The sequence below is a fragment of the Arcticibacter svalbardensis MN12-7 genome, from assembly GCF_000403135.1.
Lineage (GTDB): Bacteria > Bacteroidota > Bacteroidia > Sphingobacteriales > Sphingobacteriaceae > Arcticibacter > Arcticibacter svalbardensis.
In genome coordinates this window covers 1-57,671 of record NZ_AQPN01000105.1, presented here as the reverse complement: position 1 = coordinate 57,671, position 57,671 = coordinate 1, and the positions used below count along the sequence as shown (strand labels likewise).

Below are 57,671 nucleotides of genomic sequence, written 5' to 3'. Positions count from 1 at the left end.
GAAGAGGTGATTTTTAGCCGGTTGCGGATAATGCCTTCATTGTGCATCAGCTTTTCAATGTCTGAAGAATCAAAGTTGGCCACCTTTTCCACATCAAACTGTGCAAACGCATTCCTGTAATTTTCACGGCGTTTGAGAATAGTGATCCAGCTTAAGCCTGCTTGTGCAGATTCAAGAATTAAGAATTCGAAAAGTATACGGTCATCTGATACCGCTTTCCCCCATTCTTTATCATGATAATCGATATATAAGGGGTCTTTTCCACACCAGCTGCATCGAATTAGGTCCTCAGGTGTTTCCATCATGCATTCAGTTCATCCCAATATTCTACTGCACGGCGGTAATGTGGTATTACAATTGAACCTCCAACCAGATTTGCAATCATGAAAACTTCATTCAATTCGGCCGTACTAAGGCCAGCTTCGTAACATTTGCCAAGATGGTATTTGATACAATCATCACAGCGCAGAACCATAGATGCCACAAGGCCTAACATCTCTTTCGTTTTTACATCTAAAGCACCTTCTGCATACGATGTGGTATCAAGAGCAAAAAAGCGTTTAATATTTGTATTTGCAGTTTCCATTACCCGGTCATTCATCCGGCTGCGGTAATCATTAAATTCGGTTACTAATTTTCCCATTCTTTATTGATTTAGGGGGTTCCAGAATAATTCATTAAAGTTAACTACCTGATCATCTTTCACTTCGACACCTTCACTTTTTAGCATTTCTTCCATAAGGCTATTGGTAGCGAATGATTTCTTGCCTGTTAAAAGTCCTTGTCTGTTTACTACACGATGGGCAGGTACTGGAGGATTGGCTGTTCCGGAGGCATTCATTGCGTAGCCAACCATACGGGAGGAGCCTTTTGTTCCAAGACTTTCAGCTATTGCGCCATAAGTGGATACTCTTCCATAAGGAATTTGCCTGACTACTTCATATACCTTGTCGAAAAAGCTGATCTGGTCCATTACTTAAAGCTAAAGCTTAAATAATTGATATTTTTATCATTAGCCAGATATTTTTTTTCATAATAGGTCTTAATGGAGAGAACTTCTGTTACCAGGTCAGAGTTATATAGATCTTCCGTGCGCTTCAGTAAATTCATGTCGTGTTCCCCGATCATCTTGAGTGTAAACTCATGGAAAGCATCGCTATCGGTCTTCAAGTGTAGAATCCCTTCAGGATTAAAAATGATTTTATATTTATTAAGAAAACGAGTGGAGGTAAGTCTTTTTTTCTCCCTGCTAAGCTGTGGTTGTGGGTCTGGAAAGGTGATCCATATTTGAGATATTTCACCTTCATCAAAATAATCCAGGATATTTTCTATCTGAATACGCAGGAAAGCTACGTTGCTGATGTTTTCTTCTATTGCGGTTTTAGCGCCTCTCCAAATGCGATTGCCTTTGTAGTCTATCCCAATAAAGTTATGGTCGGGGAATAGCTTTGCAAGGCTCACAGTATATTCACCTTTACCACATGCAAGTTCTAAAATAAGTGGTTTATCATTTTTGAAATGATCTTTGCTCCAGTTTCCCTTAAACGGTTTTCCTTCATCTAATTGCATTACGTTCGCGAAAGTTTCTATCTCAGCGAATCGTCTTAATTTATCTTTGCCCATTGATTTAAATTCGGTGCAAAAATAGAGTTTTATTTATTGGGAAGGAATTGCCCAATTGGGGAAACAAATAGTAAAAAATCCCCATATAAATTAAACTTTATTAAATTCTGCCTGCCTGAGTGCTCCAATCAAAGCGATTATAAGAAATATTCCCTTATGGAATAAAATTTGCTTAATAGTTTACGATGAAGACATAATTAAAAAAGTCTTTCTCTCTAAAAATAATTTATATTTCTATTGAATGTAAATTATTTCAGATTGATTAACCTTATATTAATTCCTCAACGACAACTGACTTATGAAAATTATAATTATTTTATTCTTAAGCTCTGCACTTTTTGTATTCATCTGTTCATTTGGTCATTTACCTCAGAATAGAGATAATGAAATTTATTTTGATGTTATTGCTCTAATGGGTTTCGTTGGAGTTGGTGTTTATGTATCAAAACACATCAAAAAGATGTTTAGTCTCTAATATTCGAAAATCAAACTCAATACATAATAAAAAAGCATCTGCTAATCGTAGATGCTTTTTTTTATAACCTAATAACTTTCACTGTCGGGAGGTATTCCATAATCACGGGGAGCTGCTTTTTTCTTAGTAATAGGGATAAACTTTTTAAGTATTCCCTGAAATTTATCCACAATACCCGTTACTGTATTCGAAGTAACCTGCTTAGCAGCCTTTTGCGACAAAAATGTAATTAACATCTTAGCTACAAATCCTGATTTTTTAAAAAGGAATCCATTCATTACTAAAGGAATCCCTACACGCGCTAAATTGGTAAACAAGTCCTGGTTTAACAGCGTTTTTGTAAGTGATTGATTGTTACTGCTCCCGCTTTTAAATAAGCTGGTTATGGTGTGAAATATAGCAGAAGGACTATGTAACCTTTCTTTAATAACCTCTTCTTGTTGAAAGTTTTTAACCTTAAGGAGTTGAATCTCTGTCTGTAACTCTGCCAGACTAGTAAAGCTCTTTTCCATTATTTCCCCTTTTTATTAAATATTTTTCTGACCATAAAATCCTGAAGGAATTTAGTGATATATTTTTCTTTAGTAGAGTTGGCAATTAAAGCTATTGCAAGATAAAGAAGTGCAATGATTCCAAAACCAGCTGCATACGAATTTAATAGCTCACCTATAAAAAGAGCAAGTGTTAGAGACGCAAAAAGAAAGGTCAATAACATAGCAATTACTATGAAGGCATCAGTTATTAAACTCGCTATTAAAACAGTAAGTTTGTCAATAGCGGTTAGCCTGGTAAGTTCTACTTTAGTAGCGATGTATTCTTTTATTAAAGAAACAAAGTCTTCACTTTGTTTCTGATCATGAGATTCGGGCATAAGCGTATAATAAATGAACAAATTCTAATAAGCAAACTCCTAAGCGGGCTCTGATTGCGGATCCTTTACTTCATCAATATCATCCTCTAACGTTCCCAGTGTACTTTTTATGTTATCAACTATTTTATCTTTAAGAGAGGCAAGATTATCGATTTCTTCAGCAGCACGATCTTTTATCGTATCACCAAGATTTTTTAAAGCATCATTTAACTTGTCCCGTGTTTCTGTTCCTTTTTCTGGAGCAAAAAGAATTCCTAGTGCTGCGCCTGCTGCTATTCCTGCTAATAATGCTACTAATACTTTTGAATTATCGTTCATGGCTTCAAAGTTTAAGTTTTGATGGTAATTTAATTAACTTTTATAAATACAATGAAAGCTAATAACTGTTTTGATTTAATTTTCTTTAGGGAGGTATTATAATACCATTATGCCTGTTGGACAAGGTATCAATTAATAGCGAAGAAAGAAGAGGATTTACGTTTTTTTTAGGGATTAACGGTCAGCGAGTTTTCAGCATTTGATAAAATCTCGTTTAAAAATACGTAATGAAGCACGATTTCGCCATGTTGAGGAATCTCTGAAAATGCGCTTACTCTGCATTTTTTTATCTCTCCCAGAAGTGTGACAAAATTAATGATCATATTATTTGCCGCGCCTTGTTCTTCTATTGCTTCCATTAACTTCATGTAGGAATACTGATCCTGGAAAAAGGTATCAAAATTAATAGTATACAGATTGTTTTCCGCTATACCCAACAGGGTTATTGCTGAATAGTTGGCCCCATACACACGCCCATTATTATCCGTTATCAGTATGGATTCTTTAGAGCGTTCAAATAGTTTTCGAAATGTATGTTCACTTTGCTTTAACTTCCCTAAGTTTTGCGATTGTTGCGTTGCATAAGAAATTGCCCGTTCCAGGGCTACAGTCGTTAGTTGTTGTTTGATCAGGTAGTTCGCAGCACCATTTTTTAAAGCCTGTTCGTCGATTTTTTTATTTTCCTGAGAGGTTAGCATAATGACAGGTTCATTGCAATTTGATTTTAATGCTTCCTTTAAAAGTTCAAGGCCAGTGTTGTTATCCAGATTGTAATCAATCAGATAAAGGTCATAGAAAGACTTTAACATGGCATTAATAGCCTCTTTGTAATTATTGCACCAGGTCAGCTCATAAAAATTTTGGCTAATTCCGAAAGTTAAATAATCACGAACAAGATTATAATCATCTTCATTGTTATCGACAAACAATATTTTAATGGTTTGCATCTTGTATTATTTAACGAAAGAAAGTGATTTTGAAATGATAAGTTCCCATTTAGATTTTAAGCCATTTAAACTAATTCCTGCTAATAGCTCTTTTGAATATAAATTATGAAACATACTTTCATAATTGTAGTCAAATTTAATGCCATTAAGCATTGATTAACCAAGCTGTTAAAGAATCCGATAAGTAGGGATCTGCATAAAAATAGATAACTTGTATAACAGGAAAGAGAAAGTTTCGGAAAGTTCAGTTAAGAAATAGAAATAGGCAAATAAACAGGGATGCATAATAAGCTGAATTTATTCCAGATTAATGGCTTTCATCTTATTGTATAGCGTCTTCCTGTCTATATTTAGTAGCTGTGCAGCCTTAGTTTTATTAAAATTTACTTCTTTAAGGACCCGTAATATAGTCTCATATTCAGCTTCAAGTGCAGCATCCTTCAGTCCGCGTTTATGGTCACGTAAATGAATACTGTCTACAGCTGTTTCAATTGCTGTTACTTTTGCAAAAGTTGATATCTCCAGAGGGATAGACTTCAGTTGAATTTTACTGGACTCAGATAATAGTGTAGCTCTTCGAATCACATTCTTTAGTTCACGCACGTTTCCTGGCCAGTTGTAGGTCATCAGGCATTCTATAACTTCATCTGAGAACCCTTCTACGTTTTTATTCAGCTCTATATTGGTAAACTTTAAAAAGTTTTGAGAAAAAATCATAATGTCGCCTTCTCTATTTCTAAGCGGGGGAAGAAGGATATTAAATTCATTAAAACGATGGTAAAGATCTTCTCTAAAACGGCCTTTTTGAATGGCCTCCTGAAGATTTTCATTGGTCGCAACGATAAGACGTACGTCAAGATCAATCTCTTTATTGCCACCAATTCGTTTAACTTTTCTTTCCTGCACGGTACGCAAAAGGGCCGCTTGAATCTCGTAAGATAGATTTCCTACTTCATCCAGAAAAAGAGTTCCTCCGTTGGCCAGTTCGAAATGACCAATCTTAGTGTACAGCGCTCCTGTAAATGAACCCTTCTCATGTCCAAAGAACTCACTTCCAGCCAATTCTTTAGTAAGTGAACCGCAATCCATAGCGATAAAGGGCTTATCTCTTCGATTGCTTTTTAAATGGATCGCATGAGCAATAGATTCCTTTCCTGTTCCGCTTTCTCCTGTTAAAATAACGCTGTAGTTTGTTGGAGAGATTAATTCAATTTGCTTGAGTAATTCTTTAGAAGCAGTGCTCTCGCCTATAACATATTGTTCGGGATAATCTCCTGTCTTGTTGCTTCTTTCACTCTGATTAAAATCGGGATTTATATTTGTTCTCGGAGTTGATAAAGCGACTTGTGTTTCAAAAGCTTTATTGATTGTATTTAAAATTTCATCGGGATACAATGGTTTCGTGATGTAATCATAAGCTCCCATTTTTATTAATTCAACGGCGAGTTTAATATCTGAATAGCCCGTTATAATAATTACTCCTGTACCTGGATAAAGCGTTTTTATTTTCTTTAAAATTTCCCTTCCATCTGTATCCTCAAGGCGGAAATCGCATAATACCAAATGATAGGTTTCTTTGGAAAGTAATTCCATAGCTGAAGCCCCACTTAACGCTGTATTTACCTCAAATCCGTTCCTTGTAAGGAACTTCGATAATAAAAGGCCAATATTTACTTCATCATCAACTATTAAAATCCTTTTCATAATAAATTCCACAAACGGAAATAAAGATAAATTATATATTTAATATGGGAAATTATTTCTACAACTAATGTAAAGATTAACCAATTTTGCCACAGTTTCGATGGTAGACACCGTTTTATAATTAATATTAACCATAATCACACTCCGTTATATAATTATTTTTAATCTTTGTTACAGCATATTGAACTCAACCAGGTACTGAGTGCATTAGTACAAGGCTGTTTTTCCATGTTATGCTCCTTCTTTCTTCGCTGGTTCTTCGACTAAACACAGAACAACAGCGAAGCTGCAACGAACAAGCAAGCGCTATATATCGAACCACCAAGCCAGCTGCCTTCGAGACGGTTTCTAGCTTAAGCGAACGTGATTGTATCGTAACTTATACGCCTGAAATTTTGATGCTAAACCTAATTCTCTATTAATAGAAGAATTCTAATCGCTAAAGCTTAAATGTTTAGTACTTTTGTAGCCTTTTTAAGGCATATATGAGCGAAGAACGGTCACTGAATTTTATAGAAGAAATAATAGAAGAAGATATAAGGAATGGGAAAAACGATGGACGTGTGCAAACTCGTTTCCCTCCTGAACCGAATGGCTACCTGCATATCGGTCATGCTAAATCAATCTGTCTGAATTTTGGACTTGCCCGTAAATATAACGGCAAAACCAATCTTCGATTTGATGATACTAATCCGGAGAAGGAAGATACGGAATATGTAGAAAGTATCAAGGAAGATGTCAGATGGCTAGGATTTGAATGGGATCAGGAGTTATATGCTTCTGATTATTTTGATCAGATCTATTCTTTCGCGGTAAAGCTTATTGAAAAAGGACTTGCTTACGTAGACGATAGTACCCCCGATGAAATAGCTTTGCAAAAAGGTACGCCTACAGAAGCTGGTGTTGCCAATGAATACAGAAGTCGCAGCATTTCAGAAAATCTTCTTTTATTTTCTGAAATGAAGGAAGGTAAATATAAAGATGGTGAGCGTGTATTACGTGCGAAAATAGATCTTGCATCACCAAATATGCATCTGCGTGATCCTATCATGTATAGGATCCGTCATGTAAATCATCATCGTACAGGAGATGCCTGGTGCATTTACCCGATGTATGATTTCGCACATGGTCAGTCAGATTCCATTGAAAAGATCACCCATTCTATTTGTACACTCGAATTTATACCCCATCGTCCTTTATATGACTGGTTTATAGATGAACTGGAAATATTTCCTACCAAACAATATGAGTTTGCGCGGTTAAATATGACCTATACCGTGATGAGCAAGCGCCGTTTACTACAATTAGTAAATGAAGGATTTGTAAATGGCTGGGATGATCCACGGATGCCTACCATTAGTGGTATGCGCCGCAGAGGTTATACACGTGACTCTATTCTGGAGTTTTGCGACCGCATTGGTGTAGCCAAAAGAGAGAATGTAATTGATGTTAGTCTGCTAGAATTCTGTGTCAGGGAAGATTTAAATAAATCTGCCTGGAGACGGATGGCAGTGCTTGATCCTCTTAAGCTGGTGATTACTAATTATCCGGAAGGACAGGAAGAGATCTTTGAAGGCGAAAACAATCCGGAAGTAGAAGGTGGAGATGGCTCAAGGGAAATTCCTTTCAGTCGCGAGTTGTGGATTGAGCGGGATGACTTTATGGAAATCCCCTCTAAAAAGTATTTTAGACTAGGCCCAGGTTTAATGGTCAGGTTAAAAAGTGCTTATATCATAAAATGCGACGATTTTGTAAAGGACGAACAAGGCAATGTAACCGAGGTTCATTGTTCTTATATCCCTGAATCTAAATCAGGTCATGATACATCAGCTATTAAGGTAAAGGGAACCATCCACTGGGTGAGTGTTCCTCATGCTTCAAAAGCTGAGGTTAGGTTATATGACCGGCTTTTTAATGATGAGGATCCGATGTCCAATGGAAAGGATTTTTTAGAAATTATCAATCAGGCAAGTTTACAGGTGATGCCTGCAGTATATATGGAGCCTGATATGGCACATGCAGAAATGGGTCGTGGATATCAGTTTATACGTAAAGGATATTATACCTTAGATAAAGATTCCGTAGAAGGAAATCTTGTTTTCAATCGTACCGTAACATTAAAAGATACCTGGGCAAAGGAAGTTAAGAAGGGATAAATGGCTACAATACCTCCATTAGCAGAGCGTATGCGTCCGGCAACGCTGGATGATTACTCCGGACAGCAGCATTTGGTTGGACCGAATGCGGTGCTGCGCAAGGCTATTGAGAGTGGAAACCTTCCCTCTATGATCTTATGGGGGCCTCCCGGTGTGGGTAAAACTACGCTGGCTTACATTATATCACAACGATTGAGCAGGCCTTTTTTTAGTCTGAGCGCCATCAATTCTGGAGTGAAAGATGTCCGTGAAGTCATAGAAAAGGCGGCTAAGCTCAAAGAAACGGAAGATAACCTTCCGGTGTTGTTTATTGATGAAATTCACAGGTTCTCTAAGTCGCAGCAAGATTCTTTGCTTGGGGCGGTAGAAAGGGGACTGGTTACTTTAATAGGTGCGACCACAGAAAATCCATCCTTTGAGGTGATATCTGCCCTTTTATCAAGGAGCCAGGTTTATATTCTTAAGAACCTGACGGAAGAAGACCTGCTTGAACTGATCAATAGGGCGATTACGCAGGATCAGTATCTTTCCAAAAAGAAGATTCTTGTTAAGGAGCACGAAGCCCTGATGCGCCTTTCAGGGGGAGATGCAAGGCGTTTGCTGAATGTGCTGGAGCTGGTAGTCAATGCTAGTGGAAAAGACGAAGTAGAGATTACGAATGAGATTGTATTGGCTCATGTGCAGCAGAACATGGCGATGTATGATAAAGCAGGGGAGAATCATTATGATATTATATCCGCTTTTATCAAGTCCATACGAGGCAGCGATCCCAATGCAGCCGTTTACTGGTTAGCACGTATGATTGCCGGGGGAGAAGATCCTTCCTTTATTGCACGTCGTTTACTGATCCTTGCTTCCGAAGATATTGGCAATGCGAATCCGAATGCCTTGCTGTTGGCCAATACCTGTTTCCAGGCCGTGAATGTAATAGGATGGCCTGAATCGCGAATTATTCTATCGCAAACGGTTACCTACCTGGCTTCCTCTGCAAAGAGCAATGCCAGTTATATGGCCATTGGAATGGCACAAGAGCTGGTGAGCAGCACTGGCGATCTGCCTGTTCCCCTTCATATCCGGAATGCTCCTACCAAGCTGATGAAAAACATTGGTTATGGAAAAGATTATAAATATGCCCATTCGTACGAGAACAACTTTAAAGAGCAGGAGTATTTTCCGGCACCTTTAAGTGGTACCAAACTGTACGATCCGGGTGATAATGCAAGTGAGCAAAAACTGCGTGAAAAACTCCGATCCTTGTGGAAAAATAAGTATAAATATTAAAAAGATATTTTTACCTTGGATGCATGATCTTATCCTTTTTGCAGCACCAGTGGAAAGCATTCTGGCGGTCTAAAAATACAGGTAAAAGTATAGCAGTACGAGTTGTGATGGCTTTTCTACTGCTGTATCTATTTGCTAATGTATTAGTTGTCGCGTATTTTCTAGATGAAATTTTAGATGAGCTCTTCCCCTTAGAGCGCATAGTCGATGCCTTTAATGGCGTTATATTGTATTACTTTCTCTTTGATCTGCTGATGCGTTTCCAATTGCAGGAACTGCCTACCTTAAGTGTCAGGCCTTACCTTACCTTGCGGGTAACCCGTAATCAGATTGTGAACTATTTAAGTATTAGCTCACTTTGGACAGGATTCAATCTGGCTCCCGTTATGCTTACCCTTCCATTCCTATTTAAACAGGTTTTGCCTTATCATGGTGTAGGGATCTTTTGGGGCTATCTTCTGGCAATTATAGGCTTAACGTTATTTAATCATTTCTTTAGTCTTTGGTTTAAAAGGAAGGTGAACCTGAACAGCTGGTTTTTGTTAGCCTTTGTTGGAGTGGTGGCAGGTTTGGGATTGCTTGATTTTCACTGGCATGTGATCTCCATTTCCTATGTATCCAAATTGCTTTTTAATCATTTATATCAGCAGCCGGTATTGGCTATCATTCCTTTATTTATGGCGATAGTCATATTTTTTATTAACTATAAATTTCTGAAGAATAACCTGTATCTGGATGAACTGCGCTCAGATCATTCAGGAGAAAAAACAAGTACGGATATTTCGTTCTTCAATAGATTTGGCATTGCTGGAGAACTGGCCGCAACAGAACTTAAATTAATACTTCGAAATAAAAGACCTTCATCTTCCCTTAAAATCTGCGGCATCATGATGTTTTATGGTTTGTTGTTTTACACGAACCCGGTATATGCTGCCAGTTTTGGATGGAAGATCTTCGCCGCCATGTTCATGACCGGGATCTTTATCATCAATTATGGGCAGTTTATGTTTAGCTGGCAGGCCAGTCATTTTGATGGTATTATGGCGCATAAAATAAAGGCTTTGGATTTCTTCAAGTCTAAACTGATCCTGTTTTATACATTTTCTTCCATTACCTATATCCTCACTATACCCTATGTATACTTTGGCTGGAAGGTATTATTAGTGCAGTCCGTCATGGTTTTATGGAATCTAGGTGTAAATACTACGATTGTATTATACTTTGCTACCCGCAATTATAGGCGGATTGACTTAACAAAAGGCGCATCATTTAACTGGGAAGGGGTAGGTGCTTCGCAGTGGATCTTAAGTATTCCTTTATTTACACTTCCATTTGTTGTATACGCTCCATTTGGCCTTTTGGGGCAACCTATGGCCGGTATATTATGTATTGGATTTATTGGTTTGGCCGGTATGATAACCAGGAACTTCTGGCTCAACTTGCTGGTTAAAGAGTTTAGTGAAAAGCGTTACCTGATTGCAGAAGGTTTTAGAAACGAATAATCATGATGATCGAGATAAAAGATTTAAAAAAGACATATAACGGGATAACTGTAGTTGATATTCCTTCCCTGCAGATTAATAAGGGTGAATCGATTGGCCTTGTAGGAAATAATGGTGCTGGTAAAACTACTTTGTTCAGGATTATCCTTGACCTGATCCGTAAGGATAGCGGTGAAGTACTTTCCAAGGGGTTTAATGTTTCTGATACAGATACCTGGAAGGACTATACAGGCTCTTACCTGGATGAAGGGTTCCTGATTGAATACCTGACTCCGGAAGAGTATTTTTATTATATAGGCTCTTTGTATCAGGTCTCGCGTACTGATATAGATGTTAAACTGGAAACGTATACCGATTTCTTTAATGGGGAGATCCTCGGGAAGAAAAAGTATATCCGGGATCTTTCGAAAGGAAACCAGTGTAAGGTTGGTGTAGTTGCCTGCCTGATGCAGAATCCTGAAATCATTATGCTGGATGAGCCTTTTGCTAATATTGATCCAAGTACACAATTTCGACTAAAAAATATGCTGAAGCAGGTTGCATTTGAAGGCCAAATTACTTCAATTGTCTCCAGTCATGATTTAAACCATGTAACCGATGTGTGCAAGCGGATATTACTGATGGAAAAAGGACTGATCATAAAGGATATTCAGACGGATGTGAATACGCTGGAAGAATTGGAATCTTATTTTTCGGTCATGAAATAAGGAAATGAATTTCAAGTGGATCAATGAATAGTACATCTATTGTCACAAATTTTCTCTATAACTTATAATTTTCTCTATAAACGCATTCTTAAGAAAGATTATGCAAATGCGAAAGCACAAGCTTCTGAAGTACTGTCAGGTAAGATTAATCCAAGTGGAAAGCTACCGTATACCTACCCAAGGCATACAAACAGCTGACTAACTACTACCATAAATTTACCGAATCCATGGAATTTGATCCTGCTGCAGGGTATAACCGCCAATGGGAGTTCGGTTACGGTTTGAGTTATACCACATTTGCCTATTCTGATTTGAAGTCCAGTGCTACTACACTTGATGCAAATGGTGCCTTAACGGTAACGGTAAAATTAACCAATACAGGGAAATTGGCCGGTAAGGAAACGGCTCTTTTATACGCTAGTGATATGGTGGCCTCTATGACTTTAATGAAAGAAGAAGATAAAGCAGGGCTATGGAAATGCCCTTATCATAATAGCAGTTCCGTTTATTTGCTATTCATCTAATTTTAAAGCGCCATTTTAATGATTTGCAATGAGTGCCCATATATTATGAAATAGTACAGCAGGCAATAAACTGCCGGAACGTTCTTTAAGAACCGCGGCAATCAATCCAAGAAAGAAGCCTATTAGTATTCGGATGAGATTGATCTGAAGATGGAAGCCTTCGCGAAGCAGGAAACCCTGACTCAAACCATATAGAATAGAGCTGATTAAAATCCCATAACTCAGTGTAAAGCCAAAGACATTCTCTTTTGCAGTAAATACCCGGTTTAACAAAGCCAGGAGAATTCCCCGAAATAGTAATTCATCACATAAGCCGGCCAATGTTCCCTGGAAAATAAGCGTTTCCAGATCAAAGGTCTTTACCTGATGTTCAAATGTGATATAAAAAATGGAGCGTGCAAGAAGAATTAAAATGAGAGTAAATAGCACCGGCTTAACGGAACCTGGATTGAAATTTAACTTCCAGCCTATTTCGTTGTGTGTAATAAGCTTATTTCTGTAAACAAAAAAGACACCCAACAACAATCCACTTACTTTTCCAACCCAATTCCAGCTCTGTCCATTACCAACAACTACTCCTCCTAATCCGTTTGTAATGACTGACCATAATACAAACATGACTACAAAAATTCCGAGCAAACGGTATTCATCTTTATTAAACCTGCCTTTTCCAAAAAATAACAAGGGTAAAATAAGCGTGATTTGAAGTAAAGCATTTAATAGTTGGGAAGAAACAAACATACTTATCAGGTTAAATGAAAGCAAAGGTAAGACAAATGCATATGATGTGTTAGCACATTTAGCGTCATGAACTCTTCTGAAACGTTTATTTTGGCTTAAGAGTTGACCTAAAAACAAGTCAGTTTGCTTTTTATTTCAAAATAAATCAAAAACTTCTAATTTTGAAAACTATTTAAACCACTTAAACGATGCTTTACACAAGTGTGAAAAATTTTATCTCAAAAAAGCAATTTGGCATTATAATTGAATTTGTTATTTAAACACATATAAAATGAAAATGATGAACATTAAGTTAGCTACTTATACAGTAATGATTGCTTCAGCTTCTTTTTTAATATCCGGATGTAGTCAGTTGACGCAAACGCAAAAGGGAACTGCTATAGGTGCAGGAGCTGGTGGTACATTAGGTGCTATCATAGGTAAAAAAGCTGGAAATACAGCAGTAGGTGCAATTATAGGTGGTGCTATTGGTGGTACAGCAGGTGCATTTATCGGTAGAAAGATGGATCGTCAGGCAGCTGAGATCGAACAAAAAGTTCCTGGTGCAGAAGTTATAAAAACAGGTGAAGGTCTGATTGTAAAATTCAATGATGGAATTTTATTCGACTTTAATAAATCTGACTTAAAAAGTGCAGGTGTAACAAATGTGGCCAGTCTGGCTTCTACTATGCAAAACAATCCGGAGACAAATATTATGGTAATTGGTCATACCGATAACGTTGGATCAGATTCGTATAATAACAGCCTTTCGGAAAGACGTGCACAGTCTGTAAAATCTCTTGCCATTTCTAATGGAATCAGTGCTTCCCGGATTACTATTTCAGGAAAAGGTAAAGCAGAACCTATTGCTGATAATACTACAGAAACCGGACGTGCTCAAAACAGAAGAGTTGAAATCGTGATTGTTGCAAATGATCAATTGAAAAATGAAGCTCGTCAGAGTGCTCAATAATAATTTTTTTTGATATCAGATATTAATTACCTGATTTTAGTACAATTACTCCCTTTGCCATCTTGGTTGATGATAAAGGGAGTTTTTTTTTGCTGTGTATTATACTGTTTTTATATTATATTTTGAGAGTAACCCGGCTAGTCCGCTTGTAGAAAAACTGGCTCTTTTAATTGTATTCAGTTCCGGGTCAATTGAAAAATTAAAAGCAGTGACCAGGTTAGCAGATGTAAGATTAGTTTCATCGAATACTGCGCCCGACAAATCGGTCTGATCAAATAGGGCATTTGACAAGTTTGTCCGGTTAAAATTTACGTCCTTCAGGGTCGTTCTTATGAACTGTGTTTTAGACATCTTTTTTCCATAAAAGGAACTATAATCAGCCATGCAGGAATCAAAGGAGACGCCAAATAGAAAGTCCTGACATTCATTAAAATTAACTCCCAGAACTTTACAGCCTCTGAAGATTGCATTATTTAAAGTAGTGCCATGGAACTTCATCATCGATAGATTGCATCCATCGAAAGTGCAATCCAGAAACTTACTATGTGAAAATTCACTATTGGAAAAGTCGCAATTTTTAAATGTGCAGTTTTGGAATTCCCTTCCACTGATAACTTTGCCGGCATAGGTGATGCTTTCGAAAGTCTTGTCGTCATGTATGATCAGGTCCATCTAAAAAATTGATTTTTACAAAAATAGGATTATAAAGGACAGCTTCAAATAAACCTGAGCTACTTTAGTAATGTACAATCTTGTTATGGATATTTGTCATTAAGTTTACCAGTATTAAACTAAATCAATAGGGGTCTTATAGACCAAGAGCCATTTTCACATGGTCACTGTGGATCTGATAAAATTATTGGTCATATATTACGTTAATAAATAAATTTTTTTTCATGTATAAATCTTTCATATTGACTAAACCAGGTGCTCTTTTGATTTCATTGTTTCTGCTTTTTACATCTGGCTACGCTCAAACGTATAAATCAGGTGTGGTTGTAATGACTGCTTCGCCAGCAGGACTAGCTGCTGCTATACAATCTGCTCATTCCGGTGTAAAGACTATTTTGCTTGATGACGGTCCCATAAACACGGTGAACATTCCACAGGAAGAGCGAGATCATGCTTCAGGGGTCCTTCAGGATTTCTTGAATACGGTTGAAAAGTTACAAAAATATCCTCTGAAAGGGACACAGCCTATATCAGCAGGTTATGCAGGATCAATTTTTAAGAGCTGGACAGATACTATAAAAAACTTAACGATTTTAAGAAATTCGCCAGTTATAAGTTTGAAAAAATCAGGTAAAGGTTGGGAAATCATCCTTGCTAAAAGCGTGATTAAAACCGATCTGCTGGTGGATGCAAGTAGCGACAGACGGGTTGTACGTCTGGCAGCATTAAAGGATACACCTTCAAAATTGGCTGATTCTGTATCCTATGCTAATCAGGTGTACCGTACAGGAATAGTTGCATTAAGTCAGCGCCAAGTTTTTCCATCTACGCTTCCATTAAAATCGTTCTTGTCCTCTTCTAAAAATGTGGTTTTCGCTGGTCCGGATCCAGGTAAGTTAACTTTTGCTAGTGGACAAGCGGCAGGTTCAATTGCTTCTTATGCTGCTTTCTTTGATACAAATACAGAACATTTGAATATTCGTCTGATCCAGAATGAATTGTTGACTTATCGTTTACGACTAATTTCTTTTGATGATGTTGCTGCATCGGATTCAAGTAGTCTGGCTTTTCAGCAATTAGCACTTACCGGAATAATTAAAGGAAAAGTTAAAAATGGAAAATTTTTACTGGTGCCTGATTCAACGGTATCATCCGAAGAGATTCGTCTGCCTGTTAAACAATACTATTCGAGGAGTCAGATCTGGTTTCTGGATAATAAGGCAGATAAACTTTCCCTTGACCAGGTGTTGAGCTTGATAAAATTTTCGGCTCAACGTGGAGCTGAGTTAAACAAAGAAGTAGAGAAGGGCTGGAAGGCGTCTTTAAAACTTCCCGGAAAGTTTGATTTAGAACGGCCTGTTACACGGAGGGAGTTTTGCGTGCTATTTAATGCTTATTTGAAACCGTTTGATGTAACAGTAAATCCAGAAGGGATAATTAAACGTTAAGAGGTCAACATTTAGAGATGTGCGTTGTTTAAACATTATCTAGAAAATGGTTATGAAAATGATACTTGTTATTCTATTGTCGGTTATTCAAATTTCATCTGAAAAGCGCGTATTGGAGATCTATGCCAAAGACAAGACGGATAAATACTACAAGGAGCAAATCAGGCTGCTGGCTGCAGACCCGAAAGGAATGAAGGAAAGAGATCTGATCGTAAAGGAACACTTTGGGGGCGAATACTTCAAAATAACGCTTACAGGAAAAGATGGAGGGGAAAAGTATGCTTCAAAATCAATATTGACCCTGGAAAAGCTCTATAACTTGATAGATGCAATGCCTATGCGGAGATATGAAAAGTCGAAAGAGTAGTTATTTCTTGTCGTGTTAAAGCCCTTTCCAATCTTTGTACCCCTCCCTAAAAGTGAATTCAGTACTATTGTCTAATACTACAGAGGGGAATAAATGCTGAAGAGATTCACCATATTGTAATTCTGTTTTTTTAGGAGCCCAAGGTTTTGTAATGCCTGCAGGTGTCATAAACCATCATCGGAATATCCTTTTCACAGGGCTATTTATAAAAACAGACCTGATCTTAAGGCCATCATTCATGCGCATCCACCAGCACTTGTTGCCTTTAGTATCGCACGTACAATGCCTAATGCGAATGTCATTTCGCAGGCTAAACATGTTTGCGGACCAGTTGGTTATGCAGAATATGAGTTGCCAGGAAGTGAAGCATTAGGTGCAAAAATTGCAAGTGAGTTTAATCTTGGATATAATGCAGTGATCATGGAGAACCATGGTACTGTAGTGGGTGGATCAGACCTGGTTGATACTTTTAACCGATTTGAAACATTTGAATTCTCTGCAAGAATCATCCTTTATGGAAATGCAATTGGTACCGTTGATTACTTAAGTGATGACGAAATTGATGCATTTGAAAGTCAGATTCCTGTGCAATTGCCGGAAATGAAAAAAACTATTCATTCTTCTGAAGAACGTGAAAAACGTACTGAGATTTGCAATATCGTTCATCGTGCCTGTACTCAAGGCTTAATGATCAGTTCTTATGGAACTATATCTGCCCGTTACGATGGAGATAATTTCTTAATTACTCCTACTAATGTTCCACGTTGGGACCTTAAGCCTGAAGATGTTGTTCAAATTAAGAATGGTGAACGTGAAGCTGGAAAAACTCCAAGTCGCTCTACTTACCTTCATCAGGCAATTTATAAACAACATCCTGAAATTAATTCGATCATCCTTACACAGTCTCCGTACCTGATGGCTTTTGCTGTTACTGGTGCATCTTTCAATGTGAGAACTATTCCTGAGAGCTGGATTTTTCTTCAAGACGTTCATACGCTTGATTTTGGTGTTCAATTTAACGGTAGAACTGAGATTGCAGATATTATTTCGAAGAGTAATCCTGCGGTGATGATCAAGAATGATTGTGTGATTATTACAGGAAATCAATTGTTGCAAACTTTCGATTATTTGGAAGTGGCTGAGTTTAGTGCCAAATCTTTAGTGATGTGTGCTACTCTTGGAGCAATGGTTCCAATTAATAATGATCAGGTTGAAGAACTCCGTAAAAAATTCATCGGATAAGATAATACGTTGTTTTATTTTCAAATAGTAGATCCCGCTTTTAAGAAAAGGCGGGATTTCTTTTTTTAAATTCATATTTTGGTCTTATGATTAATCCTAACACTATTTTCTCCTACGAGTTTGATCCTCAATATAGTAAGCCTGTATCTTACTTCTCTATGGAATTTGCTGTTGATCAGGCGTTAAAAATTTATAGCGGCGGTCTTGGATTCCTTGCTGGTTCGCACTTAAGAAGTGCTTATGAGCTGAAGCAAAATCTGATTGGAATAGGAATACTTTGGAAATACGGGTATTACGATCAGGAACGTGATGGTAATGCCAGGATGAAACCTTCTTTTATTGAAAAGTCATATTCTTTTCTGAAAGATACTGGTATTATTTTTACAGTAATGGTGCATAATTCGCCGGTACATGTAAAAGCATGGTTGCTGGAACCTGAGACTTTTGGTTCGGCTCCACTTTTCCTGCTCAGTACCGATCTTCCTGAAAATGATGATATGTCCAAGAGTATTACGAATCGTTTATATGATGCAAATGAAGCTACCCGAATTGCTCAATCTATTTTATTGGGAACCGGTGGTGCATTGTTACTTGAAATAATTGGTCGCGAGAATACGATGTATCACATGAATGAGGGTCATTCGCTTTCATTGAATTTTCATTTATACTCCAAGCTTAAGAATTTGGATGAGGTGAAGAAACGAGTTGTGTTTACTACGCATACTCCTGAAACTGCAGGAAATGAGTCGCATAGTTATGCTATACTGAATGACATGTCTTTCTTTTGTGGTCTTCAGATCCATGAGGTGTATTCCTTGCTAGGTTTAAGTGGTGATCAGTTAAATTATACGTTAGCGGCTTTGAAGTTCGCAGGTAAGGCGAATGCAGTTTCGAAATTACATGGAGAAGTTTCGCGTGATATGTGGAAAGGTTATGAAGGGATCTGTCATATTACATCAATCACGAATGCGCAAAATAAGAAATATTGGAAAGATGATGTTTTGGAAGATGCGTTTGTAGCACATGATGATGACCTGATCATCAATCGTAAAAAAGAGTTAAAAAGGGAGCTTTTTAAATTGGTTGCTGACCGGACAGGGAAACTGTTTGATGAAAATATACTGACTATCGTTTGGGCTCGTCGTTTTGCGGGTTATAAACGTGCTGATATGTTGATGTATGATTGGGATAGGTTTATTCGATTAGTGAGCAATACAGAGACTCCTGTGCAGGTTATTTGGGCAGGAAAGCCTTATCCTGAAGATTATGGAGCGATTTCTCTTTTTAACAGCATTATTGACCGTGTAAAAGCCCTTCCTAATTGTACGGTATTAACCGGGTACGAACTTCAACTTTCTGCTTTACTAAAAAAAGGTTCTGACATCTGGTTAAATAATCCAAGGATGTACAGGGAGGCTTCGGGTACAAGTGGTATGACTGCTGCCATGAATGGAAGTATCAATTTATCCATTCCAGATGGATGGATTCCTGAATTTGCAGTAGATAAAGTGAATAGTTTTATAGTTGAACCTGCTGCTGATCAATTGTCTACTGAAGAAAAAGACAGAATAGAAGCAAACCGCTTACTCGAATATTTAGAGCAACACATTATTGCAATGTATTATAAGGATCCGATAAATTGGGTTAAGATAATCAGGAACGGAGCTCTTGATGTGAGTCCGGCTTTTGAGTCAGGAAGAATGGTGGCTGAATATTATGATATTATGTACAACAGGTTGTAATATTAACTGCGTTTCCTTAAGCGCATTCCCTTTGATGATTCCTTACGGGTGATCAGCAGGGGAATGCCTACTCCGCCAGCTATACTCATCAGAATAAATACTACTTTCAGGCCGTTGTTGACGGTCTCTGACATGATCTGGGTGTACGTGTCGTGATCTATATTTCCTGAAAGATTGACCAGGCCAATCATCATCTTATAGGCAAACTTGCCAGGTATCATGGGGATACAAGCTGGAATAGCTAGTACAGGAGGTGGGCAATGTGTTTTATGCGCAAAATAGATGCTTAAAAAGCCAATTAATGTAGCCCCGCAAAGAGTTGAAATAATTACATTAGTTTCATCAAAATGCATCAAAATTGCTTTAAGGAACCCACCCATTGCCCCCATAAATGCGATATAGATAAGGGTTTTAGGCGGCACATTAAACAATACTGCAAATCCTGCAGCTCCCAGTCCGAACCAAATACACTTTTCTGTAAGTAAGAGAAATTCCATACTATTAAAATCTATAAATTAACATGGAAGTTAAGAGACCCATGCCAATAGCAAATGAAATTATAAAACCATTTAGACCCCTGACAATAGCATTGTTTAAATTTCCATCTATCATATCTGAAAAAGAATTTATGAGGGGTACTCCGGGAATGAGGAATAATACTGAAGTAGCTAAAGCCTGTTCATGAATGAAGCCCATTCCATATTTAAGCCCTCCACCGGCAATAAGTGATGCTGTAAATGCCCCGCAAAAAATACAGATATAGGGATTGAATTTCATTTTATGAACTTCCTGACGTATAAATAGACCACATACCGTGGCTGTAAATACGGTGACCATGTCTAGAGCATCACCATCAGACAAGCGGCAAAAAGATACACCTGCCAGCCCAACAAAAAGTAAGGTGAACCATCTTGGGTAATGTTTTAATGCAGCTAAACGGCTTAATTGAACGTTGATTTGATTTACGGATAACCCTTCTTCAACTACTTGCCAACTTAGCCTACTGATTCCTGAGAGCAGTTTGAAGTTTACGCCATGTGGGGCTGAACGTTTTAAATTATTAAAGAAATAATCGTTTTTTTTGTCACTTATGGTGAGCATAATAGTGCGGTGACTGATTAGTAAATCAGAACTGTAACCAAAAGAGTCCGATATGCGGCTTATGGTGTTTCTGGTTCGACCAGTACTAGCTCCGGAACTTAATAACATGGCTCCAACGTTTAGAAGGACATTTCCAAGGTCTTTGATTTCCTTGTTTTTGGGAGAAGGTGCTATCATTTGACAGTTTTATGACTAATTTGCAAAATTAGGACTCTTTTTTGATTGATTGTTGATGCAGGTCATATTTTTATGAGAAAAAAATATAAAGTTTTGTATTTTAAGTATTATGCAACAAAATAAGATAGAACTGATGGCGCCTGCAGGCTCCTATGAGTCCCTGATGGCTGCTATTCAGGCTGGAGCAGATTCTGTATATTTTGGGATTGAGCAACTCAATATGCGTGCAAGGTCAAGTAATAACTTCACGCTGGAAGACCTTGCCAAAATAGCCTCTATTTGCAATGAGAATCATATAAAGAGTTATTTAACGCTGAATACCATACTTTATGACCACGACATCAACCTGATGAAAAGGATTGTTGATGCAGCTAAAGATAATGGGATTTCTGCTGTTATCGCAGCGGATCATGCCGTTTTAAATTATGCAAAGAAGATTGGGTTTCCGGTGCATATTTCTACTCAAGCCAATGTTTCCAATATAGATACTATTGAGTTTTATTCCGCCTATGCGGATGTAGTGGTTTTAGCACGTGAACTGAGCTTAATGCAGGTGGCTGACATTACACGTGATATCAAGCGCCAGCAAATTAAAGGTCCATCAGGTAATCTGGTTCGGATAGAGCTTTTTGCTCATGGTGCCTTGTGTATGGCGGTGTCCGGTAAATGTTATCTGAGTCTTCATTCTGATTATGCTTCCGCTAACCGTGGAGCATGTATTCAAAATTGCCGAAAAAGTTATATTGTAACGGAGAAGGAGAATGGGACTGAATTTGAGGTTGATAATGAATATATTATGTCTGCTAAGGATTTGTGTACCATTGAGTTTATGGACAAGATCCTGGATGCAGAGGTAACGATTCTTAAGATTGAAGGAAGGGGACGGAGTGCTGATTATGTGCATACGGTCGTTTCCTGTTACCGTGAGGCAATCGATTCTTATGCTAATGGAACCTATGGCCCTGAACTATTTGAAGATTGGAAGACCAGGCTATCCACTGTTTTTAACCGGGGCTTTTGGGATGGCTATTATTTAGGCCGTAAGATGGGTGAGTGGAGCAATGAGTATGGATCGAAGGCAACACGAAAAAAGGTATATATCGGCAGGGGGATAAAATACTTTGATAAAATAGGAGCAGCGGAGTTTATGATGGATTCTCACTCGCTTACCAAAGGAACGGAGATCATGATTACAGGACCTACAACGGGGATTATCCGGACAACTGTAGTTGAGATGCGGGTTGATGATAAGATGCAGGAGACAGTCAGAAAAGGCGATGCATTCTCTATCCTGCTTGCAGAGAAGATACGTCCATCCGATAAATTGTATAAGCTGGAAGATAGCTAATGGTAAGGATCTCTCAGCAACGAGTGAAGTGTATTGGCTGTAATGCGTGTGTGGAGGCTGCCCCTTATCGTTGGCGCATGTCCAGAAAAGATGGGAAATGCACTTTGATCCAGGCCGTTGAAAAAAGAGGGATGTTTAATATCCTGGTAACTGATGACGAATATGAAGCGAATGTCGATGCAGCAATGCATTGTCCAGTAAACTGTATAAAAATAGAACAAATATGATAAAACCTGAACCTCCTTTAGTAATGACAAAGCCGGATAAGCTGATTGTAGATTTTATTACGAATCAAACTGTTGTAACTATTGCAACAAGTGTAGATGATGACCCTTATTGTGCAACATGTTTTTTTGCTTATAATGAAGAACATACCACTTTAGTTTTTAAATCATCGGAAGATACGGAGCATATTAAACAAGGATTAATAAATAGCAGTGTAGCAGGTTCTGTTTTGCCGGACAAGTTATTGACAGGAAAGGTAAAAGGGCTGCAATTTAAGGGCATCTTGGGATCGGCCTCAACATCAGTTTTAATTGATTTAAAGAAAACGTATTATAAAAAATATCCGTTTGCATTAGCTATGGGTGGAGAAGTGTGGATCATTGATCTGACATGGATCAAGTATACCGACAATACGCTTGGTTTCGGAAAGAAAATTGAGTGGGAGAAGGCTTAAATTGATAGCATAAATAACAAAAAGCGACCAGATTTGATCCTGATCGCTTTTTTTTATTGTGGTTAGCGGAACTCGTTGTTTCGCTATTGCTACTACATGCTTTGCTAAGCTATATTAAACTAATAACCTAACAGGCTCTTCAATTAACAATTTTAGCGTTTGTAAGAATGCAGCGCCCTGAGCACCATCAACAACACGATGGTCACAGCTTAAGGTTACTTTCATTACGTTTCCTGGAACAACAGCACCGTTTTTAACAACAGGAATCTGTTGAATACCACCAATTGCAAGGATACAAGCATCAGGCGTATTAATGATGGCCGTAAACTCATCTACACCAAACATTCCCAGGTTAGAGATCGTGAAGGTAGAACCTTCCCAATCAGATGGCTGAAGTTTTTTAGCCTTCGCTTTCTGAGCAAAATCTTTTACCTCAGCAGAGATGTGAGATAATGATTTTCCATCAGCAAAACGAATTACAGGAACTAACAGACCTTCGTCAACAGCAACGGCAACACCAATATTAATATGTTCATTGTAGCGAATCTTGTCACCTCTCCATGAAGAGTTCAGGTTAGGATGTTGTTTTAAAGCTGCAGCAACTGCTTTAAGTACGATATCATTGAAAGAAATCTTTACAGGAGAGAATTCATTCATTTTACCGCGGGCAGTAATTGCGCTGTCCATATCGATAGACATGGTCACATAAAAATGCGGAGCAGTGAAGAGACTATCAGACAATCTCTTGCCAATAGTTTTTCTCATCTGAGTAACTGGTTTCTCTGTAAATTTTTCTTCACCAACAAATACGGGGATTACTGGAGCAGGAGCAGCAGGTTTACCTTCTTTGGCAGGAGCAGGGGCAGCTGGCGCCGGAGCATCAGGAGCTTTTGCAGCAGGAGTATAACTTTCAATATCTTTCTTTACGATACGACCACCTTCAGCACTTCCTTTCACCTGGCTCAGGTCAATTCCCTTATCCTTAGCGATTTTCTTTGCTAAAGGAGAGGCTTTCACTCTGGCGTTGGCATCAGATGAACCTGCAGGAGCAGTTTCTTCTTTAGGAGCTTCAGTTTTTTCAGCTTCGGTAGTTCCTGCAGCAGGAGCAGCCTTAGGTTTGCCACCTCTTAATAAAGCCTGTACATCAGTACCTTCTTTACCAACGATAGCGATGATATCATTCACCTTAGCAGCCTGACCTTTTTCAACGCCAATGTATAACAAAATACCTTCTGCATAAGCGGTAACTTCCATTGTCGCTTTGTCTGTTTCGACATCAGCTAAATTGTCGTCACTTTTAACAACATCACCAACTTTTTTATTCCATTGAGCGATTACTCCCTCTGTCATCGTATCGCTCAATAAAGGCATACGAATAATGGTAGCACCTACAGATTCAGGATCAACAGCTTCGCCTTCAGTTTGATCTGCATCATTGTCTGGAGTCACTGTTTCAGGTTTATCATTCGTTTCAGCAGTTGAGTCAGCTTGTTTTACGTCTTCTTTAGCAGCTTCAGGTTTGCTTTCACCAGCACCTGCGGCTTCTAAAGCAGCTTTATAATCTTCACCTTCTGCACCTAATACTGCAATAACAGCATCAATAGGAACGGTTGAACCTTCTTCAGCACCAATATATAATAAGGTGCCTTCCTGATAAGATTCAAAATCCATTGTTGCTTTGTCAGTTTCTACTTCAGCAATCAGGTCACCTGTGCTTACTTTATCACCAACTTTTTTATGCCATTTAGCGATCACTCCATCAGTCATGGTGTCGCTCATTTTGGGCATTTTAACTACTTCAGCCATTTTTAGTATACGGTTTTATTGTCTGACAATTACTAGCTTTTTATAAATGGATAATTCTCCTGAATATATACGTCAGTATAGGCTTCAGAAGGATCAGGCCATGGAGAGTCTTCAGCAAATTTCACTGATTCATCTACAATTGCTTTAACCTTTTTATCGATTTCTTCAAACCAGGCATCATCAGCATAACTATTTTCGACGATAGCTAGTTTAACAACACCAATAGGGTCTTTAGATTTATAACGCTCAAGCTCTTCTTTCGTTCTGTATTTCGCGGGGTCAGACATAGAGTGACCTTTGAAACGGTATGTACGTGCTTCAAGGAAAGTTGGGCCTTCACCGTTACGGGCACGTTGAACTGCTTCATCCATGGCATTGTGCATAGCTACAGGGTCCATACCGTCAACAGGAGCGCAAGGCATATCAAAGCCAAGACCTATTTTATAGATATCTTCCATGTTTGTTGTACGTGCTACTGAAGTACCCATTGCATAACCATTGTTTTCGCAAACAAAGATTACAGGAAGGTTCCAGATCATAGCCATGTTGAAAGTTTCGTTTAATGATCCTTGTCTGACAGCACCATCTCCCATGTAACAAACACAAACGCTGTCGGTACCATTATACATTTCGGCAAAAGCAATACCTGCTCCAAGTGGGATTTGACCACCAACAATTCCGTGTCCGCCAAAGAACTTATGCTCTTTGCTGAATATATGCATTGATCCACCTTTACCTCTGGAGGTTCCGGTAGCCTTTCCATACATTTCGGCCATTACTGCATTTGGAGATACGCCCTTTGCGATTGCATGTGCGTGATCACGGTAAGCCGTAATCATGGAATCTTCAGGTTTTAAAACCGACATGGTACCGGCTACTACAGCTTCCTGTCCGATATATAAATGACAAAAACCTCTGATTTTTTGCTGTCCGTACAGTTGTCCGGTTTTCTCTTCAAACTTGCGCATCAGCAACATCGATTCGTACCAATACAGATAGGTGTCTTTAGTAATTTCTACTGAACTCATTTGTTATAATGTGTTTTTTTTTGGAAAGCAAATCTAATTATAGTTTCCTGAAAAAAGAAAATGTAAGGGCGAAATACGTGTTTGACCTTAAATTTTATGGTAATAATTCCGTGATAGGGGAAAGTACCGCATATAATGATTTTAAAAAGACAATTCTAAGCATCGGCAGGCTCGTATTCGGTACTGCTTTTTAAGACAATGCGAATTGTTGTTGCAATTCCTGGCTCAGAGTCTTTCACATAGATCTGACCTCTGTGATAGTTTTCTACTATTCTTTTAGTCAAAGAAAGTCCTAATCCCCATCCTCTTTTTCGGGTAGTATAACCGGGTTGAAAGATCGTTTCAAACTTTAATCTTGGAATTCCTTTACCACTGTCAATGATATCAATAAAAACCTGTTCTTTGACCAGGTTTTCGATCACCTGGATCTCGATGGTTCCATCACCTTCAATTGCGTTTACCGAATTTTTCATCAGGTTTTCTATGACCCATTCAAACAGGGGGATATTCATGAGTGCTTCTACTTCCTGATCGCCGCTCACCTTAAACTTGATTTTTTTGCTTGTGCGCACTTTGAAATAATCTACATAAGTGCTGATGACGGTGAATACAGGGTGGCTATGCAGATTGGGAGTGGACCCAATTTTAGAAAACCGGTCGGCAACCATTTCTAAACGCTGGACATCATTCTCCATTTCCAGGATCAATGGATCTTCATCTGCATTAAATTTAGATTTGAGCAGTTCTATCCATGCCATCAGGGAAGATATCGGTGTGCCGAGCTGATGGGCGGTTTCCTTAGCAAGACCAACCCATACCAGGTTCTGTTCTGATCTTCGCGAAGAGCTGAATACCGTATAAGCGACCATCAGAAAGATAGCAATAACCATGAGCTGAATGTAAGGGAAGACCCTAAGCTGCGAGAGTAGTTGTGAATCTTTGTAGTAGACAAACCACTTTTGACCGTCTTCTTTAATAATTACAATGGGGATATGTTGCGATTTCATCTCTGCAAGCTGCGTTTTGAAATAGCGGGGATCATGAATTTTTCTGGTAAAAATAGCCGATTCATTTCCACTTTCCTCCACCTGGAAATTTGTCTTTGTACTATCCAGACTTCGCCAGTAAATAATGCTGTCTTGTTCGTTGGTGACAATTGTAGGCATGGATAGACTATCGCGAATGGAGAATATAACGGTTAGGTATTCATCGTTAATATCTTCGATCTCGATGATCTTTTTGAAACTCATGGCCCATACTTCTGCACGGGTACGTTCAGATACAGCAATATTTTTCACCAGGTAATTGGTATACCAGAGGGAGGCTGATGCGATGACAAATGCAAATGCAAGCAGCAGGAATTTCCAGCGTCTTTTCTGTTCGTACGGATTCATGAATATTATTTTACGGCAATTCCCATATTATAGAACATAAAAGCCCATTTATCGGCTTGTTCTGCTATAATCTGAGCGGTTGACTTTCCGGCACCATGTCCGGCTTTTGTTTCAATACGAATAAGTACCGGGTTATTTCCTTTGTGGAATTCCTGTAACCGGGCAGCAAATTTAAAAGAATGGGCTGGAACCACACGATCGTCATGATCAGCAGTTGTAATCAAAGTAGCAGGGTAGGCTGTGCCTTGTTTTAAGGCATGGTATGGAGAATAGTGGATCAGATAATCAAACATCTCTTTAGAGTCTTCTGCTGTTCCGTAATCATATCCCCATCCGGCTCCTGCGGTGAACTTGTTATAGCGCAACATATCGAGCACGCCAACAGCAGGGAAAGCAACCTTGAATAATTCGGGCCTTTGTGTCATGGCAGCACCTACCAGCAATCCTCCATTGGATCCACCAGAGATAGCAAGTTTTGCTGTTGATGTGTATTTGTTGTCAATCAGGTATTGAGCGGCAGCAATAAAATCGTCGAAAACATTTTGCTTCTGCAGTTTTGTTCCTGCAATATGCCATTTTTCGCCATATTCACCTCCTCCACGCAGGTTGGCTACTGCATAAATTCCACCTTGTTCCAGCAGAATAATATTTGAGGTGCTAAATGCTGGGGTTAAACTAATGTTGAAGCCACCATAGCCGTATAACATAGTTGGATTGGTGCCATCCAGTTTAATTCCTTTTTTGTAGGTGATGATCATGGGTACCTTAGTTCCATCCTTTGAAGTATAGAATACCTGTTTGGATTCATACAGGGAAGGATCAAACTGAACGCCGGGTTTCTTGTATAAATCTAATTTTCCGGAGTTCATGGTGTATTTAAATATGGTAGGAGGATACACATAGGAAGTAAAGGTGAAATATAATTCCTTTTCCTCTTTTTTGCTTCCGAAACCAGAGGCGGTACCTACTCCGGGAAGGTCAATGCTCCGCTCTAATTTGCCGTTCATGTCATATTGCATGACCAGTGAGGTTGCGTCTTTGAGGTAGTGCGCAAATAGTTTACCGCCTCCTGTACCCACACTTAATACTTGTTGTGTTTCGGGAATTACATCCTTCCAGTTTTCGACAGCAGGACTACTGAAATCTACTTTAACAACACGATTATTAGGTGCATTCAGGTTGGTTTCGATAAAAAGGGTGTTGCCTTCGTTGTCGAGTACCTGATGTTCATTAGTCATATTAGCCACAATATTGATGATTTTGCCTGCCGGATCCTTAAGATCCTGGAGGTATAATTCATTTCCAGAAGTGGAATTTGCAGCTGTAATGATCAGGAATCGTTGGTCTTCAGTAAGACCAGCACCGATATAACGCCTAGGGGTTGCTGTGCCACCAAAAATAAGTTTATCTTCAGCTTGTGGCGTACCCAGTGTATGGTAATATAATTTATGGTATTGGGTCATTGCGGAAAGCTCACTTGTGCCCTTTGCCTTTTCGTAACTGCTGTAGTAGAATCCTTCATTCCCTTTCCAAGCTATTCCTGAGAATTTGATGTCGATCAAGGTATCACCAACAACACTTTTATCAGCAGTTTTTAAAACGATGACTTTGCGCCAGTCTGATCCACCTTCGGAGATCTGATAGGCGGTCAGACTGCCATCTTTAGTGAAATCCATGCCAGCAAGTGAGGTTGTGCCATCTGTGGAGAATTTATTGGGATCTAGAAATATCTCCGGCTCTTGTCCTTCTTTTTGACGGTAAATAACAGACTGGTTTTGAAGTCCGTCGTTTTTAGAGTAATAAATATAATCCCCTTCCTTAGTTGGTGCGCTTATGCGTTCATAATTCCAAAGCTTTTCAAGACGAGTTTTAATCAGATTGCGGAAGCTTATTTTAGAAAGATAGTCCTGAGTGACTTTATTTTCTTCTTTAACCCATTCTTTAGTTGCTTCTGACCGGTCATTTTCAAGCCAGCGATAAGGATCACTTACAGGGGTGTTGAAATAGGTGTCGGTCGTATTGTCTTTTTCGGTATTTGGATAACTGAGCATTTTTTTACTGTTCGTTTGTGCATATCCAGAATATGAAATTCCAGAAGCAAGGATTAAAATAAAAAGCTTATTCATTAAATCTATTCTATTATGCTTTAATTAAACTCTTAATTGATATGGTATAACGTCAAACTTAGATAAAATGATTTATAAGCCTTATACAGAAATGGCATATAAGTGATTTTTATCGATCTTTATCGCATGTCTTTACGCACAAAAATATACTTCGCATCAGATTTTCATCTTGGTACTGCAGATTATGGAGAAAGCCGGAAAAGAGAGGACCGGATTGTAAGATGGCTTGACTCTATAAAAAATGATGCAAAGGAACTTTACCTGGTAGGAGATGTGTTTGATTTTTGGTTTGAGTATAAATATGTTGTGCCGAAGGGGCATGTTCGTTTTTTAGGTAAGCTGGCGGAGCTTTCAGATCTTGGTGTGCAAATCACGATGTTTAAAGGGAATCATGATATGTGGATGTTTGGCTATCTGACTCAGGAAATGAATGTGAAGATTGTATCGGATGAGCTGGTTATTGAGCGAGATGAAAAGAAGTTTTATATTCATCATGGTGATGGGCTTGGTCCGGGCGACAATAAATACAAGTTTCTTAAAAAGTTTTTCAGGAGTGGTCTCTGTCAGTGGCTGTTTGGCTGGCTTCATCCTAATTTAGGAATTGGAATTGCGGGTGCCTGGTCAGGACATAGTCGCATTGCCGGCGCTAAACTGGAAACGTTTCAAACCGAACAACATGAATGGCTGGTTATTTACAGTAAGGAAAAATTAAAGGAGGAGCACTTCGATTATTTTATTTTTGGACATCGTCATCTTCCGTTGGATATTGAGTTGAGTCATTCCAGTAGGTATATCAACCTCGGGGAATGGATGAATTATAATAGTTATGCGGTGTTTGATGAGGAGGGATTGGCACTTAGATACTTTGAAAAGTAAAGGTATTCATCAGGCAGGTTATTTATTTAGCTAAAAAGCATTATTTTTGGATTCTTAAACTAGGGATAATATTTATTTACCTGATGTTTATTGAATATTACTGTGTTTGGTGCTGTGAATTATCAAACGCAAGTTTTTAAATCAGAACATGTTAGACAAATTAGAAGCCATAAAACTTCGTTGGGAAGAAGTAGAAAGAGAATTGAGCGACCCTGCTACCATGAACGACATGAAGCGATACGCTCAGTTGAACAAGGAATATAAGGATCTTGGGAAGATTGTTGACGAGTATAAAATCTATAAAAATGTAGTATCAAATATTGATGCGAACAAGGAGATCTTGTCTACTGAGAAGGATGATGAGATGCGTGAAATGGCGAAGATGGAAATGGATGAGCTTTTGGAAAAGAAAGATGAGATGGAAAGCCAGATTCGTTTGATGCTTATTCCGAAAGATCCTGAGGATGCTAAGAATGCGGTAATTGAAATACGAGGAGGAACAGGAGGGGATGAGGCAGCTCTGTTCGCTGGCGACTTATATAGAATGTATACCCGGTTCTTTGAAAAGAAAGGCTGGAAGGTGGAAACCATGGATGTTACTGAAGGTACAGCAGGTGGATATAAGGAAGTAATTTTAAAGGTTACGGGGGAAGAGGTATACGGTCAGCTTAAATATGAATCAGGCGTACATCGTGTTCAGCGTGTTCCTGATACTGAAACTCAGGGACGTGTGCATACTTCAGCTGCGTCTGTAGCGGTGCTTGCGGAAGTAGAAGAGGTAGATTTCTATTTGAATCCTGCGGATGTAGATATGCAGACGTCACGTTCAGGTGGTGCTGGTGGGCAGAATGTGAATAAGGTAGAAACGAAGGTTCAGTTGACACATAGGCCATCAGGAATGGTAGTGGTATGTCAGGTTGAACGTTCACAGTTTGGTAACAGGGCGCTGGCGATGGAAATGCTAAGAAGTCGCTTATATGACATTGAAGTGCAAAAGCAGACTGGAGATATTGCTGCAAAGCGTAAGACGATGGTTTCTACTGGAGATCGTTCCGCTAAGATCAGAACGTATAATTATCCTCAGGGTAGGGTTACAGAACACCGGATAGGGTTAACCATGTACAATCTTCCGGCTATAATGGATGGGGATATTCAGGAAATTATTGATGCGTTACAGTTTGCTGAGAACGCGGAGAAGATGAAGGAAGGGTCGGTTGCTTCTTAAATTAGAGGCAATTTGAAATTTATATGCCTGTGTTTCAATAGCCTCTCAAGTATTTCTAAATATATGTTGGTAATACGAATAATGAAGCTATATTTGCAAACCCAAAAGGGAATAACGGTTCGGTAGTTCAGCTGGTTAGAATACATGCCTGTCACGCATGGGGTCGCGGGTTCGAGTCCCGTCCGGACCGCTCGAAAGAGTTAAATCAGATTAAAGGAGGTTTTTATACCTCCTTTTTTTATGCCCTAAGGCGTTTTTTCATAAAACGAGATATAGGGAAATTTTATAAAATAAGCGAAAAAGAACCCCATATCAAGCATACACCAGCCATTATTTTTGAATGTTAAAATTATATCGTTGAATTAGTCTTTTGAGCTTTTCAGCAAACCCTATTTAGATTCTACCTATTTCCAGAATCCTGATAGTTTGGAACGTACTGTTCATATGGAGGAAATGAAAGCAATGAATATAGAAATGGCTAGACGTTCCGCAGAAGAAAAGCGAGGAAACATCTGAAAAGTTTACAACAGTAAACGATCGATTTTTTAACATTTATTATTCAAGGCTCAGCAGCATAAGTGGGATACAACTTTTGTTAAATGATTACGAAAGTTAATAAATATGTCACATTTTTACATAAATTTGTGACATGAAATCTGTGCAACAGGAAATATCAGGTCAAATAAGTGCCTTTCAGCCAGGTACTATCGTGTTTCCAACGGAGTTTCGGGGTGTTGGTACAGACGATGCAGTGAGGCAAGCTTTATCGAGATTAGCTAAAGAAGATAAGATCGAAAGGTTAGCCCATGGCATTTATTTCCTTCCTAAAATACATCCTACCTTTGGCAAGCTGTACCCTTCTATGGAAGAAGTAGCTGAAGCAGTAGCGGCACATGAACATATGCGTATTCGCCCGGCAGGTGCTTATGCTTTGAATAAATTAGGATTATCAACCCAAGTACCCGCCAGGTTGGTATATATCACCGATGGGCAGGCCAGGCAGATCAAGATCGGGAAAGGCGGTATTAAGTTTAAACCCGTAACGCCAAAGAAATTCGGAATGAAAGGACCGATCAGCAGTTTATTAATCCAAGGACTAGAAGAAATGAATACCAGTCAGGTCACACTTGCTATGGAAGACCGTATTAAAGATCTACTGAGCCAGGAAACCCCTGATAATTTGAATTATGACCTCAAACTTGCTCCGGCTCGCATCAGTGATTATATTATTAAACTATTAAAATATCCCTTAAATGGTCGAGTGGCTTAAATTGTCAGATGAAGATCGCCTGATATCCATCCAACAGGCAGCCAGCAGGAGCGGGATGTCCACTAAAGTAATTGAAAAAGATTGGTGGGTAACGCTCGTAATGAAAGCCGTATTCCAAAGCGAATTTGCACCATATCTATCTTTCAAAGGCGGAACCTCACTAAGTAAAGGATGGAACCTCATCGACCGGTTTTCAGAAGACATAGATTTGGCTATAGAAAGAAGTTTTCTAGGATTCGAGGAAGGTCTCAGTAAAAGCGCCGTTAAGAAATTAAAGCGAGTAGCATCTAAATTTACCTCTACTGTATTAAAGGTGGCGCTTGAAAAAGAATTGGCAAATTTGGGTGTACCTGACGGGACAATAACTGTTTCATCTGACCCTTTAAATCCAAAACTACCGGATACGGATCCGCAGATTCTGAGGATAGCCTATCATTCTCTGCTTGATCCAGTGTCCTATATAGCTGATAGCGTAAAGCTGGAAGTAAGTGCCCGTTCATTAAATGAACCTGCGGTAGAACGTCCCATACAGTCGCTTCTAGGTGAATATATGCCAGGTTTTCCATGGTCTGGTGAAAGCTTTCCTGTAGCTACTGTTGAGCCCAAACGGACATTTTTAGAAAAAATATTTTTGCTTCACGAAGAATTTTTGCGGCCAACCGACCGTATTGTTTACGAACGCATGTCCAGGCACCTCTATGACCTGGAACGAATGATAGATACGGAACATGCGGCAAGCGCTTTAGCGGACTATGAATATTACACCTCCATCGTGGAGCATCGGCGTCATTTAATATTTAAAACCGGAGTGGATTATGATACGCACCATCCTTCGACGATTAATTTTATTCCACCCATCGGTATTATAGAAGCTTTCAACAGGGACTACACATTAATGCAGGAGCAAATGATCTATGATGTAAATAGTATGGATTTTGCTACCATTATTGCCCGTTTAAACGCTTTACTTGAAAGAATCAGGCATATTATATAGACCTCATTGTTAATTTTGAAAATATGGCGAAGCTTTTTTACAGTATAAAGTATAATAAGAGCTCGTTAAATCTATTATCTCAGTTTGCCACCACAAAAAGAACCCCGAATATATAAAAAGTGCGTTTGATATCATTTTAAAGCTATTTTTCGAGTCCCGTCCGGACCGCTCGAAAGAGTTAAATCAGATTAAAGGAGGTATAAAAACCTCCTTTTTTTATGCCTTTTTTTAGCTTCTTTACTAGGTTTGTGGTAATGTGAAGTAAAAGGTAGTGCCAAATCCAAATTTACTTTCGAGCCATAACTTACCTCCATTGAGTTCGACAAATTCTTTACAAAGGACGAGCCCTAGACCTGTACCTTTTTCATCTGCTGTTCCTGGAGTAGAGAAGTTACTATCCACTTTAAGTATTCGTTCCTGGTTTACATCTTCAATTCCTATTCCTGAGTCCTGAATCGAAAATAGGACGTGAGCGGAATAATTCTCTGCTTTTAAGATGATGTAGCTATCGGGGTAACTGAATTTTATGGCGTTTGATATTATATTCCTAAATATGGTTCCTGCCATCTGACGGTCCGCAAACACAGTACTGGTTGCCAATTGTGATACCCTGATGTTAATTCCTTTCGATATAGCCATGGATCCACCTATGCTTTTTGCCTGATCTAATAGGTCTGCTATATTAATGAACTCCGGCTGAGGCTTAAGGATTCCTGTTTGTACTCGTGACCAATTTAACAGGTTTTCCAGAAGAGAGTAAGCATTCTTTGCTGTCTCGTTCATGCGGAAGGCCATATGTTGAATTTTTTCAGCATTTAATTTCTCTGCATTTTTATAAATAAGTTCACTAAAAGATAATAGGGATGTAAATGGGTTTTTAAGGTCATGTGCTATAATGGAGAAGAATTTGTCCTTGGTCGCATTTAAATCCTGAAGTTGTTGCTCTGTATTCTTTTGCTTGGTGATGTCGTGACATATTACGAGATATGTTTTGTCCTCCGTGTGGGTGTGATATTCGGGTATTGCTTGTACCGAGTAGATATAAATTAGGCCATCTTTTTCCAGATTGATGTTGATCTCCTGGATGTGGCCTGTTGAGGTTGATTGTAACAGCGTTTCTTTAAGTGCATCTTTAAGTGTTTTAGGTATGTCCAGATGATTTAAATCGACATTGGTAATAACAGTAGGTTTGTTCTCTGCGAACTTAGTTACAGCTAAATTGGCATAGATGCAGTTGAAATGTTGATCAAACCTTAAGATTAAACCTGGTAAATTTTCAGCCAATGTTCTGTATTTCTCCTCATTATCTTTTAGGTTTTTAAAAATCAAGGTTGTTGGTCTGATAAATCCGGTTTGGATATTAGCTTTATAGATCATAAAGAAGGCTACAAGTTTGGCATAATGTCCTAGCTCATTGATCAGGCTGTAATTGTAAATATATAGTGTGAAGCAAAACTCACTCAAAATGGTGAAGATTAGGGAGATGGTCAGTAGTTTGAAAACGGATTCACTAAAGTGTGCCCGCTTTTTGTATAAAAGATAGCTAGCTAAAAAAAGAATGACAATGATGATGTATTCAGCATAAATCTTAAACTCGGTTTGTCCAGATCCTTCAATAAAACACAAAGGGAAAATATGCCAATATAATATGGATAGAATTATTAAAATGCTGATTATTAGGTAGCTTAGAAATATAAGGTCCGCATTTAATCTTTTTCTGCTATTTAAGAACCAGAAGCCTGCTACAAATGTCATTGCCTCCAATAGTCGGGTAGCTACCCAAAACTGATTTGCATAAAAGACGGGACTAACAATAATGTTCATCCCTGTGAATGTAAGCGTGTGGAGAAGGTCTAATGCGCCAATAAAAAGGTAAGATATCCCTACGAAAAATAAATAGTTATTATCCAGCATTTTGCGGGAGTTCCATGTTATGATGAAGACGGCAAATGCGATTACTATAGAGAAGAGTTCGACGATGGTATGGAAAAGCAAATAGCTTTGTTGGAGGCTGAAGTAAAATACTAGGGACAGAATAATTGCAGCAAAGATATTTCTATGATTGTTATTTAAGCTTGGGGAGTATGGTGTTTTCAACAGATGAACAAGTAAGATTTAAAGATAATAAAAAATTACCATGACCTAATTTAGAGTAGGATAAATGAGGAGTATATTTTTGAGAAGTGAAATTTAAGGAAATGGTGTTTAATATTGTATTAATTCCCTATTTTGCACAATGGGGAATTAATTCCTCAAGGATATGTAAACAATTTATACACGGGCTTAGTTATTTAATTTATGAAAAAGATTATCCTCTGCTTAGTTTTATTGTTAGGAGGGCTGTTTTTCAGCAGAGCCAAAGCTCAGGATGCAAACCTGACTGTAAGTTTAGCGGCACTTCAAAGTATTAAGCTTAATACGGCTACTATAAATATCAACTTTTTAACAGAGGCTGACTATGCAAACGGAAAAAGTTCAGGAGTAATAGCAGATCAGATAGAGGTTTTTAGTACAGGTTTATTTACTGTTTCGGTAACGGCAAGTGGTCCATTATCAGCTGGGGATTCGAAAAATGATATTCCTTTATCAGCTCTTACTTTAACACCTACTTTAGGTAGTTCGTTCAGTACAATGACCCAGCAGCTTTATAACACTATTGCTGGTACCCTTTATAAAGATGTTCCTAAGGCTTTGATAAAGACATCAAGTGGTACTTTCAATGCGAAGTTTTCTGTTAACTATGGGATATTACCAGGTGTTGGCAGTGTTAATTTGTTAAATAGGCCTGTGGGAGATTACACAACAACTTTAACGTATACTATTTCGCCGGATTGATAAACATTAGTTGGTTTTGGGTAATTGGTTCAAGAGGGCATGGGAAATAACGAGAAATATCAGTGTGCAATAATGGGAATTTAATTCTCATTATTGCACACTTGGGGAATAGGTTGCCCATGTGTGAAAAGTTTATTCCCCTTTAATCCCACATTTGTCATGATTTTGTAAATGGACCGTAGTTTGATTATATGATCAGTAATAAACAGTATCATATAAAGATTCATGAAAAAAAACTTATTATTCGTCGCTATATTACTTGCAGGAGTATCTTTTAATAAAGCTAACGCTCAAAATGCAACCTTAACTTTAAACCTAGCAGCACTTCAAAGTATTAAGATCAATACTGTAGCTGTAAATATCGATTTTGCAACTGCAGCTGACTATACAAACGGAAAAAGCTCTGGTGCAATAGCGGATCAGATAGAGATTGTAAGCACAGGTATATTTACCGTTTCAGTGGCGGCAAGTGGTCCCTTATCAACTGGAACGGCTATAAATGATATCCCATTATCTGCGCTTACTCTTACTCCTACTTTAGCTAGTTCATCTACTACAATAGTTCCTACTTTAAATGTTGTTACAACATTAGCTCCTGCAGTTCCTAAAGCTTTTATAAAATCAGCAGTTGGTACTTCAAATGCGAAGTTTTCTGTTAATTATGGAATATCTCCAGGTGTTGGTAGTGTCAACTTATTGAACAGACCAGCAGGAGCTTATAAAACGACAGTTACTTATACTATTGCACCTAATTAATAGGCTAATCTTATTAATTTCAGGTTTCATTATAACTTGAAAATTGCAAAAACTCTTGGCTTTAATCGGGCAAGAGTTTTTGCGGTTCTTAAGGTCTTTGCATTTATTCAAAATTCTCTATATCATGAAGTTTTCATGCTTCTTTAAATCTATCATCCCCTTAATTTTAATAGGTCTGCAAGGCTTTGCTCAAGCAGGCATTACCGCAAGTCCTTCGAAAATATACTATCGTTTACCTGTAGGTGGTACAAGTACCCAAAAAGTTTCTGTGATCAACCCGATAGGCAAAAACCTGGAGGTAGGAGTATCATTAGGCGATTGGGATTATGATACTTTAGGAACTAACAATTTACATGACCCCGCAACACTAAAAACTTCATGTGCAAATTGGGTAAAAGTGCTACCAGGATCTTATTTTACGCTATTGCCCGAAGAACAAAAAGAGTTAACAATTGAACTTACGGTACCCATTACAGCAGATAAAAATATTCCTGTTCATACAGCTATGTTATACTTTACACAACTAAATCCGGTTGATAGTAAGAGTGAAAATGGGGCATCTATAAAAGTAAGTGTCAGGATGGGAATAAAGATCTACCATAGTTTTACACAAGCGGATGAACGAAATGTTGAGGTAATCAATTTTACGGATAAGAAAAAGGTAAAGTTAGGCTCGAATGGATTGCTGGAATTGAAGATTGAAAATACGGGAAAAATTTGGCTTGATGGTAAGGTGATGTGGGAATTGTTGAACATCCAAAACGGTGAGAAGATTAAAATGGAAAATGTTCCTTTCCTATCGTTACCAGGGGATAAGACAACTTTAGTAATGGAGTTGCCTGCTAATTTAAAGAAAGGACATTATTCTGCAACAGCGATAGTTAACTATGGCAACAAAGATGAATTAAAGGTTGTGGAATTAGAGTTTGAAACTTAATCTTATGAAAATTCCCTTAATTTTTATAGTTGTTGTTTTTATAAGTATAACAAAGGTAAGTGGTCAGACTATGAGTGCTAGTGAAGCATATAGTGCTCCACTGGCTACTTATGAAGCAGTAATGGCCGGGATCACACTCGACAATCATCTTACTGTTGTTACTAATTTTGAAGGGGGGATGAATATTCCCGCAGGTTGGACACTAAAGGTTCGTGCTAATGGAAACTTTACAAACGGAATTAACACTATACCTTTACAATATGTATCGTTAAAATTTAGAGGTGTGGAAGGGATTCAAGGGGTTTCAGGTTCTCAGGTTCCGCTTACAAATGACGATGTCAACCTAATTTCCACTACAGGAGCTATAACATCTCCTCCGGCATATTATGTGCCTTTTAAGTTCGATATGATTGTTCAAGGGGGAGCGCACCTTATGGTTCCCACGCCTGGAACTTATAGAACCACATTAACTATTTCGTTATGTAATAGTGCTGGTGCTCCGATTACTTCATTATATTCAGTTCCCCTTTCATTTACTATCAATTATGATAACACCTGTTCGGGTACAACCATTGGCAACATTTATTCAACCTCCTATAATTTTGATGCTTACAGCAAACTTCAGACGGGAGCAACGGTAACTGAAGGTATTACAATCCCTTACTCCTCTAACGGAACAAATTGCCGGGGTTGGAGTTTAAAGGTAAAAGCAAATGGAAATTTTGTAAATGGTAGTAGTTCAGTACCAGTTCAAAATGTGTCATTGAGATTTAATCGGGTTCCCGATGGTTCGTCAACCAATGCACAAATAGGTGCCTCTAGCAATCCTATAGCTTTAAGTATGTCTGATGTTATTCTTATCAACCAATCCAATGCACCATTTGGCTATAGTGTAGCTCATACATTTGATATGATCATAGCAGGGGGCGGTGCTTTATCGGCGGCGACAACTCAGGGTACATATTCTTGCCCTCTTATATTTACCCTTTATAACCAGAATGGACAGCTAATATCAACCAAAAATGTGTCTGTCAGTTTTCAGATTACTTATGCAAATAGCACCAGCTATACACTTACATTATTTGATCCAAGTGTTTCATTTGGATATAGTAGCATTTCTAATTATCTAAATGGAATGTCGGTAGCTAAAAAAAACGGACTAAAAATAGTTGGTTATACTGCCTATCAGGTAATTGTGAAAACAGTGGGGCCAAACCTTATTAACGGGGCAAATACGCTCCCAGTTTCAATAATTAAACTGCAGAATGCCTCCTCTACCAATAAACCTGGAATTACTTCCACAAACGTAAGTCTATCTGCGAATGATCAGGTTATTATTGTCAATAATTTAACCGATCACACGTATCAAACCGTTGAGTATAATTTAGAATATTTGATAGAAGCCAACAGTGCCATAACTACTGCACCAAGTGGAACGTACACAACACAGGTGGTTTTTGTCATACTTCCTAAGTGATAATTTCTAAAGATATATTTTCTGTTTATCGTATATATAAAACTTGTATTGTCGTATTTCTTGTGGTTTTCTCCTTCCATGCTAAGGCACAGCAATCCGAAAAAAAGATTGATTTCATTCTTTCACAGAAGGAGATTGAGGTTACAGGTAATGATTTAACAAACATTGTTTTAAAAGTAATAAATAGAGGAAACGTTGCTTTAGATGCTCGTGTAAGGATTGTGGCAGATAAATCCATGCAACTTCTTTCAAAAGAGAATAGGAAGGTTAATTTACAGCCAGGAGATAGTCTCTTTATTCCTGTTAAATTTTTAATGACAGATAAACATATTGCTGGGTTGGATTACAAAGTTAATTTTTACTTAGAAGATGGCAAAGGGCTCTTAAAGCAGGATACGTGCATAATAAGGATAGGGGTAAAAAAGAATGTGACGATGACTGCCCTGATATCTACCATCATTTTAAATGGTCTAAATGATTCAATTAATATTCCTCTTCGGATAGCCAATGAGGGTAATACCATTCAGAAAATATCAATTGTCCCAACTTTTCCTTCAACTTCACAGGGTAGTGGCTTCCATAGCACTATACAACTTATACTACCCGCATTTAAGGATACCCTGATTTATATCCATAAGCCTATCACCAGAGAAATACTCCAGTCTGAGTCCTATACTATTAATATCTTAGGAATTTACTTTAACGGGGATCTTTTCGGACAAAGCAACGTAGATGTACAGGTTTTAAAAAGTGTTCGTAAGCGGAATTTCGATCCGGAAATCACTCCATACAGAGGGAATTACAATAATAGTATTTCCTTAACAGCACAAAATTTTTTAAATGAATATGCTGCTTATGAACTTGCGGGTGGAGGAGTGGTTGATTTTCCAGGAGCAAGAATGGGGTATAATATCGATGCAACGGTATTTCAAAATGATCCTAACCATCCTAATCTCCGAAATACCTTCCTTAGTTTTGAAGGTCACAATACAGGTCTAACGGTTGGAAATATTTCGCGTAATTTTGATCTTAACTTGACTGGTCGCGGAGCAACGGCCTTTCTTGCAGATACTGCAAGGAAGAGTAATTATGAGGTTGGATATATAGATAATTTATCAAATTTAATTTCAAATTCAGGTAATCTCATTTATGATTCTGGTCGTTCGGCTTGGGGTAAATTCGAACACACAGGCAAATCATTAGTCTTCCAAACTACTGCCATATATAATAGGGATCCTTATATGTTGGTTGACAATGTTTTAATTATTAATGATTTTTCCTGGATAACAAGTAAGAAAAATCGTTTGTCTGCCACATTCAATGCTGGTAGTACTGATGGATTTACTGATTCTACTAAGAAGAAATCGGGCTTTCTTGCAGGACTTAATGCGGATTGGAAAATAAAGGGCCTGCTTTTGAATAGTTCAAATTTAGTGAGCAGTGGTTATTATCCTGGCAGTAGAAAAGGGTCTTCTATTTTTACAGAGCGACTGTCCTATTATTCAAAGCGTGTTAACCTGTGGGCTGGTTTCAACTACTTCAATTATCATCCAGGCTCTTTACCAGGCAATATATATTCAACTAAATATGGCTCTTCAAAATCTGAAATAGGTGTCTCAAAAATATTTGGTAATCTTTCTTTTTTATTATCGCCGTTATATCAAACAGAAATGGGACAGTATTCTCTTGTTCTAAATAGTTACAGCCAGGAAAAAATAGAATCGTTACGTTTAGTGACTCAAATGAACTATTCAAATCGGGTTACTAAGCAATCGCTTTTCCTTAATTTGGAAAGTGGGGTGGCACATAATTCCTTCAACGATAAAGATCAATTTCAATTAAAAGTCAGTGGGAATTATAGATATGGGCCATTTAATCTAAATGCCAATCTGCAGTATGGGAATTTCTATCTTGGTGAAGCATTTAACAGTTACACCAAACAAATCGGTAATTTCAGCAACATTAATATAGTTCCAGGAATACAAAAAAAACTATTTAAGAATAAAATGATAGTGGATGCCGGGATATCCTATAGTAAGAGTAGCACCACTGGGAAGAGCTGGTTGCTTACAGGCAGAACGGAATATCAATTGTCCTCGGGGACACAATGTTTTGCCTCATTAGCAGGAAGTCAATATGCTTTTAATGAGTATAAATATACTAGTAATAATTTACAGCTTGGAATTACACAAAAGATTGCTAACGCACGATTGGGAAAAAACCTCAACACATTGGACGTTTTTGTATATAGGGATCAAAATCAAAATGGTCAATATGATAAAGGAGATATAAATGCATTCCAGCAATTAATATATATAAATGGAATTGCATTTATTACGAATAAAGAAGGTGTGGTCACGTACAAAAATTTGAAAGAAAGTATTTATTCAATATCTATACCTACATCGGGTAACTGGTATTCTTCGGACCAGCAGATTCTATTAAATCAGAAACATATCAGGCTAGAGATTCCCTTAAGTAAAACAGCAACTCTCAAAGGCAAGATAAAGTATGTTTTTAATGAGTTCAGCTACGAAATAAAAAAAGCACAGCTAGGTATCACCATAGAAGCCAGCGATGAGAGAGGTAGAATTACCAGAACTAAAACTGATGATATAGGGCAATTTGTTTTTTACTTACCGGTAGGGAATTACACGATATCAGTTGCATCTAATGAATTACAAGAAGAGGTGACATGTAGCAATAATAATCAGGATGTTTTGGTCGTTCAGAAAAAAATTGAAAATTTAAATTTTGAATTAAGTATAAAAGGAAGAAAGGTAGAAACAAAAAAGTTTGTTTCACCATCAATATTAAAATCTAACATCAAAAATTAAAAAACCTTTAAAATATGTACTATCATTTTAAACCGCACAACGGGTTAAAACCTATCATTTTATTTAGTTAACCTCCTTTACTATTAGTTAATAGGAAATGACTATATAATACATGTAGTAACATTAGATGTTGTCATACGATACTAATAACACTAATTGGGGAATTTTGTTCGCTTTATGTGTATTATTTTACATATTTACGCAATTATTTTTCTCAAAGTGATCTGCGTCACATTTTATAATTAGCTAAATTATTAAAATTGTTACATTATGGATCTTATCGACGAATACCCTAAACTTCACAATGAAAAAACCTCCTATCTTTTAGAAGAAGAGGATTGTGTTCCACTAACTAAGAAGGAGAAAGTTTTAATCTGGACATGTATTTTATGTGCACAGGTAGCCTTAGGTTTGATAATATATTTCGTTTTTTTAGCTGGATAATATAGTAAAAGATTCAATCATAGGCTTGTTCCTAAATCTTATTCATTAAGGAATAGTACCGGATCTGGTTGCTTAGTTATCATGCATAAAAAATTATTTATAATATCACTTTACCTCGTTTTTCTTTGTAATCTCAGTTTAAGCTTGGCTCAAACAATTACAATAGGAGTGGTTCCAACAGGACCATACGGGGTAGGAAGTGATATTACTGTACCCATTACTTTAGAGGGCAGCTTTAAGAAAGATTGCAAGTTTGAATTGTATTTGTCAGATGTCAGTGGAAGTTTTGTCAATCCAACTCTTATAGGTGTTTTTGATAGTCATTTTACAACATTTGTCAATGGCGTTATTCCTGCGGGTACACCAGCAGGGACTGGATATTTATTGCAAATTAGGGTAATAGAATCAGACTCTCAAGTCTTTGTTACATGCGATCATACAATCACTATTAATGACGCAATAGGTCCTAACATTAAGGTTTCGCCTTCGGATAATCAAATTTTAGTACCAAATCAAATTTGGGGTTACAATCCTTCTAAAATCAAAGATGATAATCACATAAATCTTGTAAATGAAACCGTTGGAGACGCTGTAGTTACAGGAACGTTAATCAATGACTATGAGCCTTCTAAAGAACCTTCAAATATTGTTTTTAATGCTTACAACAATTATATTATTCATTTAGAGATCGGGTATTATACAGTTGTTTTTAATGCCATAGATAAGGGTATTATTTCTTCTAAAAGTTATGTAATTCTTAACTCCACATTGAATTTGAGTCCCCAAATGGTTGGAGAGCCACTTGTTTGTATTCGTCAATCAAATAATTCAAACACAACCAGTCCTGATAATGGGATAATAACATTTTACGTTGATGTTAACCCTCCAAATGGTGAAAATACAGATAAAAGTATTTTTACAAATTATCCGGGGCTTATATATCGCTTTGAATGGGGGGATGGGGAAACTGATTATTTAAGTCAGCACGACTTAATCGATTCTAAAGGCTACGTAAAACATCAGTATAAGAAAAGCTCATGCGGACAGCCGGTAATTAATTTACCATCACCAAATCCTCCCATATACGATGCTTATTCAATAAACATAGTTAAAGAATCATCAATTTATTCAGAGGTGGTATTCCCTAAAACAGAATATGCCAAAGTCTTCTTAGCACCTGAAGCAGATTTTATAGTGTCAGGAGAAAGAGGGTGTGTGGGTAGATCGATCGTGTTTGATAATACCACTATACCTGGTAAATCGCAGGATGTATCAGGAGATGGGACTAGCTGTACAGAGTTTACTAGCTATAACTGGTACATAAAAAAGAGTACTGATTCAGAGTGGAACCGAATTCCCTCGCAACAACCAAGCTTAGATTATAAGTTTCTTTCAGCAGGGACTTATAATATAAAATTAGAGGCATGGAACCACAGTTGTTTAACGACTGAGAAAATTAAGGATATATGTATTGAACCTGACCCTGTACTTGATTTTATAATTAATCAGACAGGAGATTGTACTCCTACTACAACCTTAGAGGTTACTAATAAGACATCAGAAGTTGGGTTTTGTAAAATAACCTATTTATGGGAAGTGCTTGATTCATTAAGTGGTAAAGTTGTTAAAGATAATATCATATTTCAGACACCCGATACTAGTGCTTCACCTAAGATTAATATTATTAAACCGGGATCTTATATATTGAGACTTTCCGTCTCAAGTGCTTGTGGTGAAATTACCTTAGAGAAACCCTTTTTGGTAGCTGGGCCTTTAACAGTTGACTTCCCATTGAATGGAAAAGAGAAAAAGGAACAGTATTGCATTGAACTTCCTCATTCAATTAATTTTTCAAGTGATGAAAATCATATACCTACTTATGAAGGATTTGGAAAGGATAAAAGGTATCAATGGCAAGTATCGGGGGGAGTTCAAGGAGTAGATTACGATTTTGAAAATAATTCCGAAAGTAAAAAATATGCTGTTATAAAATTTTTAACACCGGGAGAGTACAAAGTAAATATTACTTATAGGAATGAGTGTAATGTGCCTGTAACTGATATTCAGAATATTACTTTTTATGGCCCTATCATTGTCCAAGCTGGAGAAGATGCTGTTGTATGTGATAATGTAAGTGCAAATAATATTAACACCTCTTATATTCTTAACGCGAATGTTCCTGAATCGTATCAAGGTGGGAAATGGACAGTTGAAGGTGGTCCTGAAGGTTCATTTTTTGATGGCGAGACAAAGCCAAAAGCAATTATATCGAATCTTAAACCGGGAGTCTATGAGTTGATGTGGTCTATCAGTAATCTCACATGTACAGCCTCTGATGTGATGAAATTGACGGTTTATGCTAAACCAGAAGGAGGAACAGTCTCTGGACCATCAAGTGTTTGTATTGGTGATTCTGGAACTTTAACTTCGGTAGGGGCTGTTGGAAAGATTGTTGGTTGGGAATCTTCTCTAGATAATGTTAACTGGAATCCTATCCCTAATACGGCTAATAATACTTATTCCTTTGCTAACTTACAACTAAAAACATATTTCAGGGTTGTAGTTGGAAGCGAAGGTTCTACTTGTTTGAAAGTAGTGAATTCATTGATATTAGAGGTGAGTCCTGATCCTATATCTGTAGGAGGTACAACTTCTGGTGAGAACACATTTTGTATAAATACGAATACTGCAACTCCGATTCTACTTACCGAGGGTACATATACAGGAAAGATTATTGGATGGCAAGAAATTACTGATGATGGCGCAATTCTGAAAGTATTTAAATCAACTGCTAATCCGTTTACCACCAACTCTAATCTTACAAAAACAACCCAATTCCGAGCAGTAGTTAAAAGTGGAGAATGTTCTATTTCTTATTCAACTGCTACTATTATTAGCATCATACCTGCACCAACAAAAGCAGATGCAGGTGATGATATTGCTTGCCTAGTTAGTCCCAACTATATATTACAGGGTAACGAGCCATTAGTGGGTAAGGGAATGTGGACAGAAGAATCCGGTTTAATAAAATTCGACGATCCTACTAAATATAATGCTACTGCAAGTCCTGTACAAAAAGGTAATCGTTATAAGTTTACCTGGACAATCTCAAATGGAGTTTGTGATCCGAGCACATCTACTGCAACGATAGATATTTTACAAGATATTATTAACACCATAAAGGCAGATAAGCCTGTTTCTTGTGTGAATGATGCAGTATCCTTAAGTACAAATGTACTCAGCGGAGGGGATGTTCCGGATCTTCGTAAACCTAAGTATACGTTTGTCTGGGAATCTTCACTCGATAATGGTGTTTCATGGAAGACCATGGCAATCTCTACAGAGAATATAACTGTTACTCCCAATGTCACCACAACATACAGGCGAAAAGTAACTAGCTGGGAAAGCTGTGAGATTTATGGAGTTGGAAGTACAGTAACGATCACTGTTAACCCCAGTACACCATTATCCAAAGCAGGTGACGATCAAGTATTATGTAATGTAAAGACCTTTCAGTTGGATGGTAATAATCCAGGTGCTTTTATAGGTACCTGGAAAGATCTTACTAAGGTGAGCTCTTTAAAATTTGTCGATGAACATCTTTTTGATACAGAGGTAACAGATTTAGAGGCTGGCAAAATTTATGATTTGCAGTGGACAATAGGAGGAACTGCTCCTTGTCCATCGCAACTTGATCAAGTAAAGATTACGAATAGAAAAGCTGTAACTGTAGCAACAGTTGGAATAGATCAACACATCTGTATAAAAAGTGATAATTCAAATAACCATATTGTTTTAACAGGAAATTCTCCTGATGCAGCTAATGGCGAAACTGGGATATGGAAACAGGTTGATGAAATACAGGGTTTAATCATAAAAGATCCAACCCTGTATAATACTGAGATCAGCGGATTAGTATCAGGCACATATACACTGGAATGGAAAATTACTAGTGATGCTACAAGTTTAGATCTGGCATGTAAAGAAAGTAAGACTGAATTAACAATTAAAGTAACTGCATATCCAATAGCTGGTACTATTTCGGGAGGCAACGTTTCACTATGTCAAGGAAATCCCGCAGGAGAACTAACACTTGAAAATTATTCAACAGCGGATTTACTTCAATGGGAATCTTCAAGTGCTACTGCTGGCTTTACACCAATTGACAATGCGATTACAGCAACCTTTCAACCTGGCAGTTTGTTGGAAACCACAAAATATAGAGTTAAAATAACCCAAGCTGGAGGTTGTGCGATTTCAGTATTTACTCCTGTTGTAGAAATCAAAGTGGATGTACCTACAGTAGGTGGTATTACTAGAAGTGATGTAGCTCAGGTTTGTATTGGGGATAACTCGGGTACTATTGTATTAAACGGGTATTTGGGATCTGTTGTAAGATGGGAAAGCTCAGTAGATAATCAGGAACCTTGGATTCCTATAAACACGACTGGGAGTTCATACGATTTTACCAATCTAAGCAAGAGTACTTGGTTTAGGGCAGTTGTGAGAAATGGTGCTTGTTCGCTAGAATTTTCTACTGCTGTATTCATAGACGTATTGCCTATGGTAACTGTTGCAAATGCGGGAGAAGATCAATATACCTGTAATGAAACGGTAATTTATTTACAAGGGAACCTAGAGGGAGATCCTGCAGTAAATGGCAGAGGGGTTTGGACTCAGGTGAGCGGTCCCCTTGGAGTTATTGAAGAACCTACTCTTCCGGGAACTCAAGTGAATGGATTAATTCCTGGGGTTTATGAATTTAAATGGACGATAAGCAATGGTATATGTGCCCCAACTGAGGATAACGTTACTATAAATAATTACCCTGTGCTTGTCAATCAGCTAGGGGGGGATGTTACAATTTGTTCTGGTCAGGGTGTATCGAATATTGGGCCGTTACCAACAGGTGGAGATCTTGTCTATAAATACCAATGGGAGATAAGTTCGAATAATATTGACTGGTCAGTAGTAAAAGAACAAACTTCTGTGGACTATACAGCTGTATTTATCACATCTACTTATATCAAAAGAACGGTTAAATCCGGACCATGTTCCGTTACCAGTAATGCAATTTTCGTTACGGTTCAACCTCCTTTAGGAAACAATGAAATATCAGAAATTCAAGATGTATGTTTAGGAGACCTAGCAGCAAAAATAACAGGAACCTTACCAACCGGTGGCGATAAACAGTATAGTTACCAATGGCAAAAGAGCATAGATAAAACTACGTGGATTGATCTCAAAATCGAGAGTACTCAAATTGATTTTCAGGATATCGTTTTATCCGAAAGTACCTGGTATAGAAGGGTAGTCACAACTGCTCTTTGTAACGGGGATCAAGAAAGCGTCAGTAATGAAATTAAAGTAACGGTCAATCCACTTTCAAAAGCAGAGTTTAGTGCAAGCACTTTAAAATCATGTGTGCCATTTGACCTGAAAGCAGTTATATCAGTAGAGCCTTATGAGGATCGCAATGCTTCATATGAGTGGTTTGCAAATGGAGCATCTATTGGTTCTGGTAAGGATTTTCCAGGCTACACGTTGATTGGTGACGGAGAACATGTTATTATTAAATTGGTTACCAAAAGCAAATTTGGATGTAAGGATGATAGTAGGGAATTGGAATTCGCAACAGTAGAAAATGTAAAAGCGAATTTTACTAAAGATAAAATCAAAGGGTGCGGACCTCTTACTGTTAATTTTATTAATACATCAAGTCCATTGGTAGGGGCAGATTATCTTTGGGATTTTGGAAACGGCCAGACATCAAAATTAGAACAACCAGGTGCAATTGATTTTCAACCACACCCATTACATCGGGACACTACCTATATAATAACATTAACAGCATCAACTGCTTGTCAAAGTACAGTATTCACTGAATCTGTCTTAGTAAGAGCAATGCCAAAAGTTACATTTTCTCCTGATAAAACTACAGGGTGCTCGCCTTTGGTAGTCAATTTTAGTAATCAATCTACAGGAATACCAAATACCTATACTTATGATTTTGGAGATGGGGGAAATCAGGTTATTAGCGATAACTCGGAGGTGACTCATACCTATCATACAGATAAAACGATAACAGTTATGGTAACGCTGACTGCCGTAAATGAGTGTGGAACGGATACTTATACTTATCCGATTGTCATATATCCAAATACAGTAACAGCTGAACTTGTGGTAGATGGCGACCGAAAATTTGGATGTGCCCCTTTCGTGGTTAAGTTCGATAATAATTCCTTAGGCGCCAATGATTTTTACTGGGATTTTAAAGATGGAGAGACTAAGAATACAACATCAGCGCCGGAATCGGTCTACCATACCTTTACAATTCCAGGCACTTATGAAGTAAGCTTATTGGCATCTAATGGATGTTCTTTCCAAACTACTACAGAAATTATAACAGTTTACCCAATACCTGATGCGAGTTTCACTTTACCAGGTGGAGAGTATTGTATGAAGAATCCAGTAGCGTTTTTTAGTAAAGATGCTCCTTCAAATATTTATAACTGGGATTTTGGTGACGGTACAACTAGCGATGTAGCAAACCCTATTCATGTTTTTACAATGGCAGGGGTGTTTAATGTAAAACTGATAGTATTCCAACCTCATCCTGATGGCAATAAATGTCCAAGCACAACCACACAGCAAATAGAGATTTTACCTTTACCTTTCGCTCAATTTATCAGCAATTCATATTCACTGAATTGTGTCCCCTTCAAAATGATTGTTAGTAGCACACCCGCGGATGCTGCTAATGTGGAATGGAACTTTGGGGATTCTGGTAGTGGAGATAATTTTGCTATTGGTTATACAGCAGAACATGTCTTTACTAAACCTGGGCTTTATAAAGTACAAGAGATAGCTTATAATGCTGCTGGATGTACGGAGACACTCATAAAAACAATAAAAATTACTGAGAGACCTCAAGCTGAATTTACAGCTTCAAGCACATTGATTTGCGGAAAAGATGCAACAATAAGTTTTGTGAATCAATCTACCTATGAAGGTACTGATATTGTGGTTTATAGGTGGTTTATTGACAATGTTGAGGTTTCGAAATTAAAAGATTTTGCTTATACTTTTAATATTCCTTCAGGCGCGATAATGCCTTTTAAATACGAAATAAAAATGATTGCCCTGAATACCCAGGGTTGTCCTGGTACCGCAATACATACTGTTCAATTCAATCCATTGCCAAAGGCTGATTTTGAGTCAATAGAAACTATTGCCTGTGCGCCTTTCAAACTGAAAATAACAAATAAATCGCAATATGCAGACCAATACGCCTGGTATCTTAATGGCGTGTTGGTGTCTAATGAAGCTACACCTGCAGGCATTATTTTATCTGAGCCTGATCAGACGTATACTTTAAAGCTGGTTTGTACTAATATTTATGGCTGTGAAGCGAGCAGTATAGAAAAGACGATCCTCACTTACCCTAAACCTAAAGCTGATTTTACTTTATTAGAAAGTGTAAGCTGTAATGGTAAGCTGGATATAAAGATCAGTAATACAAGCATCCGTGCTACAAAGTATGAATGGGATTTTGGAGATAACACTCCGATTTCAACTGAATCAGAGCCTTCACATATTTATGGACAGCCGGGCGTTTATTATCTGCAGTTAACTGCTAAGAGTGATTTTTGCACTGATACGCAAATCCAGACCATTCGTATAGCTGCATCACCTGAAGCTGCCTTCACTTCAGATATAACAAAGGGATGTACACAAATAGATGTTTTATTCCAGAACATCTCAGTTAATGCCAGTTCTTATCTATGGGATTTTGGAGACGGGACCTTTTCAACGACTAAAAATCCTAATCATATATTTAGTTATATTAAGTCTCCTTTTTCAGTTAAGCTAACCGCTTTTGGTGAATTTGGTTGTTCTGATATCACTGTATTAACAAATTATATTCAAGTCACTGCACCTCCTGTAGCCGATTTCGATGTATTGCCTGCTTCTGTTATCAAGATTCCGGATTACACTTTTACGTTTAAAAACACGAGCACTGGCGATCCAGTCACACAGCAATGGTCATTTGGCGATGGTAAATTCTCAACAGAGGAAAGCCCGTCTCATACTTACATTAATACAGGTGTCCATGATGTTCAGCTTGTTGTTACTAATGTAGAAGGCTGTACGAACACCCTTGTTAAGACAGTTCAAATTGATGGTGTGCCAGGCTACCTATATGTGCCAAGTGGATTTGAACCTGAAAGTTTTAAAAATGAGCTGAAGACCTTTATTCCTAAAGGTTCGGGTATCGCTAAATACACCATAAAGATCTACAACAAATGGGGGGAAATGATTTGGCAAAGCGACAAGCTGGATGAAAATGGTACTCCAACAGAAGGATGGGATGGACAGATGGCAGGACAAATGGCTCCACAAGGTGTGTATGTCTGGGAGATCTCAGCCACATTCATTGATGGGAATAAATGGACTGGAATGAAATATGAAACTGGCGCTGCACGAACTGTAGGCTCCGTACACTTAATACGATAAAAGATGAAGAAAATATTTACATATATAGCTTTCATGTTGCTGTCTGTATTACAGGTAAGGGGACAGGATCATATATATTCTCAGTTTTATAACTCACCCAATTACCTTAATCCGGCATTAAACGGGCAGTTTGAAGGTGATCTTAGGATGAATATGATCTATCGAAGTCAATGGACATCATTGCCTGGTGCTTTAACTTATTTTACCCTTTCAGCAGATTACAATGTGCCACTTTTAAATGGTGGAATAGGGCTGATGGTTACCAGTTCAAATGAAGGAACAGCCTATTTAAGAAAATTGAATGTTTCGGGAATCTATTCATACAGTGTTGACTTTGATAATGCGGTATTATCCTTTGGATTACAGGGTGGATTGACACAACGTAAAATAGACTTTAGTAAGATTGTATTCGGCGATCAAATTGATCCTGTTATAGGAATCATTCCAGGGGCAGTATCGGGGGCAACCTATCCTGACTTAAACAATAAATACTTTTTTGATGCCGGTACAGGTGTCAATCTGGTAGTTGGAAAGTTGATGACAGGTCTATCTGCGCAACATATCAACAGGCCAAATGAATCTTTCACTGGTACCAAATCCACTTTACCGCTACGAGTTAACGGACATGTCAGCTATCGACTTTCTTTAGACCCTTATGATGAAGAGAACGGACCGGTATTAATACCCTCTGTCCTGTATTATAATCAGGCTAAGGTAAGTTCAGTCAGTGCTGGTTTTCAGTATAAATATAAGTCTGCTAATGTGGGTTTATGGTACCGGAGTAATTCGGACGGTCAAAGTGACGCAGTAGTAGTATCGCTCATTTTCGACGTGTTTCTACGGAAAGACATGTATGATAAAGTACGGTTAGGGGTAAGTCATGATGGCACATTATCCAAGCTGAAGTATGGAAATACATCAGGAACTACAGAAGGAGCACTAAGTTATGAAACCACTTTTCCTTCAAGAGGGCAGACAGACAAGGGGCACAGGAGTAGTGGAAACAGGTGTTATGATTTTTATTAGACAGAAAAAGAAAGCAATGCTTAAGATATATAAAATACAATTATGACAAAAATTATAAATTGCCATATTAATAAAGCAGTTAGGCATATTGCCCTAATTGTGGGCTTGTTATATTCATTTAGTGCAAAAGCTCAGGTTGGAATAGGGACAACATCTCCTGATCCAAGTGCACAACTAGAGGTTTTTTCAAACTCGAAAGGGGTGCTTATTTCACGGATGACGGTATTGCAACGTACTAGTATTGCAAGTCCTGCTATAGGTTTATTAGTTTATCAGACTGATAACACGCCTGGCTTCTATTTTTACAATAGTGGACAATGGCAAAGATTGGCAAATAGTACTGAGATAGTAACAGGAGGGGGAAATGGTACGAATGGTAATAGCCTATTAAATGGAACATCAAATCCAGCTTCAAGTATCGGAAGTAATGGGGATTTTTATATTAATACCTCAGCTTATACTTTATTTGGCCCTAAAACAAACGGGGCATGGTCAGCCAATGGCATTTCTATAGTAGGAACTGGTACCATACCTCAACCGGTAACCTCAACCGGAACAATATTAATTACTAATGGCGAAAAAGCGGCCTTAGCTCCTATGGTATTGGATCTTGCGGATAAATCGGTAACAGCCATTAAAGTGGCCAATAAAGCGATAACAAATAGTGCGCTTGATAAGTCAAATATCCCATTGAGTGGTTTTGAAATACCTAGTGCTGATATATCTATGGGAGGATATAAGCTAACTAATCTGGCGCTTCCTACAAACAATAAAGATGCAGCAAATAAAAAATATGTAGATGATAAATTTGCATCTGAAAGCGGTAGTGGTTCTACATCTATATTAAGTCTGGATGCTGCTCAGAATTTATCAATCAAGGGTGGAAATGCAGTAAGTCTTGCTGACTTGTATCAGTCACTAAGTCTTGCAGGAACTGTACTTTCCATATCTGGCCCTAGAGATAGTCATGTTGACTTGGCAGGAATACTTGCTATGGCAGGTGGAGGAACAAGTAGTGGCGGGTTAGTGGTTCATGATGCAACATTAACTGGAAACGGCGTAGCCGCTAGTCCTTTAGGTTTAGCAAGTCAGGGAATCAACCCATCTAAAATGAATGGCATCACTTCGAATGGAACAAGTGGACAAGTGTTATCCTCTAATGGAGGCGGTGGATTTTTATGGGCGGATGCAGGATCAGGAAGTGGAAGTGGATCAGGAATAACAGGTATCACCACATTTGGAGGATTGTCTTCAACTACAAATAATAATATTTCAAATATTGGAATAAACGATGCCGCTCTTGCTTTACAAAAACTGGCGTTTATTCCTACAGAAACCATTTTAGGTAACTCATCATCCAGTTCGGCATCACCAACTGCCATTCCAATGAATAGTTTAAAGACCATGTTGTCGTTAACTAAAAATGATGTTGGTTTAGGGAATGTACAAAATTTAGATCAAACCAATGCCTCGAATCTAACTTCAGGTACGATCTTAACTGCAAGATATGGAAGTTCATCAATTCCTGTAAGCGCAGTAATTGGAAACGGGAAATCTGATAATTATCTGAGAGGAGATGGAACATGGGGTCCTATATCAGGAGGGACTGATGATCAAACTGCTTCGGAAGTACTTGTTAATGCTATTATAGGAGTTTCAGGTACAAATGTTCAAGGGGTTTTGGAAGGCTTAAAAGGACTAGTGGATGTAAATAAATCAGATATAAGCTCAAAACTTGTAGGTAACACTTCTATTACAGGTAATACCAAAACTAAAATAACATACGATTCAAAAGGCTTAGTCACTAAAGGAGAAGATGCAACAACTGCTGACATTGCTTCATCATTAGATAAAAGATATGTTACAGATGCTCAGTTAGCATTAATTGGTAGTCTAAATGGCGGTAACACAGGGGCCCAAAGTGCTGCAACAACTTCGGTTACCCCAACTACCACTTTAACGTCTACGAATGTACAAGCAGCATTGGAAGAATTACAAGGAGAGATTACCACATCAGCTTCCGGAGGAATGACAGCTGTTTCCCATGATGGCACATTGACAGGAGATGGCAACATTACACCTTTAAGTTTAGTGAACATTGGAACTGCAGCAACATACAGATCGGTAACAACAGATGCGTATGGAAGAGTAGTTTCCGGTACTAATCCTACCACACTTGCTGATTATGGAATCACAGATGCCAAAGTAGATAATTTGTCAGACGTATCTATAACATCAAAACTGGACGGAGATGCCTTGGTTTGGGATGCTTCTCTTTTGAAATGGGTAAATAAATCAGCTGTAAGTTCATTGCCAACTGCAACGACAACAACATCAGGACTTTTTTCTGCAACAGATAAAAGTAAACTGGATGGCTTGTCAAATTATACATTGCCACAAGCTTCAGCATCAGTCCTTGGTGGAATCAAAGTAGGATCAACTCTTACCATTGATGGAAATGGAGTATTGAATGGGACAGCTGTTGTTCAAGATGCTACTACTACTACAAAAGGGAAAATCATGTTAAGTGGAGATTTAGGGGGTACTGCTGATATTCCTAAAGTAATTTCTGTAGGAGGCTCTACGGCAGCAGAGATATGGAGTGCTGCAGAATTTATAAAGGCAGCAACATCCGCAAGCACTCCTAATACATTAGTGAAAAGAGATGCTTCTGGAAATATTGTAGTTGGGACAGTTACAGGTAGTCTTTCTGGAAATGCCACGACGGCCACATCGGCCGTTTCAATAAGCGGGACAGTATTGGTTAAGAATGGAGGAACAGGAATTACCTCATATATTCCTGGCAATTATATTAATGCGTTGGATGCAAATACACTTCAACAAATGACTCCTTCTCAGGTTAAGTCAGACCTTAAACTAGATCTTGTAAATAACACAAAGGATATAGATAAACCAATAAGTACATATGCTCAGGCTGCTTTAGATTTAAAGGAAGATAAAACTAATAAACTTGAGGATATAAGTTTGGATCCAACTTCTACCGTTAAGTACCCAACGGTAAACGCCGCTAGAGCTTATGTTGACAAAAAGGTAAATGATGCTGTCATTTCTGCTGGTTCGGTTCCTGATGCAACTACAATTTTATTAGGTAAAATACAGTTGGCAGGTGATCTGGCAGGAATAGCATCAGCGCCAACTGTCCCGAAATTGGCGTCAAAAGAGGATTTAATTACTAATCTTCCTGTTAGTAAAGGTGGAACAGGAATTACATCTTATGATATAGGTAACTATATTAAAGCGTCGGGTGTCACTGTTCTTCAGCAAAGAACGCCTTTACAAGTTAAAGAAGATCTAAATCTAAATCTTTTAAATAATACGAGTGATGCTAATAAACCAGTTAGCACAGATATGCAATCTGCTCTTGATAAGAAAATTAATCTATTAGAAAAAGCAGCGAAAAATGGTGTGGCAACTTTAGATGCTTTAGGTAAAATTCCAACTGATCAAATTCCTCCTATTACCTTTGCGAGAGTAGATGTATTGAGTAGCGAATCTGCAATGCTGTCATTAAATGCTGCTGTAGTGGGTAGTATAGCTATTAGATCAGATAACAGCAAAAGTTATGTGCTAGCTCAAATTCCTTCATCCGTTCTTGCTAATTGGAAAGAGCTGCTTACACCTGCCTCTTCTCCTGTTCAGTCTGTTAATGGTAAAACAGGTACTATCACTTTATATAAAGCAGACCTGAGTTTAGGAAGTGTAGATAATACGACCGATTTGAATAAGCCAGTTAGTACTTTAGTGCAAACCGCATTAGATTTAAAAGAAGATAAGACGAATAAAAGTATTGATGTATCTGCCGATGGTTTATCAAGTACTAAATATCCCTCTGTAAAAGCAGTTAAAGATTATGTGGATGCTCAAACTACTGCTGGTGCTTCTGATGCAACTACAGCTGTAAGAGGGATAGTTCAACTTACAAATGATTTAGGGGGAACAGCAACTTCTCCAACAGTGCTAAAAGTAGGCAATTCGTCAGCTTCTAATATCAGCGCAGCTACAGTATTAGCTAACGCGGCAACAAGTGTTAATACTGCAAGTACTATTGTAAGAAGGGATGCGTCAGGTAATTTTGCAGCAGGTACTATTACGGGGAGTTTATCTGGCAATGCGTCAACCGCAACTACAATCACTAGTACTTTAGGTGTTGCCAAAGGAGGAACAGGGCTTTCAGTCTATACTGCTGGAAGTTATATTAATGCTCTAAATACAACTACACTTCAACAAAGGACTCCTACACAGGTTAAAGCTGACCTGGGCCTTGCAAATGTAGATAATACCAGTGATCTTGGGAAGCCTATAAGTACTCTCACACAATCTTCGTTAGATGGGAAGGAGGTGACATCCAATAAAAGTCAAACTATTACAACGGATGGTTCATCAACAGATAAATATCCTTCTGTAAAAGCGATAAAGGGGTATGTTGATAGTGAGATAAGTAAAGTTGGTACAGGCGGGGGAAGTGTTGCTGAGGCAACCACAACAGCAACTGGTATAATTAAACTAGCTGGTGATTTAGGAGGATTGGCTTCCTCTCCAACGGTAATAGGACTATCGGGTAAAGAAATTACTTCAAATAAAAGTCTCAGTATTTCAAGTGATGGAACTTCAGATACCAAATACCCATCTGTAAAAGCGGTAAAAAGCTATGTAGATGGTATAGTGCAAGACGCAGATCTTACAGCTATTGCAGTACTTACAGGAACAGGGTTGGTAGCAAGAACAGCAAATGGGCTCGCTACAACTCGAAGTATTATGCCCGGCTCAACAAATGTTACTGTGACTTATGGTAATGGGGTGTCAGGAGATCCTACTATTGATATTGCAAATACAACAGTAGTTGCCAATTCATATGTATCAGCAAATATCACTGTGGATGCAAAGGGAAGGATAACCGCAGCCTCAAATGGAACAGTTGGTGGTGGTGGAGCTGCAACAAATATTACATATACACCTTCGCCAAATGACGGAAAGATTAATTCTTCTACCGGAACACCGGCTTCTATTCCGGTCGGTTCTACCATAAATGCAAGCTTAATGCTTCCTAATGATAAAGCCAAATTAGACAAGATTGAAGATATAAAAACTACTGATGCTAATAAAGTCCTAACAGTAGATGGTACTAGTAAAATAGCAACTTGGGTTGCGTTGCCTGCAGGAGGCAGTGGAGGCGGAAGTAGTGATGTGATCTATAGTCCAACGGATCCGACAAACTCATTGAGTTCATATTCTTCTGGAATTGAATTCTTAAAAGTAAAAGCGTCAGGCCCCGGTGTTACAGTACAAAGAACTGTAGGAGCTGGTGGAATAAATAATAAATTTATTATAACTGTTCCAGCAGGTATCTCTTTAGAGGCAGTAAGAATGAACGGAGATAATAAGTTGTTGGGAAAAGAACAAACTGATACACCTCCTGGAACAGTCTTTATAGATGTAGTCTATGCAAGTAGCTCTAACATGAATACTAAATTAGAAGACTTTTGGCCTCCTGTGTCACATACCTACATTGATAGAAGAACATCTCC

Annotated in this window: 43 protein-coding genes, 1 tRNA gene and 1 pseudogene (1 of these 45 running past the window's edge); 27 read left to right on the top strand and 18 right to left on the bottom strand. The window is 38.1% G+C overall.

Features of this window, described 5'->3' with window-relative positions:
* From ADIARSV_RS14515 to ADIARSV_RS14475, 9 genes are all read right to left on the bottom strand, one after another.
* Nucleotides 1-302 carry the 5' portion of a DNA-3-methyladenine glycosylase I gene (locus ADIARSV_RS14515; protein WP_016196338.1) on the bottom strand. 268 nt of this gene lie to the left of the window's left edge, so the window shows 302 of its 570 coding nt (coding positions 1-302); its start codon is at nucleotides 300-302; its stop codon lies beyond the left edge, outside the window.
* On the bottom strand, nucleotides 302-643 hold the full coding sequence (locus ADIARSV_RS14510; RefSeq protein ID WP_016196337.1) for a carboxymuconolactone decarboxylase family protein: 342 nt from the start codon (nucleotides 641-643) through the stop codon (nucleotides 302-304). The genes ADIARSV_RS14515 and ADIARSV_RS14510 overlap by 1 nt, the downstream gene beginning before the upstream one ends.
* A gap of 3 nt (nucleotides 644-646) precedes the next feature.
* Entirely contained in the window at nucleotides 647-973 is a 327-nt protein-coding gene (locus ADIARSV_RS14505; protein WP_016196336.1) for an MGMT family protein, read from the bottom strand.
* Nucleotides 973-1,623 carry a tRNA (guanosine(46)-N7)-methyltransferase TrmB gene (gene trmB, locus ADIARSV_RS14500; protein WP_016196335.1) on the bottom strand — a complete coding sequence of 217 codons (651 nt, stop codon included), beginning with the start codon at nucleotides 1,621-1,623 and terminating at the stop codon, nucleotides 973-975. The genes ADIARSV_RS14505 and trmB overlap by 1 nt, the downstream gene beginning before the upstream one ends.
* Nucleotides 1,624-2,166: 543 nt before the next feature.
* Nucleotides 2,167-2,610: a hypothetical protein gene (locus ADIARSV_RS20735; protein WP_016196333.1), complete on the bottom strand. Its 444-nt coding sequence runs from the start codon at nucleotides 2,608-2,610 to the stop codon at nucleotides 2,167-2,169.
* Nucleotides 2,610-2,969 (bottom strand): hypothetical protein, encoded by a 360-nt coding sequence (locus ADIARSV_RS14490; protein ID WP_016196332.1) that lies wholly within the window; start codon nucleotides 2,967-2,969, stop codon nucleotides 2,610-2,612. Before ADIARSV_RS14490 ends, ADIARSV_RS20735 begins: the two co-directional genes overlap by 1 nt.
* A 39-nt stretch (nucleotides 2,970-3,008) precedes the next feature.
* Nucleotides 3,009-3,287, bottom strand: a complete 279-nt coding sequence (locus ADIARSV_RS14485) for a YtxH domain-containing protein (RefSeq protein ID WP_016196331.1) — start codon at nucleotides 3,285-3,287, stop codon at nucleotides 3,009-3,011.
* Nucleotides 3,288-3,454: 167 nt separating this feature from the next.
* Nucleotides 3,455-4,234 (bottom strand): response regulator, encoded by a 780-nt coding sequence (locus ADIARSV_RS20730; protein WP_016196330.1) that lies wholly within the window; start codon nucleotides 4,232-4,234, stop codon nucleotides 3,455-3,457.
* Nucleotides 4,235-4,531: 297 nt separating this feature from the next.
* The gene (locus ADIARSV_RS14475) at nucleotides 4,532-5,938 is read right to left on the bottom strand and encodes a sigma-54-dependent transcriptional regulator (protein ID WP_040300196.1); all 1,407 of its coding nucleotides are present in this window, start codon (nucleotides 5,936-5,938) and stop codon (nucleotides 4,532-4,534) included.
* A gap of 485 nt (nucleotides 5,939-6,423) precedes the next feature.
* On the opposite strand from ADIARSV_RS14475, the gene ADIARSV_RS21575 reads away from it, so the two are divergent.
* The 5 genes from ADIARSV_RS21575 (at nucleotide 6,424) to ADIARSV_RS14450 (ending at nucleotide 12,108) form a co-directional block, all read left to right on the top strand.
* A complete protein-coding gene (locus tag ADIARSV_RS21575) occupies nucleotides 6,424-8,094 on the top strand; it encodes a glutamine--tRNA ligase/YqeY domain fusion protein (protein ID WP_016196326.1) in 1,671 nt (556 codons plus the stop codon).
* The gene (locus ADIARSV_RS21570) at nucleotides 8,095-9,375 is read left to right on the top strand and encodes a replication-associated recombination protein A (protein ID WP_016196325.1); all 1,281 of its coding nucleotides are present in this window, start codon (nucleotides 8,095-8,097) and stop codon (nucleotides 9,373-9,375) included.
* Nucleotides 9,376-9,398: 23 nt separating this feature from the next.
* On the top strand, nucleotides 9,399-10,877 hold the full coding sequence (locus ADIARSV_RS14460) for a DUF5687 family protein (protein WP_016196324.1): 1,479 nt from the start codon (nucleotides 9,399-9,401) through the stop codon (nucleotides 10,875-10,877).
* Nucleotides 10,878-10,879: 2 nt separating this feature from the next.
* On the top strand, nucleotides 10,880-11,584 hold the full coding sequence (locus ADIARSV_RS14455; RefSeq protein WP_016196323.1) for an ABC transporter ATP-binding protein: 705 nt from the start codon (nucleotides 10,880-10,882) through the stop codon (nucleotides 11,582-11,584).
* A 227-nt stretch (nucleotides 11,585-11,811) separates the two neighbouring features.
* Nucleotides 11,812-12,108, top strand: coding sequence for a hypothetical protein (locus ADIARSV_RS14450; protein WP_016196322.1), 297 nt, complete (start codon nucleotides 11,812-11,814; stop codon nucleotides 12,106-12,108).
* Nucleotides 12,109-12,123: 15 nt separating this feature from the next.
* On the opposite strand, the gene ADIARSV_RS14445 is transcribed toward ADIARSV_RS14450, so the two are convergent.
* Nucleotides 12,124-12,849 (bottom strand): CPBP family intramembrane glutamic endopeptidase, encoded by a 726-nt coding sequence (locus ADIARSV_RS14445; RefSeq protein ID WP_016196321.1) that lies wholly within the window; start codon nucleotides 12,847-12,849, stop codon nucleotides 12,124-12,126.
* Between the two features lie 277 nt (nucleotides 12,850-13,126).
* Between ADIARSV_RS14445 and ADIARSV_RS14440 the strand changes: the two genes are divergently transcribed.
* Nucleotides 13,127-13,801, top strand: a complete 675-nt coding sequence (locus ADIARSV_RS14440; RefSeq protein ID WP_316929514.1) for an OmpA family protein — start codon at nucleotides 13,127-13,129, stop codon at nucleotides 13,799-13,801.
* Between the two features lie 99 nt (nucleotides 13,802-13,900).
* On the opposite strand, the gene ADIARSV_RS14435 is transcribed toward ADIARSV_RS14440, so the two are convergent.
* The gene (locus tag ADIARSV_RS14435; protein WP_016196319.1) at nucleotides 13,901-14,473 is read right to left on the bottom strand and encodes a pentapeptide repeat-containing protein; all 573 of its coding nucleotides are present in this window, start codon (nucleotides 14,471-14,473) and stop codon (nucleotides 13,901-13,903) included.
* 224 nt (nucleotides 14,474-14,697) lie between these two features.
* On the opposite strand from ADIARSV_RS14435, the gene ADIARSV_RS14430 reads away from it, so the two are divergent.
* The 5 genes and pseudogenes from ADIARSV_RS14430 (at nucleotide 14,698) to glgP (ending at nucleotide 19,272) form a co-directional block, all read left to right on the top strand.
* On the top strand, nucleotides 14,698-15,921 hold the full coding sequence (locus ADIARSV_RS14430) for an FAD-dependent oxidoreductase (protein ID WP_040300194.1): 1,224 nt from the start codon (nucleotides 14,698-14,700) through the stop codon (nucleotides 15,919-15,921).
* 58 nt (nucleotides 15,922-15,979) lie between these two features.
* Nucleotides 15,980-16,288, top strand: coding sequence for a DUF4174 domain-containing protein (locus ADIARSV_RS14425; RefSeq protein WP_160166672.1), 309 nt, complete (start codon nucleotides 15,980-15,982; stop codon nucleotides 16,286-16,288).
* Nucleotides 16,289-16,465: 177 nt separating this feature from the next.
* Nucleotides 16,466-16,786: pseudogene (locus ADIARSV_RS22920) on the top strand (class II aldolase/adducin family protein); the annotation flags it as partial.
* A 102-nt stretch (nucleotides 16,787-16,888) separates the two neighbouring features.
* Nucleotides 16,889-17,530, top strand: a complete 642-nt coding sequence (locus ADIARSV_RS23075) for a class II aldolase/adducin family protein (RefSeq protein WP_316929515.1) — start codon at nucleotides 16,889-16,891, stop codon at nucleotides 17,528-17,530.
* An 86-nt stretch (nucleotides 17,531-17,616) separates the two neighbouring features.
* Nucleotides 17,617-19,272, top strand: coding sequence for an alpha-glucan family phosphorylase (gene glgP / locus ADIARSV_RS14415; RefSeq protein ID WP_016196314.1), 1,656 nt, complete (start codon nucleotides 17,617-17,619; stop codon nucleotides 19,270-19,272).
* 2 nt (nucleotides 19,273-19,274) lie between these two features.
* Here glgP and ADIARSV_RS14410 read toward each other — a convergent pair whose 3' ends face one another.
* Both ADIARSV_RS14410 and ADIARSV_RS14405 read right to left on the bottom strand, forming a co-directional pair.
* Entirely contained in the window at nucleotides 19,275-19,769 is a 495-nt protein-coding gene (locus tag ADIARSV_RS14410) for a threonine/serine exporter family protein (protein WP_016196313.1), read from the bottom strand.
* 4 nt (nucleotides 19,770-19,773) lie between these two features.
* The gene (locus ADIARSV_RS14405; RefSeq protein WP_040300191.1) at nucleotides 19,774-20,550 is read right to left on the bottom strand and encodes a threonine/serine exporter family protein; all 777 of its coding nucleotides are present in this window, start codon (nucleotides 20,548-20,550) and stop codon (nucleotides 19,774-19,776) included.
* Nucleotides 20,551-20,659: 109 nt separating this feature from the next.
* On the opposite strand from ADIARSV_RS14405, the gene ADIARSV_RS14400 reads away from it, so the two are divergent.
* Genes ADIARSV_RS14400 through ADIARSV_RS14390 form a run of 3 tightly spaced genes read left to right on the top strand, consistent with a single transcriptional unit; the run spans nucleotide 20,660 to nucleotide 22,577 of the window.
* Nucleotides 20,660-21,898, top strand: a complete 1,239-nt coding sequence (locus ADIARSV_RS14400) for a peptidase U32 family protein (RefSeq protein WP_016196311.1) — start codon at nucleotides 20,660-20,662, stop codon at nucleotides 21,896-21,898.
* Complete coding sequence (locus ADIARSV_RS14395; RefSeq protein ID WP_040300189.1) at nucleotides 21,898-22,125, top strand: ferredoxin; 228 nt, start codon at nucleotides 21,898-21,900, stop codon at nucleotides 22,123-22,125. Before ADIARSV_RS14400 ends, ADIARSV_RS14395 begins: the two co-directional genes overlap by 1 nt.
* Nucleotides 22,122-22,577 carry a pyridoxamine 5'-phosphate oxidase family protein gene (locus tag ADIARSV_RS14390; RefSeq protein WP_016196309.1) on the top strand — a complete coding sequence of 152 codons (456 nt, stop codon included), beginning with the start codon at nucleotides 22,122-22,124 and terminating at the stop codon, nucleotides 22,575-22,577. The genes ADIARSV_RS14395 and ADIARSV_RS14390 overlap by 4 nt, the downstream gene beginning before the upstream one ends.
* A 114-nt stretch (nucleotides 22,578-22,691) precedes the next feature.
* Here ADIARSV_RS14390 and ADIARSV_RS14385 read toward each other — a convergent pair whose 3' ends face one another.
* The 4 genes from ADIARSV_RS14385 to ADIARSV_RS14370 form a co-directional block, all read right to left on the bottom strand.
* On the bottom strand, nucleotides 22,692-24,383 hold the full coding sequence (locus tag ADIARSV_RS14385) for a pyruvate dehydrogenase complex dihydrolipoamide acetyltransferase (protein WP_016196308.1): 1,692 nt from the start codon (nucleotides 24,381-24,383) through the stop codon (nucleotides 22,692-22,694).
* 32 nt (nucleotides 24,384-24,415) lie between these two features.
* Complete coding sequence (gene pdhA, locus ADIARSV_RS14380) at nucleotides 24,416-25,411, bottom strand: pyruvate dehydrogenase (acetyl-transferring) E1 component subunit alpha (RefSeq protein ID WP_016196307.1); 996 nt, start codon at nucleotides 25,409-25,411, stop codon at nucleotides 24,416-24,418.
* 155 nt (nucleotides 25,412-25,566) lie between these two features.
* The gene (locus tag ADIARSV_RS14375; protein WP_016196305.1) at nucleotides 25,567-26,805 is read right to left on the bottom strand and encodes a sensor histidine kinase; all 1,239 of its coding nucleotides are present in this window, start codon (nucleotides 26,803-26,805) and stop codon (nucleotides 25,567-25,569) included.
* A 5-nt stretch (nucleotides 26,806-26,810) separates the two neighbouring features.
* A complete protein-coding gene (locus ADIARSV_RS14370) occupies nucleotides 26,811-28,931 on the bottom strand; it encodes a prolyl oligopeptidase family serine peptidase (protein WP_016196304.1) in 2,121 nt (706 codons plus the stop codon).
* Nucleotides 28,932-29,057: 126 nt separating this feature from the next.
* Between ADIARSV_RS14370 and ADIARSV_RS14365 the strand changes: the two genes are divergently transcribed.
* The 5 genes from ADIARSV_RS14365 to ADIARSV_RS14345 all read left to right on the top strand — a co-directional run bounded on the left by ADIARSV_RS14365 (nucleotide 29,058) and on the right by ADIARSV_RS14345 (nucleotide 33,296).
* On the top strand, nucleotides 29,058-29,807 hold the full coding sequence (locus tag ADIARSV_RS14365; protein ID WP_016196303.1) for a UDP-2,3-diacylglucosamine diphosphatase: 750 nt from the start codon (nucleotides 29,058-29,060) through the stop codon (nucleotides 29,805-29,807).
* A gap of 148 nt (nucleotides 29,808-29,955) precedes the next feature.
* Nucleotides 29,956-31,032 (top strand): peptide chain release factor 1, encoded by a 1,077-nt coding sequence (gene prfA / locus ADIARSV_RS14360; RefSeq protein ID WP_016196302.1) that lies wholly within the window; start codon nucleotides 29,956-29,958, stop codon nucleotides 31,030-31,032.
* Nucleotides 31,033-31,148: 116 nt separating this feature from the next.
* Nucleotides 31,149-31,222: transfer RNA gene (locus ADIARSV_RS14355), tRNA-Asp, on the top strand.
* Nucleotides 31,223-31,681: 459 nt separating this feature from the next.
* Complete coding sequence (locus tag ADIARSV_RS14350; protein WP_016196301.1) at nucleotides 31,682-32,302, top strand: DUF6088 family protein; 621 nt, start codon at nucleotides 31,682-31,684, stop codon at nucleotides 32,300-32,302.
* On the top strand, nucleotides 32,286-33,296 hold the full coding sequence (locus ADIARSV_RS14345) for a nucleotidyl transferase AbiEii/AbiGii toxin family protein (RefSeq protein WP_016196300.1): 1,011 nt from the start codon (nucleotides 32,286-32,288) through the stop codon (nucleotides 33,294-33,296). The genes ADIARSV_RS14350 and ADIARSV_RS14345 overlap by 17 nt, the downstream gene beginning before the upstream one ends.
* A 240-nt stretch (nucleotides 33,297-33,536) precedes the next feature.
* On the opposite strand, the gene ADIARSV_RS14340 is transcribed toward ADIARSV_RS14345, so the two are convergent.
* Nucleotides 33,537-35,393, bottom strand: coding sequence for a sensor histidine kinase (locus ADIARSV_RS14340; protein WP_016196299.1), 1,857 nt, complete (start codon nucleotides 35,391-35,393; stop codon nucleotides 33,537-33,539).
* 201 nt (nucleotides 35,394-35,594) lie between these two features.
* Between ADIARSV_RS14340 and ADIARSV_RS14335 the strand changes: the two genes are divergently transcribed.
* From ADIARSV_RS14335 to ADIARSV_RS14300, 8 genes are all read left to right on the top strand, one after another.
* Entirely contained in the window at nucleotides 35,595-36,131 is a 537-nt protein-coding gene (locus ADIARSV_RS14335) for a hypothetical protein (protein ID WP_040300187.1), read from the top strand.
* Nucleotides 36,132-36,356: 225 nt separating this feature from the next.
* Entirely contained in the window at nucleotides 36,357-36,887 is a 531-nt protein-coding gene (locus ADIARSV_RS14330; RefSeq protein WP_016196297.1) for a hypothetical protein, read from the top strand.
* A gap of 124 nt (nucleotides 36,888-37,011) precedes the next feature.
* On the top strand, nucleotides 37,012-37,824 hold the full coding sequence (locus ADIARSV_RS14325; RefSeq protein ID WP_016196296.1) for a fimbrial biogenesis chaperone: 813 nt from the start codon (nucleotides 37,012-37,014) through the stop codon (nucleotides 37,822-37,824).
* 4 nt (nucleotides 37,825-37,828) lie between these two features.
* A complete protein-coding gene (locus ADIARSV_RS14320) occupies nucleotides 37,829-39,301 on the top strand; it encodes a hypothetical protein (RefSeq protein ID WP_016196295.1) in 1,473 nt (490 codons plus the stop codon).
* Nucleotides 39,298-42,138: a carboxypeptidase-like regulatory domain-containing protein gene (locus tag ADIARSV_RS14315; protein ID WP_016196294.1), complete on the top strand. Its 2,841-nt coding sequence runs from the start codon at nucleotides 39,298-39,300 to the stop codon at nucleotides 42,136-42,138. Before ADIARSV_RS14320 ends, ADIARSV_RS14315 begins: the two co-directional genes overlap by 4 nt.
* A 588-nt stretch (nucleotides 42,139-42,726) precedes the next feature.
* On the top strand, nucleotides 42,727-51,099 hold the full coding sequence (locus ADIARSV_RS14310) for a PKD domain-containing protein (protein ID WP_040300184.1): 8,373 nt from the start codon (nucleotides 42,727-42,729) through the stop codon (nucleotides 51,097-51,099).
* 3 nt (nucleotides 51,100-51,102) lie between these two features.
* A complete protein-coding gene (locus ADIARSV_RS14305) occupies nucleotides 51,103-52,125 on the top strand; it encodes a PorP/SprF family type IX secretion system membrane protein (protein ID WP_083936592.1) in 1,023 nt (340 codons plus the stop codon).
* Nucleotides 52,126-52,167: 42 nt separating this feature from the next.
* Nucleotides 52,168-57,671: beta strand repeat-containing protein (locus ADIARSV_RS14300; RefSeq protein WP_040300182.1), on the top strand; the 5,504-nt coding region annotated here is incomplete at its 3' end.

Excerpts from the sequence above, each read along its gene's own strand:
- ADIARSV_RS14510 (WP_016196337.1), bottom strand. The coding sequence starts at position 643 with ATGGGAAAATTAGTAACCGAATTTAATGATTACCGCAGCCGGATGAAT.
- ADIARSV_RS14505 (WP_016196336.1), bottom strand. The coding sequence starts at position 973 with ATGGACCAGATCAGCTTTTTCGACAAGGTATATGAAGTAGTCAGGCAA.
- trmB (WP_016196335.1), bottom strand. The coding sequence starts at position 1,623 with ATGGGCAAAGATAAATTAAGACGATTCGCTGAGATAGAAACTTTCGCG.
- ADIARSV_RS20735 (WP_016196333.1), bottom strand. The coding sequence starts at position 2,610 with ATGGAAAAGAGCTTTACTAGTCTGGCAGAGTTACAGACAGAGATTCAA.
- ADIARSV_RS14490 (WP_016196332.1), bottom strand. The coding sequence starts at position 2,969 with ATGCCCGAATCTCATGATCAGAAACAAAGTGAAGACTTTGTTTCTTTA.
- ADIARSV_RS14485 (WP_016196331.1), bottom strand. The coding sequence starts at position 3,287 with ATGAACGATAATTCAAAAGTATTAGTAGCATTATTAGCAGGAATAGCA.
- ADIARSV_RS20730 (WP_016196330.1), bottom strand. The coding sequence starts at position 4,234 with ATGCAAACCATTAAAATATTGTTTGTCGATAACAATGAAGATGATTAT.
- ADIARSV_RS14475 (WP_040300196.1), bottom strand. The coding sequence starts at position 5,938 with ATGAAAAGGATTTTAATAGTTGATGATGAAGTAAATATTGGCCTTTTA.
- ADIARSV_RS21575 (WP_016196326.1), top strand. The coding sequence starts at position 6,424 with ATGAGCGAAGAACGGTCACTGAATTTTATAGAAGAAATAATAGAAGAA.
- ADIARSV_RS21570 (WP_016196325.1), top strand. The coding sequence starts at position 8,095 with ATGGCTACAATACCTCCATTAGCAGAGCGTATGCGTCCGGCAACGCTG.
- ADIARSV_RS14460 (WP_016196324.1), top strand. The coding sequence starts at position 9,399 with ATGATCTTATCCTTTTTGCAGCACCAGTGGAAAGCATTCTGGCGGTCT.
- ADIARSV_RS14455 (WP_016196323.1), top strand. The coding sequence starts at position 10,880 with ATGATGATCGAGATAAAAGATTTAAAAAAGACATATAACGGGATAACT.
- ADIARSV_RS14450 (WP_016196322.1), top strand. The coding sequence starts at position 11,812 with ATGGAATTTGATCCTGCTGCAGGGTATAACCGCCAATGGGAGTTCGGT.
- ADIARSV_RS14445 (WP_016196321.1), bottom strand. The coding sequence starts at position 12,849 with ATGTTTGTTTCTTCCCAACTATTAAATGCTTTACTTCAAATCACGCTT.
- ADIARSV_RS14440 (WP_316929514.1), top strand. The coding sequence starts at position 13,127 with ATGATGAACATTAAGTTAGCTACTTATACAGTAATGATTGCTTCAGCT.
- ADIARSV_RS14435 (WP_016196319.1), bottom strand. The coding sequence starts at position 14,473 with ATGGACCTGATCATACATGACGACAAGACTTTCGAAAGCATCACCTAT.
- ADIARSV_RS14430 (WP_040300194.1), top strand. The coding sequence starts at position 14,698 with ATGTATAAATCTTTCATATTGACTAAACCAGGTGCTCTTTTGATTTCA.
- ADIARSV_RS14425 (WP_160166672.1), top strand. The coding sequence starts at position 15,980 with ATGATACTTGTTATTCTATTGTCGGTTATTCAAATTTCATCTGAAAAG.
- ADIARSV_RS23075 (WP_316929515.1), top strand. The coding sequence starts at position 16,889 with ATGAAAAAAACTATTCATTCTTCTGAAGAACGTGAAAAACGTACTGAG.
- glgP (WP_016196314.1), top strand. The coding sequence starts at position 17,617 with ATGATTAATCCTAACACTATTTTCTCCTACGAGTTTGATCCTCAATAT.
- ADIARSV_RS14410 (WP_016196313.1), bottom strand. The coding sequence starts at position 19,769 with ATGGAATTTCTCTTACTTACAGAAAAGTGTATTTGGTTCGGACTGGGA.
- ADIARSV_RS14405 (WP_040300191.1), bottom strand. The coding sequence starts at position 20,550 with ATGATAGCACCTTCTCCCAAAAACAAGGAAATCAAAGACCTTGGAAAT.
- ADIARSV_RS14400 (WP_016196311.1), top strand. The coding sequence starts at position 20,660 with ATGCAACAAAATAAGATAGAACTGATGGCGCCTGCAGGCTCCTATGAG.
- ADIARSV_RS14395 (WP_040300189.1), top strand. The coding sequence starts at position 21,898 with ATGGTAAGGATCTCTCAGCAACGAGTGAAGTGTATTGGCTGTAATGCG.
- ADIARSV_RS14390 (WP_016196309.1), top strand. The coding sequence starts at position 22,122 with ATGATAAAACCTGAACCTCCTTTAGTAATGACAAAGCCGGATAAGCTG.
- ADIARSV_RS14385 (WP_016196308.1), bottom strand. The coding sequence starts at position 24,383 with ATGGCTGAAGTAGTTAAAATGCCCAAAATGAGCGACACCATGACTGAT.
- pdhA (WP_016196307.1), bottom strand. The coding sequence starts at position 25,411 with ATGAGTTCAGTAGAAATTACTAAAGACACCTATCTGTATTGGTACGAA.
- ADIARSV_RS14375 (WP_016196305.1), bottom strand. The coding sequence starts at position 26,805 with ATGAATCCGTACGAACAGAAAAGACGCTGGAAATTCCTGCTGCTTGCA.
- ADIARSV_RS14370 (WP_016196304.1), bottom strand. The coding sequence starts at position 28,931 with ATGAATAAGCTTTTTATTTTAATCCTTGCTTCTGGAATTTCATATTCT.
- ADIARSV_RS14365 (WP_016196303.1), top strand. The coding sequence starts at position 29,058 with ATGTCTTTACGCACAAAAATATACTTCGCATCAGATTTTCATCTTGGT.
- prfA (WP_016196302.1), top strand. The coding sequence starts at position 29,956 with ATGTTAGACAAATTAGAAGCCATAAAACTTCGTTGGGAAGAAGTAGAA.
- ADIARSV_RS14350 (WP_016196301.1), top strand. The coding sequence starts at position 31,682 with ATGAAATCTGTGCAACAGGAAATATCAGGTCAAATAAGTGCCTTTCAG.
- ADIARSV_RS14345 (WP_016196300.1), top strand. The coding sequence starts at position 32,286 with ATGGTCGAGTGGCTTAAATTGTCAGATGAAGATCGCCTGATATCCATC.
- ADIARSV_RS14335 (WP_040300187.1), top strand. The coding sequence starts at position 35,595 with ATGAAAAAGATTATCCTCTGCTTAGTTTTATTGTTAGGAGGGCTGTTT.
- ADIARSV_RS14330 (WP_016196297.1), top strand. The coding sequence starts at position 36,357 with ATGAAAAAAAACTTATTATTCGTCGCTATATTACTTGCAGGAGTATCT.
- ADIARSV_RS14325 (WP_016196296.1), top strand. The coding sequence starts at position 37,012 with ATGAAGTTTTCATGCTTCTTTAAATCTATCATCCCCTTAATTTTAATA.
- ADIARSV_RS14320 (WP_016196295.1), top strand. The coding sequence starts at position 37,829 with ATGAAAATTCCCTTAATTTTTATAGTTGTTGTTTTTATAAGTATAACA.
- ADIARSV_RS14305 (WP_083936592.1), top strand. The coding sequence starts at position 51,103 with ATGAAGAAAATATTTACATATATAGCTTTCATGTTGCTGTCTGTATTA.